The 57,671-nt window shown below is 70.9% G+C and carries 47 protein-coding genes and 5 pseudogenes (2 of these 52 running past the window's edge); 14 read left to right on the top strand and 38 right to left on the bottom strand.

The genetic code is table 11. The features are described from left to right. Positions 1-172 carry the 5' portion of a dTMP kinase gene (locus tag OG702_RS16845; RefSeq protein WP_327289704.1) on the bottom strand. The gene continues 50 nt to the left of window position 1, outside the view, so 172 of the gene's 222 nt are visible here — the first part of the coding sequence; it begins with the start codon at positions 170-172; its stop codon lies off the left edge, out of view. 1,026 nt (positions 173-1,198) lie between these two features. Between OG702_RS16845 and OG702_RS16840 the strand changes: the two genes are divergently transcribed. Further along, a complete protein-coding gene (locus OG702_RS16840; RefSeq protein WP_442814715.1) occupies positions 1,199-3,172 on the top strand; it encodes an ATP-binding SpoIIE family protein phosphatase in 1,974 nt (657 codons plus the stop codon). A gap of 13 nt (positions 3,173-3,185) precedes the next feature. Here the strand turns inward: OG702_RS16840 and OG702_RS16835 are convergent, their stop codons facing one another. The 4 genes from OG702_RS16835 to OG702_RS16820 form a co-directional block, all read right to left on the bottom strand. Then, positions 3,186-3,833, bottom strand: coding sequence for a class F sortase (locus OG702_RS16835; protein WP_442814443.1), 648 nt, complete (start codon positions 3,831-3,833; stop codon positions 3,186-3,188). 92 nt (positions 3,834-3,925) lie between these two features. Further along, complete coding sequence (locus OG702_RS16830) at positions 3,926-4,309, bottom strand: sortase-dependent protein (protein ID WP_327289703.1); 384 nt, start codon at positions 4,307-4,309, stop codon at positions 3,926-3,928. A 120-nt stretch (positions 4,310-4,429) separates the two neighbouring features. Then, entirely contained in the window at positions 4,430-6,583 is a 2,154-nt protein-coding gene (locus OG702_RS16825; protein ID WP_327289702.1) for a sensor histidine kinase, read from the bottom strand. Next, on the bottom strand, positions 6,570-7,295 hold the full coding sequence (locus OG702_RS16820) for a response regulator transcription factor (RefSeq protein WP_442814714.1): 726 nt from the start codon (positions 7,293-7,295) through the stop codon (positions 6,570-6,572). The genes OG702_RS16825 and OG702_RS16820 overlap by 14 nt, the downstream gene beginning before the upstream one ends. Positions 7,296-7,581: 286 nt before the next feature. On the opposite strand from OG702_RS16820, the gene OG702_RS16815 reads away from it, so the two are divergent. Then, entirely contained in the window at positions 7,582-9,465 is a 1,884-nt protein-coding gene (locus OG702_RS16815) for an N-acetylmuramoyl-L-alanine amidase (RefSeq protein WP_327289700.1), read from the top strand. A gap of 68 nt (positions 9,466-9,533) precedes the next feature. Here the strand turns inward: OG702_RS16815 and OG702_RS16810 are convergent, their stop codons facing one another. Next, positions 9,534-9,989 (bottom strand): VOC family protein, encoded by a 456-nt coding sequence (locus OG702_RS16810; protein WP_327293255.1) that lies wholly within the window; start codon positions 9,987-9,989, stop codon positions 9,534-9,536. Continuing rightward, positions 9,986-10,438 carry a carboxymuconolactone decarboxylase family protein gene (locus OG702_RS16805; RefSeq protein WP_327289699.1) on the bottom strand — a complete coding sequence of 151 codons (453 nt, stop codon included), beginning with the start codon at positions 10,436-10,438 and terminating at the stop codon, positions 9,986-9,988. Before OG702_RS16805 ends, OG702_RS16810 begins: the two co-directional genes overlap by 4 nt. A gap of 240 nt (positions 10,439-10,678) precedes the next feature. Between OG702_RS16805 and OG702_RS16800 the strand changes: the two genes are divergently transcribed. Both OG702_RS16800 and OG702_RS16795 read left to right on the top strand, forming a co-directional pair. After that, on the top strand, positions 10,679-11,560 hold the full coding sequence (locus OG702_RS16800; protein WP_327289698.1) for a sigma-70 family RNA polymerase sigma factor: 882 nt from the start codon (positions 10,679-10,681) through the stop codon (positions 11,558-11,560). A 204-nt stretch (positions 11,561-11,764) separates the two neighbouring features. Further along, positions 11,765-12,364, top strand: a pseudogene (locus OG702_RS16795) (SDR family oxidoreductase); the annotation flags it as partial. A gap of 120 nt (positions 12,365-12,484) precedes the next feature. On the opposite strand, the gene OG702_RS16790 reads toward OG702_RS16795, so the two are convergent. Then, complete coding sequence (locus tag OG702_RS16790) at positions 12,485-12,706, bottom strand: hypothetical protein (protein ID WP_327289697.1); 222 nt, start codon at positions 12,704-12,706, stop codon at positions 12,485-12,487. Between the two features lie 117 nt (positions 12,707-12,823). Here OG702_RS16790 and OG702_RS16785 point away from each other — a divergent pair, with 117 nt between their 5' ends. After that, positions 12,824-13,471 (top strand): RNA polymerase sigma factor, encoded by a 648-nt coding sequence (locus OG702_RS16785; protein ID WP_327289695.1) that lies wholly within the window; start codon positions 12,824-12,826, stop codon positions 13,469-13,471. After that, positions 13,468-14,517 (top strand): CU044_5270 family protein, encoded by a 1,050-nt coding sequence (locus OG702_RS16780; RefSeq protein ID WP_327289694.1) that lies wholly within the window; start codon positions 13,468-13,470, stop codon positions 14,515-14,517. Before OG702_RS16785 ends, OG702_RS16780 begins: the two co-directional genes overlap by 4 nt. 110 nt (positions 14,518-14,627) lie before the next feature. Here OG702_RS16780 and OG702_RS16775 read toward each other — a convergent pair whose 3' ends face one another. After that, on the bottom strand, positions 14,628-15,050 hold the full coding sequence (locus OG702_RS16775) for a hypothetical protein (RefSeq protein WP_327289693.1): 423 nt from the start codon (positions 15,048-15,050) through the stop codon (positions 14,628-14,630). A 302-nt stretch (positions 15,051-15,352) separates the two neighbouring features. Between OG702_RS16775 and OG702_RS16770 the strand changes: the two genes are divergently transcribed. Together OG702_RS16770 and OG702_RS16765 are read left to right on the top strand one after the other, a co-directional pair. Beyond that, positions 15,353-17,041: an FG-GAP repeat domain-containing protein gene (locus OG702_RS16770; RefSeq protein ID WP_327289692.1), complete on the top strand. Its 1,689-nt coding sequence runs from the start codon at positions 15,353-15,355 to the stop codon at positions 17,039-17,041. A gap of 144 nt (positions 17,042-17,185) precedes the next feature. Next, positions 17,186-19,213: a P-loop NTPase fold protein gene (locus OG702_RS16765; RefSeq protein WP_327289691.1), complete on the top strand. Its 2,028-nt coding sequence runs from the start codon at positions 17,186-17,188 to the stop codon at positions 19,211-19,213. Between the two features lie 73 nt (positions 19,214-19,286). Here the strand turns inward: OG702_RS16765 and OG702_RS16760 are convergent, their stop codons facing one another. Further along, entirely contained in the window at positions 19,287-20,234 is a 948-nt protein-coding gene (locus tag OG702_RS16760; RefSeq protein WP_327289690.1) for a MerR family transcriptional regulator, read from the bottom strand. A gap of 120 nt (positions 20,235-20,354) precedes the next feature. Here OG702_RS16760 and OG702_RS16755 point away from each other — a divergent pair, with 120 nt between their 5' ends. After that, positions 20,355-21,908 carry an alpha/beta fold hydrolase gene (locus OG702_RS16755; protein ID WP_327289689.1) on the top strand — a complete coding sequence of 518 codons (1,554 nt, stop codon included), beginning with the start codon at positions 20,355-20,357 and terminating at the stop codon, positions 21,906-21,908. A gap of 49 nt (positions 21,909-21,957) precedes the next feature. Here the strand turns inward: OG702_RS16755 and OG702_RS16750 are convergent, their stop codons facing one another. The 6 genes and pseudogenes from OG702_RS16750 to OG702_RS16730 all read right to left on the bottom strand — a co-directional run bounded on the left by OG702_RS16750 (position 21,958) and on the right by OG702_RS16730 (position 25,782). Next, positions 21,958-22,173: a hypothetical protein gene (locus OG702_RS16750; RefSeq protein ID WP_327289688.1), complete on the bottom strand. Its 216-nt coding sequence runs from the start codon at positions 22,171-22,173 to the stop codon at positions 21,958-21,960. 134 nt (positions 22,174-22,307) lie between these two features. Continuing rightward, positions 22,308-23,456, bottom strand: a complete 1,149-nt coding sequence (locus OG702_RS16745; RefSeq protein ID WP_442814713.1) for a DUF6531 domain-containing protein — start codon at positions 23,454-23,456, stop codon at positions 22,308-22,310. After that, positions 23,353-23,745 (bottom strand): DUF6531 domain-containing protein, encoded by a 393-nt coding sequence (locus OG702_RS16740; protein ID WP_327289686.1) that lies wholly within the window; start codon positions 23,743-23,745, stop codon positions 23,353-23,355. The genes OG702_RS16745 and OG702_RS16740 overlap by 104 nt, the downstream gene beginning before the upstream one ends. Before the next feature lie 75 nt (positions 23,746-23,820). Further along, positions 23,821-24,183: pseudogene (locus OG702_RS35495) on the bottom strand (putative T7SS-secreted protein); the annotation flags it as partial. Continuing rightward, a pseudogene (locus tag OG702_RS35490) lies at positions 24,100-24,332 on the bottom strand (putative T7SS-secreted protein); the annotation flags it as partial. The pseudogenes OG702_RS35490 and OG702_RS35495, both read right to left, overlap by 84 nt. Before the next feature lie 364 nt (positions 24,333-24,696). Continuing rightward, positions 24,697-25,782, bottom strand: a complete 1,086-nt coding sequence (locus tag OG702_RS16730) for a DUF5937 family protein (protein WP_327289683.1) — start codon at positions 25,780-25,782, stop codon at positions 24,697-24,699. 99 nt (positions 25,783-25,881) lie between these two features. Here OG702_RS16730 and OG702_RS16725 point away from each other — a divergent pair, with 99 nt between their 5' ends. Further along, entirely contained in the window at positions 25,882-27,141 is a 1,260-nt protein-coding gene (locus OG702_RS16725; protein WP_327289682.1) for an MFS transporter, read from the top strand. A 30-nt stretch (positions 27,142-27,171) separates the two neighbouring features. Here the strand turns inward: OG702_RS16725 and OG702_RS16720 are convergent, their stop codons facing one another. Together OG702_RS16720 and OG702_RS16715 are read right to left on the bottom strand one after the other, a co-directional pair. Further along, positions 27,172-28,107: an aldo/keto reductase gene (locus OG702_RS16720; RefSeq protein ID WP_327289681.1), complete on the bottom strand. Its 936-nt coding sequence runs from the start codon at positions 28,105-28,107 to the stop codon at positions 27,172-27,174. 478 nt (positions 28,108-28,585) lie between these two features. Beyond that, the gene (locus OG702_RS16715) at positions 28,586-29,434 is read right to left on the bottom strand and encodes a helix-turn-helix transcriptional regulator (protein WP_327289680.1); all 849 of its coding nucleotides are present in this window, start codon (positions 29,432-29,434) and stop codon (positions 28,586-28,588) included. 146 nt (positions 29,435-29,580) lie between these two features. Here OG702_RS16715 and OG702_RS16710 point away from each other — a divergent pair, with 146 nt between their 5' ends. Continuing rightward, positions 29,581-30,360 carry an NAD(P)H-dependent oxidoreductase gene (locus tag OG702_RS16710; RefSeq protein ID WP_327289679.1) on the top strand — a complete coding sequence of 260 codons (780 nt, stop codon included), beginning with the start codon at positions 29,581-29,583 and terminating at the stop codon, positions 30,358-30,360. Positions 30,361-30,520: 160 nt separating this feature from the next. Continuing rightward, positions 30,521-32,716 (top strand): ATP-binding protein, encoded by a 2,196-nt coding sequence (locus tag OG702_RS16705; RefSeq protein ID WP_327289678.1) that lies wholly within the window; start codon positions 30,521-30,523, stop codon positions 32,714-32,716. A 503-nt stretch (positions 32,717-33,219) separates the two neighbouring features. Here OG702_RS16705 and OG702_RS16700 read toward each other — a convergent pair. The 12 genes and pseudogenes from OG702_RS16700 to OG702_RS16645 all read right to left on the bottom strand — a co-directional run bounded on the left by OG702_RS16700 (position 33,220) and on the right by OG702_RS16645 (position 47,118). After that, positions 33,220-33,489 carry a type II toxin-antitoxin system Phd/YefM family antitoxin gene (locus OG702_RS16700; RefSeq protein ID WP_327289677.1) on the bottom strand — a complete coding sequence of 90 codons (270 nt, stop codon included), beginning with the start codon at positions 33,487-33,489 and terminating at the stop codon, positions 33,220-33,222. 458 nt (positions 33,490-33,947) lie between these two features. Next, positions 33,948-34,313: a hypothetical protein gene (locus OG702_RS16695; RefSeq protein WP_327289676.1), complete on the bottom strand. Its 366-nt coding sequence runs from the start codon at positions 34,311-34,313 to the stop codon at positions 33,948-33,950. Positions 34,314-34,330: 17 nt separating this feature from the next. Continuing rightward, complete coding sequence (locus OG702_RS16690; RefSeq protein WP_327289675.1) at positions 34,331-39,046, bottom strand: putative T7SS-secreted protein; 4,716 nt, start codon at positions 39,044-39,046, stop codon at positions 34,331-34,333. Between the two features lie 418 nt (positions 39,047-39,464). Next, positions 39,465-39,869: a type II toxin-antitoxin system VapC family toxin gene (locus OG702_RS16685; RefSeq protein WP_327289674.1), complete on the bottom strand. Its 405-nt coding sequence runs from the start codon at positions 39,867-39,869 to the stop codon at positions 39,465-39,467. Next, on the bottom strand, positions 39,862-40,140 hold the full coding sequence (locus tag OG702_RS16680) for a type II toxin-antitoxin system Phd/YefM family antitoxin (protein ID WP_327289673.1): 279 nt from the start codon (positions 40,138-40,140) through the stop codon (positions 39,862-39,864). The genes OG702_RS16685 and OG702_RS16680 overlap by 8 nt, the downstream gene beginning before the upstream one ends. A gap of 453 nt (positions 40,141-40,593) precedes the next feature. After that, a complete protein-coding gene (locus tag OG702_RS16675) occupies positions 40,594-41,115 on the bottom strand; it encodes a hypothetical protein (RefSeq protein ID WP_327289672.1) in 522 nt (173 codons plus the stop codon). Next, positions 41,112-41,399: a hypothetical protein gene (locus OG702_RS16670; protein ID WP_327293490.1), complete on the bottom strand. Its 288-nt coding sequence runs from the start codon at positions 41,397-41,399 to the stop codon at positions 41,112-41,114. Before OG702_RS16670 ends, OG702_RS16675 begins: the two co-directional genes overlap by 4 nt. 72 nt (positions 41,400-41,471) lie before the next feature. Further along, positions 41,472-42,061 (bottom strand): annotated as a pseudogene (locus OG702_RS16665) (RHS repeat-associated core domain-containing protein); the annotation flags it as partial. A 343-nt stretch (positions 42,062-42,404) separates the two neighbouring features. Beyond that, entirely contained in the window at positions 42,405-42,734 is a 330-nt protein-coding gene (locus OG702_RS16660) for a hypothetical protein (RefSeq protein ID WP_327289671.1), read from the bottom strand. Next, positions 42,735-45,014, bottom strand: coding sequence for a polymorphic toxin type 30 domain-containing protein (locus OG702_RS16655; RefSeq protein ID WP_442814442.1), 2,280 nt, complete (start codon positions 45,012-45,014; stop codon positions 42,735-42,737). A gap of 357 nt (positions 45,015-45,371) precedes the next feature. Further along, positions 45,372-46,142 (bottom strand): transposase family protein, encoded by a 771-nt coding sequence (locus OG702_RS16650; protein ID WP_327289670.1) that lies wholly within the window; start codon positions 46,140-46,142, stop codon positions 45,372-45,374. A 55-nt stretch (positions 46,143-46,197) separates the two neighbouring features. Beyond that, positions 46,198-47,118 carry a DUF6531 domain-containing protein gene (locus tag OG702_RS16645; RefSeq protein WP_327293253.1) on the bottom strand — a complete coding sequence of 307 codons (921 nt, stop codon included), beginning with the start codon at positions 47,116-47,118 and terminating at the stop codon, positions 46,198-46,200. A 143-nt stretch (positions 47,119-47,261) separates the two neighbouring features. Here OG702_RS16645 and OG702_RS35485 point away from each other — a divergent pair. Further along, positions 47,262-48,155: pseudogene (locus OG702_RS35485) on the top strand (HsdM family class I SAM-dependent methyltransferase); the annotation flags it as partial. Here the strand turns inward: OG702_RS35485 and OG702_RS16640 are convergent. From OG702_RS16640 to OG702_RS16605, 8 genes are all read right to left on the bottom strand, one after another. After that, positions 48,085-51,162, bottom strand: a complete 3,078-nt coding sequence (locus tag OG702_RS16640) for a DEAD/DEAH box helicase family protein (protein ID WP_327289669.1) — start codon at positions 51,160-51,162, stop codon at positions 48,085-48,087. The pseudogene OG702_RS35485 and the gene OG702_RS16640 sit on opposite strands and share 71 nt — an antisense overlap. A gap of 652 nt (positions 51,163-51,814) precedes the next feature. Then, on the bottom strand, positions 51,815-52,426 hold the full coding sequence (locus tag OG702_RS16635) for an AAA family ATPase (protein ID WP_327289668.1): 612 nt from the start codon (positions 52,424-52,426) through the stop codon (positions 51,815-51,817). Next, positions 52,423-53,028 carry a 3'-5' exonuclease gene (locus OG702_RS16630; protein ID WP_327289667.1) on the bottom strand — a complete coding sequence of 202 codons (606 nt, stop codon included), beginning with the start codon at positions 53,026-53,028 and terminating at the stop codon, positions 52,423-52,425. Before OG702_RS16630 ends, OG702_RS16635 begins: the two co-directional genes overlap by 4 nt. Further along, a complete protein-coding gene (locus OG702_RS16625; RefSeq protein WP_327289666.1) occupies positions 53,025-54,221 on the bottom strand; it encodes a radical SAM protein in 1,197 nt (398 codons plus the stop codon). The genes OG702_RS16630 and OG702_RS16625 overlap by 4 nt, the downstream gene beginning before the upstream one ends. Positions 54,222-54,251: 30 nt before the next feature. After that, on the bottom strand, positions 54,252-54,800 hold the full coding sequence (locus OG702_RS16620; protein ID WP_327289665.1) for a nucleoside-diphosphate kinase: 549 nt from the start codon (positions 54,798-54,800) through the stop codon (positions 54,252-54,254). Next, complete coding sequence (locus OG702_RS16615; protein WP_327289664.1) at positions 54,797-55,816, bottom strand: thymidylate synthase; 1,020 nt, start codon at positions 55,814-55,816, stop codon at positions 54,797-54,799. The genes OG702_RS16620 and OG702_RS16615 overlap by 4 nt, the downstream gene beginning before the upstream one ends. Then, the gene (locus OG702_RS16610) at positions 55,810-56,085 is read right to left on the bottom strand and encodes a helix-turn-helix domain-containing protein (protein ID WP_327289663.1); all 276 of its coding nucleotides are present in this window, start codon (positions 56,083-56,085) and stop codon (positions 55,810-55,812) included. The genes OG702_RS16615 and OG702_RS16610 overlap by 7 nt, the downstream gene beginning before the upstream one ends. Positions 56,086-56,162: 77 nt before the next feature. Next, positions 56,163-56,651 carry an ATP-binding protein gene (locus OG702_RS16605; RefSeq protein WP_327289662.1) on the bottom strand — a complete coding sequence of 163 codons (489 nt, stop codon included), beginning with the start codon at positions 56,649-56,651 and terminating at the stop codon, positions 56,163-56,165. A 161-nt stretch (positions 56,652-56,812) separates the two neighbouring features. On the opposite strand from OG702_RS16605, the gene OG702_RS16600 reads away from it, so the two are divergent. Further along, on the top strand, positions 56,813-57,671 hold the 5' portion of the coding sequence (locus OG702_RS16600; RefSeq protein ID WP_327289661.1) for a helix-turn-helix domain-containing protein. The gene runs 545 nt beyond the window's last position; 859 of the gene's 1,404 nt are visible here — the first part of the coding sequence; the start codon lies at positions 56,813-56,815; its stop codon lies off the right edge, out of view.

Here is a 57,671-nt window from a genome sequence, read left to right as displayed (position 1 = left end):
GGTTGACCAGGGAACGGACCTGTGCGCCGCGGGACTTCAGGAACGGCAGCACGATCAAGGCCGGGACCAGGGCCATCGTGACGATGAGCAGGGGGATCAGGAGCAGCGCCACGAGGAGGGCTTGCTGGACGCCTCGGGCGCGGCCGAGGAGGCCGGTTCCGGGGGTGAGCATCAGGACAGCCTCCTCTGGGGGTCGTGCGCGGACCGGGCGACGAGCTCCAGCCGCGCCCGTGGCCGAACGTGTGGTGACCGCCGGAAGAGAGCATCTCCGAGCCGGGCGACCGGGATGACCGATTAAATGTTGTTCAGCGGACAACGTGGGGTTGTCCGCAACAACGTGACGGTGGGGATCATGGGCGGGAAGCGGGCCGGCCGGCCGTGGGGGGCCGCCAAGGGCTCATGCCAGGAGATCAACGAGCTGGTCGCCCTGATGCGGAGCTGGCTCGACGCGGCGGGCGTCCCGGTCACGGTGCTGCACGAGCGGCTGACGCCCGATCACTTCGGCGACCGCTGCGTCCCCGAGCTGCACAAGTTACGCGACCGCCTCGCCGGGACGGACCTGGCCTGGGAGCTGGTGGAGGCCGTCGTCGACGTGTGCTTCCCCGAGGACTCCGTGGCGGCGTCCATCGCCCGGCTGGCGCCGGCCAAGCAGTTGTGGAGAGCCGCGCAGCACACCCCGACGGTGCCGGGCAACGACCCCGACCTGGTGCAGGCGCGGGAACTGCTCGAAGCCAAGGACCGGACGATCGCCGCCTACCAGGAGATCGACCGGGCCCGGCAGGCGTATCAGGCAAGCGAGCACGGCCGGCACCAGGCGCTGCAGGCGGCGACGCTGGTCTTCGCTCTGCTCGGGCAGGCGCAGGCGAAGATCGCGGAGCTCTCGCGGCGCATCGACGCGCTGCGGGTGCAGCGGCCCTCAGAAGGCGCCGGCGCGCTCGGCACGTTGCACCACCGGCTGGAGCGGGCCATCGGGCAGGAGAAGGAACTCCGCCAGGCACTCGCCCGCGCCGAGGAGGAGCGGGACATGGCTCAGCGCGTCGCCGACCACGCCGCCCGCCGTATCCAGGCGCTCGAAGAGGAGCTGAGCCTGCTCAAGAGCATCGGAGGCGGTGTGTCCCGCGCCGAGGAGCCCGCGGACGGCCCCGCGGATGCCGCGTCCTCCGTGGAGATCCCGAGCGCGGACCCGGCCGACGAGACCATGGACGACGTGGATCGCGTGCTCGACAAGGTCCACGCGGTCCTTGAGCACGGCCACGAGACCGTTCAGGAGGCCGCCGAGGAGGTGGGCTGGACCGCCGCCGGCGCGCAGGCGCCGGGTGCCGCCGAGGAGTGGCGTACGGTGCCGGGCCGGGTGCTCCGCAGCAGCACGGGGTGGGTCGACCCCCGTACGGGCGGCGACGAGGACGACGGTGCCGGATTGTCGCCAACAACCCCTGACAACCCCTCGGCCAGGCGTGACGCATCGGCCCGGCTGGCGCTGACGCAGCGCTCCGCCGGGGACCGGCACCGCTACGTGGGCGCGGCGACCCGGCGGATCTCGCGCGGCCTGGACCTGGACGAGATCATCCTGGGCCTGTGCCGCTCCGCCGTGCCGACCTTCGCCGACGCCATCGCGGTGTATCTGCGTGACCCCATCCCGGTCGGCGACGAACGACCCCACGGTCCGCTTCTCATGCGACTGCGCCGCCAGGAAGGCTGGCCCGTGGAGCCGGGGGAGGACGGCGACGGGTGGCGGCCGCTGCAGCCGACCGTCCTGGGGACGTCGGGGACCTGCGCGGTCCGGTCGGGCGGACCGCTGTCGGAGGTGCTGCGGGGGGTGCGTCCGGTGCTCACGGCGTCACCGGCCGCGGCGGACGCCCTCGCCGAGCTGCTGGGCTTCCCGCCGGAACGGGCCGGGCTGCCCACCGGGCGGCGGGCGTTGCTGGCCCCGCTGCGCGGCCGGCGCCGGGTGATCGGAGCGGTGGTGCTGCTGCGGAGCACGGAACGGCCGGCGTTCGAGTCCGACGACCTGCTGGTGGCGGCCCAGCTGGCGACCCAGACGGCGCTGGGCGTGGACAAGTCGCTCCTGTACGGCCGTGAGGGATACATCGCCGACGCGCTCCAGCGTCAGATGCTGCCGGATTCCCTGCCGCAGACCACCGGTGTCCAGCTGGCCAGCCGCTATCTGCCGGCCGCGGAGTCCGCGCGGGTCGGCGGCGACTGGTACGACGCGATCCCGCTGCCCGGCAGCCGGGTGGCGCTGGTGGTCGGCGACGTGATGGGCCACTCGATGACGTCGGCGGCGATCATGGGCCAGCTGCGTACGACCGTGCAGACCCTGGCGGGCCTGGATCTGGCGCCGCAGGAGGTGCTCTACCACCTGGACGAGCAGGCACAGCGGCTGGGCCAGGACCGGATGGCGACGTGCGTCTACGCCGTCTACGACCCGATCGCCCATCGGCTGGTGGTGGCCAACGCCGGGCACCCGCCGCCGGTGCTGCTGCACGCCGACGGGCGCGCGGAGGTGCTGCGGGTGCCGCCTGGCGCCCCGATCGGCGTCGGCGGGGTGCCCTTCGAGGCCGTCGAACTGCCCGCGCCGGCCGGGGCCACGCTGCTGCTGTACACCGACGGCCTGGTCGAGTCCCGCATCCAGGACGTGTGGGGCGGCATCGAGCTGCTGCGGGAGCGGCTGCAGAGCGCGGCTTCCGTGGTCTCGCCGCCGCCGCTCGAGCCGTTGTGCGACGAGGTGCTTGACGTCCTCGGGCCCGGCGACCGGGACGACGACATCGCGCTGCTGGCCGCCCGTTTCGACGGGATCGCGCCGAGCGATGTCGCCTACTGGTTCCTTGAGCCGCAGGACCAGACCCCGGGCCGGGCGCGCCGGCTGGTCCGCCAGGCGCTGCGCCGCTGGGACCTGGAGGACCAACTGGACGCGGCGGAACTGCTGGTCAGCGAGATCGTCACCAACGCGGTGCGGTACGCGGACCGGCCGATCACCCTGCGGCTGCTGCGCACCGACGTGCTGCGCTGCGAAGTCGGTGACGACGCCCCGCTGCTCCCCCGGATGCGGCTGTCCACGCCGCAGGACGAGGGAGGACGGGGCCTCTACATCGTGAACCAGGTGGCGCAGCGCTGGGGGGCGACCCGCCTGGGCGCGGGCAAGGTCGTCTGGTTCGAACTGCCGCTGGGCTGAACGGGGTCGCCCGTCAGTCGAGCGTCGCGTAGACGATGAGGTTGTTCACCGGGTGGCCGTCGGCGTCGAAGGCTCCGTCGCAGGTGATCAGCCGCAGGGCGCGGCCGCCGGTCGGGCCGTAGACCTTCCGGGTGGGGAAGGACTGCTTGCTGACGCTCTCGGTGGCCGTCACCGTGAAGTGCCTGGACTTGCCGCGGGTGTCGGTGACGGTGATGTCCGCTCCCTTGGCGATGTCCTTCAGGTCGTGGAAGACGGCCTTGCCGAAGCGGGTGGAGTTGTGGCCGATGATGACGGCCGCCCCGGTCTCGCCCGGCACCGGGTTGCCGGTGTACCAGCCGGCGGTCATCCCCTTGTCGGGCGGCGGGACCTGGACGGTTCCGTCCGCCTGGAGGCCGAGCTTCATCAGCGGGGCGGAGATCCCGACCGAGGGGATGGACACCCTCACGGGGGCCGCCGCGGGCTGCCGCTTCGGGGTGCCGGCCGTGGGGCCGCTGGCCGCGGCGGCGGCCACCGTGCCCGTCGGTGCCACCGGAGCGGCCGCTCCGTGAGCGGACGAGCAGCCGGCGAGCAGGGCGAGGACCGCGGGGACGGCGAGGGCGAGCCACCCGGTGGCCGGCCGGGGGCGCCGGCGCCGTACCGGAGGAGGCTGGGCAGGGGACACGACAGGCTCCAGAGCAGGAGGGGACGGACGCGGGTGCCGCCGCCCGGTGGGGGGCGGCGGCACCGGCTTGGCGGGGCGGTGCCGTGCTCGCGTCAGCCGTTGCGGCGGTCGGCGGCGCGGCGGCGCAGGACGACGGTGCCGGCGCCCGCGAGCAGCAGGGCGCCGCCCGCGGCGGCGACAAGGGTGCCGGTGCTGCTGCTGCCGGAGCCGGCGGCCGGTGCCTCGCCGGCGGCGACGCCGCCGCGCGGCGCGCCCTTGCCTGCCTTGGCCGCTGCTGCGGCCTTGGCCCTGGCGTCCTGGGCCCTCTTCACGGCGGCCGGGCTGCGGTCCGACTTCTGCGCAGAAGCCGTGGCGGTGGCGGACGCCGAAGGAGACGGCGTCGAGCCGGATGCGAGGGCCGCGCTCGCCGGGACGAGTACGGCGCCGGCTGCGACGGCGGTCAGGACAGCGACGCGCAGGCGGAGATGGCGGGACATGTGCGACTCCAGTTCCAGCCCGGCAGCGGTATCCGAATGCCGGGCGGCACCAGGCTCCGGGCGTGGCCCCACACTGGCAAGCGCGTGTGAGGAAGTTGTCAGGAAGTCATGGTGGCCGCATCACGGCCGCACGGAGGATTCCCCGGTCTCCTCTGTCTCCCCGGCCTCCCCCGGTCCGGCGGGCGCGGCCGGGTCCGCGACCTGCCGCGCACCGCCCGTCCGGCCCCCGCCCGGCAGCGCCACGGTGAACACCGAGCCCTGCCCCACCGTGCTCACCACGCCCGCCGTGCCGCCGTGGGCCTCGGCGATCTTGAGGACGATCGCCAGCCCGAGGCCGCTGCCGCCGGTGCTCCGGTTGCGGGACTTCTCCGCCCGCCAGAAGCGGTCGAAGACATGGGCGAGGTCCTCCGCCGGTATGCCGCTGCCGGTGTCGGCCACCTCCAGGGCGATTCCCCCGGGCGCCCGGTCCGCCGCGCGCGCCTTCCCGTCGGCCTCGTCCGCCGGAGCGGTGGCGTACGCGCGCAGCGTCACCGTGCCGCCGGGCGGGGTGTGCAGCACGGCGTTGGAGACCAGGTTGCTCACGGCCTGGCGCAGCCGGACCGGGTCGGCGTCGAACAGCGGCGGCCGCGGGGCGCCGGGTGCGGGCGGCGGGACGGCGAGCGAGACGCCCGCGGACTCGGCCCGCGCCTGGTGTGCGGCGGCGACCTGGCCGAGGAGGTCGTCGAGGCGTACCGGCTCCACGTGCAGGCGCAGCGCGCCCGCTTCCGCGGCCGCCAGGTCCTGGAGGTCGTCGATGATGTGCTGCAACTGCACGGCCTCCTCCAGCAGCGAGGCGACGAAGGCCGGGTCGGGCTCGGCCAGTCCGTCCTGCGCCGCCTCCAGCCAGCCGCGGATGTTGCTCAGCGGTGTGCGCAGCTCGTGGGCGACGTCGCTGGCCATGACCTTGCGCTGCTCCTCCAGCCGGGCGCGGTGCTGGGCCATGTCGTTGAAGGCCGCCGCCAGCCGCCCGATCTCGTTGTCCGCGCCGACCGGTACGGGCTCCGACGCCAGGCCGTCGCGCATCCGCTGGGCGGCGCCGGTCAGGGCGTGCAGCGGGCGGACGAGCCGGACCCCGGCGATCACGGAGGCGCCGACGGTGAGCAGCAGCACGACCGCGGTGGCACCGGCGATGCGGGCGGTGTTCGACGGCGAGAGGTCGAACCCCGGCACGCTGACGGCGGCGGGGGAGTCGATGAACAGCAGCGCGGGCGCGGCGACATAGGCGGTGAGCTGTTCGCGGCGGGCGCTGTCGACGCAGGAGGCGATGGCCCGGTCGTCCCCGCTGCTGCGGGTCTCCGGCACGGGTTCGGTGAGCGGCCGGACATCACCGTCGGCGCGCTCCTTGGCCGCCCGCGCGGCCGCCACCCGCTGATCGGCTGCCGCCTTCTTGACCGCGTCCCCCCGGCCGTCGGCCGCCGCGACGGCGGTGGGCTCCTGACCGGCGGCCGGCCGGCCGAATCCCCGGTCCCAGGACAGGTCCGGGTTCAGCTTCAGCGTCACGCCGGTGCGGCCCTGGCGTTCCAGGCAGGCGTCCGCGAGCTGGTCCAGAGCGCGCAGCGCCCGCTTCTCGGTCGCGGTGGGGGCGTCCGCCTCGGAGTCCCTGCACTTGTCGGCCTGGTAGCTGTCGGCGGGGTCGCTGACGAACTGGACCCGGGGGCGGCCGCTCGCGCCCGCGACGACGTCCGCCGCGATGCCCGAACGGTTCAGGCACGCCACGCTCTCCGCGGCGGCCCGCCGCAGCCGCGCGCGTTCGCTCGCGGGCAGCGAGAACGGGCCGACGGCACGCGGATCGACGCGGTCGGCACCGGTGGAGGCGGCGTCGGGCAGCAGCGCGGTGTCGACGGACAGCGGGTCGATGACGGCCGAGGACTGCGCGGGCAGCGGGTCAGCGGCGGCCGAACCGGGCCCGTCGGCCGCCGAGTCGAAGATCGGACCGCGGGCCTGGGTGGTCAGCGCGATCCGGCGCTGGGACTGCCGGGCCAGCTTCCGTACGGTGGCGCCGACGCCGTCCCAGTCGGGGTGCGTGGCCGCGTACCCGGTCAGGGCGTTGTAGATCTCGGCGTCGGCGCTGAGGTTCTGGCCCTGCTCCTGGCGTATCGCGCCCGAGGTCGTCTGCACGGCGAGCCAGGCGGTGGCGGCGACCGAGCAGGAGGCGACCAGCGCCGAGACGGTCAGCAGCCGCCCGAGCAGGCTCCTGCGCAGCGGCAGCCGGGCCCGCGCGTCACGACGACGCACGGCGTGCGTTCCTCGCGGGGTCCGTCAGCTTGTAGCCGACGCCGAAAACGGTGAGCAGCCTGGTTGGTTGCTGCGGCGCGGGCTCGATCTTCCTGCGCAGATGCATGATGTGCACGTCGACGCTGCGGTCCCCGATGTACTTCTCGAAGCCGTGCAGCTCGGCCAGCAGGCGCTGCCTGCTGAAGACCCGGTCGGGCTCGGCGGCCATCGCCGCGAGGATGCGGAACTCGCCGGGCGTGCAGTCCACCGGCCGCCCGGCCACCGACACCTCGTGCCGGGCCGGATCGATCGTCAGCGCGCCCACCGACAGCGTCTGGTCGTCGGCGGACGTGGCTGCCGCCCCCGCCCCGGGCCCGGCGGGACCGCGGCGGCGCAGCAGCGTCCGGATCCTGGCGGTCAGCTCGCGCGGGCTGAAGGGCTTGGTCACGTAGTCGTCGGCGCCGAGGTCGAGGCCGAGCAGCAGATCGTCCTCGGTGCTGCGGGCGGTGAGGACCAGCACCGGCAGTTCCCGGCGCTCGGCGCGCAGGATCCGCAGGACGTCGAGGCCGTCGGTTCTGGGCATCATCACATCGAGGACGAGCAGGTCGGGCTCGCTGCGCCGTACGCCGTCGAGCGCCGCCCGGCCGTCCTCGACGACCGTGACCGTGTGCCCCTCGTGCTCCAGGTAACGGCGCACCAGCTCAGCCTGCTTCGCATCGTCCTCGGCCACCATGATGTTCGCGCGCACGCCGACGAGCGTAACCGGGCCCGGCGCGGTTCCGGCGGCTCGCGGGACGTCCGGCACCTCGCGCGGAGGTCGGCGCGGCGCGGTCCTGCCGGTGCGGGGCGGCGCAACATTGACCCCGTCCCCCTCGCGTGAACCATCGGCAACTATGATCGACGCCTTGACTGACGTTCGGTCATATATACCGATCGTGTGCATATGGCGGATACCGGCAGAAGGCGAGGAACCCGTGGGGCAGAGGCGGAGATCACGGCGGAGACTTACGGCGTACGTCGTGGGTGCCACGCTGGTCGTGGCCGGATGTGTGGCCGCGCCGGTGGCGTTGGCGGGCACGGGCGGGACCGACTCGGGGTCGGGTCCGTCGGGTGAGCAGCAGGACTTCGCCTTCGCGGCGCAGGAGTCCGGAGTGCCGGAGCCGGTGCTGATGGCTGTCGCGTACGAGGAGTCCCAGTGGGACGTCCACCAGGGCCACAACACCGGTGGCGGATACGGCCTGATGAACCTGACGGACGTGACGCCGTCGATGGTGGCGGGCGGTGGCGCCGGCGCGGCCGGCCGCTCCGACCTGGCGTCGCTGGCGGCCGACCCGTCGTTGCACACGCTGACCGCGGCGGCCGACCTGATCGGCGTGCCCGCGCAGCAGGTGCGGACCGGCAGGCGGGACAACATCCGTGCCGCGGCGGCGCTGCTGGCGTCGTACGAGAAGAAGCTCCAGGGGAGCACCCCGGACAGCCCGGCCGGCTGGTACGCGGCGGTGGCGCAGTACAGCGGGTCCTCGGACCAGGCGGCTGCGCAGGACTTCGCCGACCGGGTGTTCGCGACGATGAAGTCCGGCGCCGAGCGCACCACCGCCGCGGGGCAGCGGGTGGACCTGGCGTCGCAGCCCTCGCTGACGCCGGACACCAGCCACCTGGCGTCGCTGCACCTGAAGAAGACGTCCTCCTCGGGCACCGACTGCCCGGTGGGCATGGACTGCCAGCCGGCGCCGGCCGCGACGACCAACTACCAGGTCGCCAACCGCCCGGCTGACGGGATGAAGGTCGACTACATCGTCATCCACGACACCGAGTCGTCCTACCAGGCCGCCATCAACACCTTCCAGAGCCCGGCGAGCGGGGACGCGGCGAACTACGTGATGCGGTCCTCCGACGGCGCGGTGACGCAGTCGGTGGCCGACAAGGACCTGGCCTTCCACGCGGGCAACTACTGGTTCAACATGCACTCGATCGGCGTCGAGCACGAGGCCTACGCGGCCCACGGCGCCAGCTGGTACACGCAGGTGCAGTACCAGAAGACGGCCGACCTGGTGAAGTACCTGGCGAAGAAGTACGACATCACCCTGGACCGCGAGCACATCATCGGCCACGACAACGTGCCGGGCCCGGTCGACTCGTACGTCTCCGGCATGCACTGGGACCCGGGACCGTACTGGGACTGGAACAAGTTCATGGCGATGCTGGGCGCGCCGACGGACGACGCCCGGCACGGCGTGGGCCCGGTCGGCACCGCGGTGACCATCGCACCGGCCTTCGGGTCCAACGCGCAGACGGTGAACGTCTGCCCGGCAGACGACCCGACCGGCGCGACGACCGCGTGCACCGACCAGACCGCCCCGTCGAACTTCCTCTACGTGCGCACCGCGCCCAGCGCCACCGCGCCGCTGGTGAACGACCCCTACGTGCACGCCGACGGATCGGCCGGCACCGACGAGATCAGCGACTGGAGCTCGACGGTCTCCGCGGGCCAGCAGTTCGTGGTCGCCGGCCAGCAGGGCGACTGGACGTCCATCTGGTACGGCGGCCAGCAGGTCTGGTTCGACAACCCGCACGGCGTGAACACCGTCCGGGCCAAGCACGTCAAGGTGCTCAGGACGGCCGGCACCACGTCCGCGCCGCTGTTCGGCGAGGCGTACCCGGACGCGTCGGAGTACCCCGCGAACCTCTCGCCGGACGTGGCACCCGCGTTCAGCAAGTACGCCTTCCCCGCCGGACAGGAGTACGTGGCCACCGAGAAGCCGGCCCAGCGGGACGACTTCTACCCGGCCAACGGCACCACCCGTCCCACCGAGACCTACATCCCGGGCGCCGGCGAGGTGTACACGATCCAGTACAACCACCGCGTGGCCCTGGTCAACGCCTCGGACGTCGCGGCGGGCTGACCCTCCCGGCACCGACGGGCCCCGGGCCACAGCGAGTACGCGGCTGTGGCCCGGGGCCCGTCGTACCGCTACGCCACGGGCTGGGTGAAGCGCAGCAGGTTGCCCGACGGGTCGAGGAAGGCGCAGTCGCGGACGCCGCACGGCCGGTCGACCGGCTCCTGCATCACGTCGGCGCCCGCCGCCTCGACGCACGCGAAGGTGGCGTCGCAGTCGTCGGTCACGAAGACCAGGCGGCACAGCACGCCGTTGGCCATCAGGTCCGCGAGCGTCGAGCGGACCGCAGGCGGGACGTCCGCGACGGAGCCCGGGCGTTCGAGCCGTATCTGCACGTCCGGCTGCGACGGCGAACCGACGCTCACCCACCGCGCCCCGCCCTCCTCGACGTCGTCGCGGACCTCGAAGCCGAGCACGTCGCGGTAGAAGCCGAGCGTCTCGTCGAGGTCGCGGACGGCGAGCGCGCAGGAGGAGAACGCCAGACGCGTACCGCCCGGGGGATCGGCCGGGCGGCGGGCGGCGTCCGTCAGCCCCACGCGCCGGCTATCTGCTTGGTGGTCACGTTCAGGCGGTTGAAGAAGTTGGTCAGCCCGATCATCAGGACCAGCGAGGCCAGGCCCTTCTCGTCGTAGTGCGCCGCGGCCTCGTCCCAGACGGCGTCCGGCACCGGGTCGCTGCGGTCGGCCAGCCGGGTGGCGGCCTCGGCCAGCGCCAGCGCGGCGCGTTCGGCGTCGGTGAAGTACGACGTCTCGCGCCAGGCCGCGACGGCGAACAGCCGCTCCTCGCTCTCGCCGCTCTTGCGGGCTCCCCGCGCGCCCGAATCCACGCACGGACCGCAGGCGTTGATCTGGCTCGCGCGCAGATGGACCAGGTCGAGCGTCGCCTTGGGGACTCCGCCGGAGTAGACGGCCCCGTACAGCTGCCCGATGGGCTGGGTGGCGTCGAGTGTCTCTGCTGGGTTCTTGATACGCGGTTCCATGGTCTTCCTTCGCTCGGGGCGTGGGGCGCCGCTGGTCGGCGCTCTCCACTGTCATGACGATCGGCGAGGGGCGGGTGTGACGGGAGTTGCGCACGGGGCACTGCCGCGGGGGAAGCGGGCAGGATAATGCCGTACGCCGTCACAAGCGGTCGGTCTCGCTCGTCACAGTGATGACGATCGGGCGCACGAAGGTGTGACGAGCGACGGTCCCGCACCGGCCGGGACCGACGACCGGAGGGGATGACAGTGGCCACCCAGGACATCGAAGTGCGGGCCCGCGCGTTCGAGGAGAAGCGCCCGCGGCTGCTCGGCGTGGCCCACCGCATGCTCGGCTCCGCCGACGAGGCCGAGGACGCGGTGCAGGAGACCTGGATCAGGCTGCACCGCAGTGACGCGGAGAGCGTCGAGAACCTCGACGGCTGGCTCACCACCGTCGTCGGCCGGGTCTGCCTCGACATGCTGCGCGCCCGCGGCCGGCGGGAGGACCTGCTCGGCGAGCACGCCGCCCCGCCCGCGGCCTCCCGGTCGGAGGCGGACTACGACCCGGAGCAGGCCGCCCTGCTGGCCGACTCCCTCGGCCCCGCACTCCTGGTGGTCCTCGACGCGCTCGACCCCGACGAGCGGCTCGCCTTCGTGCTGCACGACACCTTCGCCGTGCCGTTCGCCGACATCGCCGCGATCATCGGACGCAGCCCGGCGGCCACCCGCCAGCTGGCCAGCCGTGCCCGCCGCCGCGTCCACGGCACCTCCCCGCTGCCCGACCTGCGCCGGCAGCACACCATTGTGAGCGCCTTCCTCGCCGCCGCCCGCAGCGGCGAGTTCGAGCCCCTGGTGGCCCTGCTCGCCCCCGACGTCGCCATGAGCGCCGACGACACCGCCGTCCGGATCGGCGCCGCACCGCTCACCCGGGGCGCCGACGGCGTGGCGAAGATCTTCAACGGCGGCGCCGCGGCCGCCCGGGTCGCGCTGATCGACGACACGGTGGGCGTCGTGTGGCAGTCGAAGAAGCGCACGATCGTGGCGTTCAGCTTCACCGTCGTCGACGGGCGGATCACGGCCATCGCCCTGGTGGGCGAGCCCGGCCGGCTGAAGGACCTCGACATCGTGCTGCTCGACCGGTGACCCGCGGGCGCCGGGGCGGTGGCAGGGTGGCGCGGGCCGCCGCGGCCGGCGCCACCGGACCGCCGGGTCAGATCAGCGCGTTGTAGGTGTTCCAGCCGCCGCCGACCCGGACGCGGGCGGCGAACGGATCGGCCGGATTGAGGTGGGTGTCCGAGACCGAGGTCGTGTAGTACCACAGCGCACCGGCGGCGTCCCGGCGCCCGCGACCCCGAGTCGGTCGACCTGCCGGGAGTCGTACCGGTGCAGCTGGACATCACCGACCCCCACTCCGTGGAGGCCGCGGCGAAGGCGGCGCCGGACGCCACGCTGCTGATCAACAACGCCGGCATCAGCACCCACTCGCAGCTGCTCACCGAGGACCTGGCCGACATCAGGCGCGAGATGGAGACGCACTTCTTCGGTTCGCTCGCTGTCACCAGGGCCTTCGCCCCGGTCATCACCGCCAACGGCGGCGGCGCGATCCTGAACGTCCTGTCCGTGCTGTCGTGGGTGCACTACCCGGCGTACGGCGCCTACAGCTCCGCCAAGGCCGCGGAGTGGGCCATGACGAACGTGGTCCGCCAGGAGCTGGCCGGTTCGGGAATCGACGTGACCGGACTCCACGTCGGCTACATGGACACCGACATGGCCGACTACGTGGACCCGTCGGACAAGGTCGACCCCGCCGAGGTGGCACGCCTGGCGCTGGACGGAGTCCAGGCGCGGGCCCTGGAAGTGATCGGCGACGCCAAGAGCCGCAACGCCCTGGCAGGGCTCTCCGGAGGCGCGACGGCGCTGTACCCGGGCTTCCCGGTGGAGAGCTGACCCCGCCAGGGGCGTGCCGCGGCGGCGCGGCGGGGGCCACCCCCGTGGTGGTGGCCGCCGCCGACGCGCGCACCCCGGGCGGGCCGGCCGGCGGCCGGCTCTCCGGGGTGTGGCGGGTCCCTACAGTCTGGTCATCTTGGCGTACGGGCTGAGGATCCGCGTCTGCGCCGAACCGAACTGGACGACCACCGCGACTCCCTCCTCCACGCTGATCACCCGGCCGAGGCCGTACACGTCATGTGTGACCTGATCGCTCACGGCGAAGTGCTTGGGAGCGGGCGCGACCGGGGCGCTGAAGGGACTGGTGGGCAGACGACGCTTCGGGGCAGCAGGCTTTGTCATGGCTCAGTATGCGCCCGATAAGGCTCATCCCGTTCGCGCGGGTCCGCTCGTGCTTGCGCGGCAGTTGTGTGACCGGGGACACGGGAACCCGGCGAGGGCGGCGGAGAGTACACAAGTGTGACGCAATCAGAGCCAGCAGAGTCGGCGCGTGGGCGCATCCGTGCGGGAGACCGTTCCGCGTTCGCCGACCTGTACGAGCACCACGCGCGGGCGGTGTACCACCACGCCCTGCGGCTGACCGGCAGCTGGTCGGAGGCCGAGGACGTGCTGTCCGAGACCTTCCTCGCGGCCTGGCGCACGCGGGAGAACGTGGAGCCGGAGGGCGGCTCGCTGGCTCCCTGGCTGCTCGGTATCGCCACGCACAAGGCCCACAACGCCAACCGCGGCCGGTGGCGCAAACTTGCCTTCCTGGCCCGCAGTCCTGAGCCCCGCCCCACCGAGGACTTCGCGGACGAGACGGCGGGCCGGATCGACGACGCCCGCCGGCTGGCGGCCGTGCACGACACCTTGCGGAAGCTGAGCCGCCAGGACAGGGAGGTGATCGCCCTGTGCGTGGCAGCCGGGCTGGACTACCGGCAGGCGGCGGAAGCCCTGGACATCCCGGTCGGCACGGTCCGCTCGCGGCTCTCGCGCGCCCGGCGACGGCTGGCCGCGCTGAGCGCCGAGACAGCGCGTGACCCGAGGGTGGAACCGGACGGCGCCCGCGGAGAGACAAAGGGCGAGGCCGCGTTCGCGGCGCTCTTTCTGCGGGAGGAAACCCGATGAACCCTGACCAGCTGCACGGCCCCGGCTCTGCCCGCAGTGCGGCGGAACGCCTGCTGGCGGACCCGCCCGGCTGGGACCTCCCGCCGGGCAGCCATCGCCGTGTCAAGGATGTCCTGCTGCGGGAGATCGACCAGGACCGCAGCTCCGGCGCTCGGACGTCGGCGGCGCCGGTGTGGCGCAGGCAGCTCCGTCCGGTGATGGTCCTGCCCGCGGCGGCCGCGCTGGTCGGCGTGCTGGTCGCCATCGCGTCGGGCGGCGGCCCCGCCCCGAAGCGGTTCGCCGCGGCCCCGCCCGCGAAGGACAACGGCGCCTCCGTCACCCTCGGCCGGATCGCCGACGCCGCACTGGCGCGGGACGTGCCGCCGGTGCGGGACGACCAGCTGGTCTACGTCGAGAACCTGACCCGGGAGAACAACGGCTCCTTCGGCGGCACGGTCCGGCTCGGCGCGCTGCACGAGCAGGAGTACTGGACCGTCCAGCGCCCCGGCCCCATGACCAGGGAGGGCTGGATGCGGGAATCGGGCAAGGACGCGATCATGCCGGGCCTCGGTCCCATCGTGTCCACCTCCCCCGTGTCCGCCGGTCTTGACCACCCCACCTACAAGTGGCTGGCCACGCTGCCGACGGACCCGGAGGCCCTGCGCGCGCTGCTCTACCGGGAGACCGAGCCGTGGGGCAGCGAGACGCAGGACGAGACGGTCTTCGCGAACGTCGGTCAGATGCTGAGCACGACGATCATGCCGCCCGCCACCGCCTCCGCGCTGTACAAGGTCGTCGAGAAGATCCCCGGAGTCCGCGTGGTGCCCGACGCCGTCGACGCGGCGGGCCGGCACGGCTTCGGCATCACGCGCAAGGACCCCGGATCGATGACCCGCGACGAGTGGATCTTCGACAGGACCACCCTCGCCTACCTCGGCTCGCGGCACTACATGACCGGGCACGAAGGCGACGGCAGCGCAGGCGAGACGTTGTACGGCGTGGACGCCGTCATGCAGCGCGGGGTGGTCGACCGCCCGGGCGACGTCCCCGCGACCCTCAGGAGCTGAGGCGGCCGGACGCCCGCCGGTCGGGCGACCGGCCGCGGGCGCTTCGGACGTCGTCGCCGGTCGAACCGCGCGCGGGCGGCGGCGGGATCGCGGCACGTGCGCCCCGGCGGTCAGGCGCCGGGGAACATGTAGTCGGCCTTGATCCGGCCGTCGGCGCCGAGCAGCAGGATCTCCAGACCGCCGCCCGCCACGTCGCCGGTCTCCGCGGACACCATCTCCCAGTGGAACGTGACCACGTCACGCAGGCGTACCGCGTCGGCGGCCGGCCGGAAGGTGAATCCCTCCTTGCCGACGAAGCGTTCGTAGGTCCGCGCCACCCGGGTCTCGATGGCCTCGTGCCCCCGCGACTCCAGGACCTGGTGGTCGAACCCGATCCGCCCGGCGATCTCCCGGATCTCCGCGGGCGGTTGGACGACATGGGTGGCGTCCTCGGCCCAGAGCCGCTCGACGGCCGCGCGGCGTTCGGTGGCGCCCCGCAGATTCCACTGGCCGACGTAGCGGCCGGCCAGTTCCTGGGGATCGATCTCGATCATGTCCGCATCTCCTTGCCGAAAGAACCGCCTGCTCCGGGCCAGATCCTGCGGTGCGCCGGGCGGCCCGGCAATTCCCTCCCGGGAATGGACGCCACCCGCATCCGGCCGCACCGCTCATCGGGGGTCCGCCTCCGGCCGCCGCTCCCAGCTCGCTCACAACCGGAAGGACAGATGCCGGGGGCGCACGAACGGCTGTTCCAGTACGTTGTTGGCGGCGCCGGGGGGATCCAGACGCCGCTGCGGCAGCGGATGCCGCACATCACCGTGGGGGGACCACCACTTTGTCAAAACGCCTGCACACCGTGAGGCTCACGGCTGTCTGCGCGCTCACCGCGGCCCTGGCCGCCGGAACGCTGGCCGCCGCCGGGGGCGCCGCCGCCGACTCGGACTTCGTCCCGCTCGTACGCGACATCTCGCTCGGCCCCGGCAACAGCTCGGAGGTGAACTCCGGCGCGTACGGGACCGCTGACGGCACGGCCGTCTACGCCTTGAGCAAGACCCCGCTGACCGACGCCGGCTGGGCCGGCGGCGGCCTGCCGGCCGGACTGACCGCGTCGCTGTCCGACACCGGCTGCACCGCCTATGCCGGAGCGCCCGGGGTCTACACCTGCCCGGTCAGCGAGGACTACCCGCTGGCGTCGCCGACCGTGGTGGCGGCCGACGACGCCGCCAACCACACCACCGCCTACGTCGGCGCCGCCTACGCGCCGCGCGGCACCAGCCTGGCCACCGCGGTCAAGGCCGCGGAGCTGGCCGGCACCACGTCGACGCCTGACGTGCAGACCGCCGGCGTGATCACCGTCCTGACCCCGGAGCAGGTGGCCAAGAGCACTGTCGAGCTCACCACCCCGGATGTGCCGCTGAGCGCGTCGACCGTGCAGACGGTGCACGTGCACGCGGCCGACCCCGCGTATCTGGCCGTGAACTTCAGCCCCACCTCGGACGAGCGGTGGAACGACGAGGAGGAGGTGGACGTCAAGGTGACCGCGGTCGGCGGAGGACCCGCCGACGCCTGCGACCACACCACCGACTCGCTGACCGGCGGCCATGACGCCGCCCGCTGCCAGCTGCCCGCGGGCGACTACACCATCACCTACACGCTCACCGCCGGTCCCGAGGTCGAGGCCTGGAAGCTCGTCGCGGACGCCGTCCTCAACGTGGTCGACTACGGCAGCCAGAATCCGGAGGCGACCAGCACGTTCAAGGTCCTCAGCCCGACCCCGGTGAGCGAGCGCTACCGCCTGTTCGGCCGCACCGCCGACGGAACGCTGATGTTCTACGACGGGACGGGGAACGCGAGCACGCCGTTCAGATCGCGCGACTACTTCGAGGACGGCTGGCAGCAGTACACCGCCGCGACCGCGCTCTCCGCGGTCACCCTGCACGGCACGGGTGACGTGGTCGCCCGGGACGGCAGCGGCAACCTCTGGTACTACCGCGGCAGCGGCACCAACGGGTACGACTTCCTCCAACCGCGCACCAAGGTCGGCGGCGGCTGGAACACCTACGACACCATCACCGGCGCCGGCGACCTGACCGGGGACGGCAAGGCCGACCTGCTCGGCCGCGACGCCTCCGGCGTGCTCTGGCTCTACAAGGGCACCGACAGCACCACGGCCCCCTTCGCCGCGCGCACCGGGATCGGCGCCGGCTGGAACACCTACACGACCCTGACCGCCACCGGCGACCTGACCGGTGACGGCAAGGCCGACCTGGTCGGGGTCGACGCGTCCGGTGGGCTGTGGCTGTACAAGGGCACGGGCGACGCCACCGCGCCTTACGCCGCCCGCACCAAGGTCGGCACCGGCTGGAGCACCTACACCGTCCTGCTCGGCCCCGGCGACCTCACCGGCGACGGCAAGGCGGACCTGGTGGGCCGTGACGCGTCCGGTGGGCTGTGGCTGTACAAGGGCACGGGCAACGCTGCCGCGCCTTACGCGGCCCGCACGAAGGTCGGCGGCGGCTGGAACACCTACAACCTGATGTTCTAGCCGTATCCCGCTGTTCCCGTCCTGTCCCGCCGCGGCGTCCCCCCGGGCCACTTCCCCGGGCGGACGCCGCGGCGGTGCTCGGCGGTCACCGCGGCGCGGACGTCCGCCTGCGTCGTCCGCAGGGCGCGGCTAGCATGGCCGACCGTGGGCAACTCCGCCGTTCCGCCACGCTTACCGTACGAAGGACCCCAGTCCGCACCCGGCTACGCGTTCCTCAACGACGAGCCGCTGCGTGGCTCCGGGTTCAGCGAGGACCAGGACGAGGACGTGCTCGGCACCCGCCCCATCGCCGGCCGCCTCGCGGATCTGATCGCCGCCTCGCGGAACTCCACTCCGTTCACCGTCGCCGTCGACGCCGGCTGGGGCATGGGCAAGTCCAGCCTGATGCACCAGGTCGCCGAGGTGCTCGCGCAGTACCCGCGCACGGAGTGCCTGTGGTTCAACGCCTGGACCTCGCACGGCGCCGACGCGCTCGAAGGCCTGCTCAAGTCCGTGCTGATGCGGTTCGACCGCAATGTGCTGCGCCGCGCCCTCAACCGCGCGCGGGAGCACCGGACTGCGCTGCGGGTGCTGCGCACCACCACGGCAGTGGCGCTGGGACTGCTGCACGCGGGGCAGGTCGTGGACGAGCTGTGGTCCCGGATGGAGACCGACGCGGCGACGCGTAACGACGTCCGCCAGCTCATCAAGGAGATGGCGACCGAGTGGTCGCACGCCGGTGAGGGGCCCGGGCGGCGCCGTCTGCTCGTGGTGTTCGTGGACGATCTCGACCGCTGCTCGGACGAGACGGTGCACGCGGTGTGCGAGGCCGTCAAGGTCTATCTCGACGTGCCGGGGCTCGTCTTCGTCCTCGGCTGCGACCAGTCACGGCTGGCCGCGGCGGCCGCGGCGGGCGGCCCGTCACCGAGCGCGGACTACCTGGAGAAGATCGTCCAGATGAGCTTCCGGGTGCCGACCCCGGGGGTGGAGCGCGCCGCCGCGCTGGTCCAGCGGTACGCGGAACTGTCCGGCACCGAGCGGTTCGTCACGCCCGGACTGGCCAGCCTGGTGGCCGAGCGCACCGGCCGCAACCCGCGCCGTATCAAGCGGCTGATCAACGGGCTGGTGATGTACCAGCTCGACCAGCGCTGGGCCGGCGTGGAGCCGGAGGCGACGGTCCGCGCGGTGCTGCTCCAGCACCTCTACCCCGACTTCCACCGCGCCGCGGGCCAGCCGGACGGCACCGACATGATCGGCGACTTCGTCCGGTACTACGAGGCACGCGGCATGCTCCGGCGACGCGCCGTGACCCCTGACGACCCGCGCTGGAACGCCCTCGACGGCTTCGCCGACCAATGGCTGCTGCCCCGACCCGACCGCGGCGACGCGGAGCGCTGGGACAGCTACCTGCAGCTGCTCGAGCAGCAGTTGCCGCCCGTCTTCCCCCAACTGGCCGCCGACCTCACCTTCGTGCGGCTGATCACCGAGCTGAACGGCCTGCCCTACGCGGACCGGCTGCGCGAGCTGATCCGGCAGGGCTCGGCCGGGCCCTCGGCCCTGCGGCTGCTCCAGCAGTCACCCCTGGCGGCGGGACGGCTCCCGCAGACCACGCTGCCGCCGTCCCGGCAGCGGCTGTCGGAGCGGTCGTCGGCGAGGGGCGGCCGCGAACCCGAACCGGTTCCCGCCGATCCGGCGCCGCCCGGGGGCGGCCTCGTCGAGTCCGGCCGCACCGGCTCGTACCAGTATCCGCGGACGGAGGACTCAGGACAGGACGGGCGCAGGCAGGCCGCCGAATCGCGCCCCGAGTCCCTCCCGCTCGACATCCTGTGGGTGGACGACAAGCCCGAGTCCGTGGTGCATCTGGTGCAGGAACTGCGCCAGGTCGGAGCCGTGGTCACCGCGGCCCTGAGCACGGGGGAGGCGGTCGACCGGCTGCTGCGGCACGCCGCACCCGACGTGCTCGTCTCCGACACGAAGCGGGACGGCGACGCGACCGCGGGTTTCCGTGCGGTGAGCGAATACCGGGCGGCCGGATACGGCGGACCCGTGGTGTTCTACACCGGCCAGGTCTCCGGCCAGAACCACCGCCAGGCCGAGGAGGCGGGCGCGGTCGGCCTCACCAACTCCTGGGCGGTTCTGGTGGACTTGCTCGACGTCATCGCGCGGGCGCAGGCGCCCACCGCCGACTCGTGACCGGCCGGCGGGACTTGGCGACGGTCGGCGGGTGGATGCCGCCCGTGGCGGGGCCCGCGGCCGGCGCCGGGTGTCAGGCGAGTGCGGTGGTCAGCCAGGTGTGGGCGGCGCCGGGGCTGGGGCGGGATGGGCCGGTGATACGGGCGACCAGGTCCCAGTAGTGGTCGATACGGGGGTCGGCCGCCAGGACGGCGCCCAGTTCGCGGCGGAAGGCGGCGGTGTCCAGGAGCCGCTGGGACGCCGCGTAGGCCGCGACGAAGCAGTCCAGCGCCTCGCCCGCGTGCGGTGCGCGTCCGGCGCGCAGGTGCGGCGCCGCCAACTCGTAGGCCTCTCCCAGCCCTTCGTACAGCACGGCCGGCCGGTGTCCCGCGTCCGTGCGGTGCGCCGCGGGCTGGCCGCTGCCGGTGCTGCCGGAACAGTCGCCGGAGACGAAGGCGTGCAGCCGGGCGAAGGCGAGCGCCTGCTCGGGCGTCGGGTCGTCCGGCGGCTGCGGGACGGCCTGGTCGAGGACGCGTGCGACGGTCCGCGCCGGCATCCGCGGCGGCAGCCAGCGCCGCCAGAACCGCGCCATCGCGGCCGTGCTGGGCGGGGTCGCGGTCGCGCACACCGCACCGAGCAGCGCCAGGCGCTCGGCCCGCTCCTGGGGGCCGCAGCCGTGCAGCAGCCGGAGCGCCGTCTCCTGCCAGCGCAACGCGGCCAGTCGCGACCCGACGTCGCGCAGGCGGCCCGCCACGGCGTCCTCCAGCGCGCCGCCGAGCGGTATCGCGTCCGGCGCGGGCCCGTGGGCGTGCTCGTCCTCCCGCACGACGCGGGCGATGTCGGGCAGGCCGAGCCCGAGCGCCCGCAGCGACCGGATCGTGCGGAGCCGGTCCAGTGCCCCGGGACCGTACCTGCGATGCCCGCCGGCGCTGCGGTAGGCCTCGGGCAGCAGGCCGCGGTCGGAGTAGAACCGCACGGTCTTGACGGTGACACCGGCGTGGCCGGCCAGCTCGCCGATGCTGAACAGGCGCTCGGGTGGCATGGCTTGAACCTCCCTCAGGGGGAGTTCCTACGGTACTTGCGGACCGGACGGCGCCGCGCCGCCCGGGGCGTGTGCGGGTCGCACGCGCCGTACGAGACGTGGGAGTTGACGCAAATGGCAGTGACGGTGGCTGATACCGCGTTCATCCTGGTGCCGGGCCTGCACACCGGCGGATGGATCTGGCAGGAGGTGGCTGAGCGGCTGCGCGAGGCCGGCGCCGAGGCGTATCCGCTGACGCTCAGCGGCATGGGCGGCCCCGGCGGGCAGGACGGGGCGGCCGGCGAAGGAGCGGGTGCCGACCTGGAGACGCACATCGCCGACGTGCTGCGGGCGGTGGAGGGCACGCACGCGCCCGCGGTGGTGCTCGTCGGCCACTGCTACGGCGTCCACCCGGTGGTCGGCGCGGCGGACCGGCTGCCGGACCGGGTCGCGCGGATCGTCCTGGTCGACACGCAGATGCCGATGGACGGGGATCCGGCGGCCGCGCTGGTGCCGGAACAGGCGCTGCGCGACGAGCTGTTGCGCGGGATCACGGCAGCACCGGAAGACGCCGGCGCCGCCGCCGAGTTGGCGCCGCCGACGGCGGAGGGATGGCGGGCCTGGGGCAGCCTCCAGGGGGTCGGCGCGGCCGGTTCTGCCCGGTTGGCACGGCGGGCGGTGCCGCAGCCGTGGGCCACGCTGGCGCAGCCACTGCGGCTGAACGGCGCGGCGGGCGCCTCCGGTCCGCTGCCGGTGACCGGCGTGCTGTGCGCGGCCAACGGGTCGAGCCTGGCGATGATCGACGCCGCGCTCCGGCTGGGCGATCCGCGCCTGGCCTATCTGGCAGCCCCGCACCTGAGTTACCTGGAGATGGCGACCGGGCACTGGCCGATGCTGTCCGAGCCGGACGCGACGGCCCGCGTCCTGCTGCGCGCCGCCGCGGGCGAGGGCACCGCGGTGCGGCCGCCGTCCGGAGCCGAACGGCCCGAGCACCTGCGGCCGTTCCTGATCGACGTGGCCGAGCGCCCGCGCGAGCGGGTGGGTCGCGTCGACCTCCACCTGCCCGACGCGGACGGCCCGTACCCCGCGGTGGTGTTCGTGCACGGCGGCCCCGTACCGGAAGGCGCACGGCCGACACCACGCGACTGGCCGGCCTTCCTCGGCTACGCCCGCCTAGCGGCGGACCTCGGCGCGGTCGGCGTCACGGTGGACCACCGGCTGCACGACCTGGCGGGCTTCGAGCGCGCGGCGCAGGACGTCGCGGACGCGGTCGCCGTCGCGCGGGCACATCCACGGGTCGACGCGGACCGGGTGGCGCTCTGGTTCTTCTCCGTGGGCGGCCTGCTCGCGGCCGACTGGCTCGCCGCCCCGCCGGACTGGCTGCGGTGCCTCGCGCTGACGTATCCGCTGCTGGCCCCGTTCCCGGGCTGGGGAGTGCCGGGGCCCCGCTTCCGCCCCGCGGAGGCGGTACGCGCCGCGGGCCGGCTCCCGGTCGTGCTGACCCGCGTGGGGCGCGAGCGCGCCGAGTTCGCCGCGACCGTCGAGGACTTCCTTGCCGCGGCGCTCGCCGCCGAGGTGGGCGTCCAGGTCGTCGACATCCCGTCTGCGGCCCACGGATTCGAGACGCCCGACCACTCCGACGAGGCCCGAAGCGCGGTCCACCTCGCACTCCGCACCGTGGTCTCCCACCTGTGAACCTCCCCCGCTTCACGCGTCCGTGCGGCAGGCGCGGGCAGGCCGGAGGTCAGGCGTCGGGGCAGGACGCGGTGAACTCCCGCAGCCACGCGCGGAAGTCGGCCGGGCCGTACAGGAAACTCCCGGGGCCGGTCATCGAGTCGGCGGCGCTCAATTCGTCGAGCGCGCGCCAGACCGGTTCCTGTTCCAGCAGCGGGTCGTCACCCTGCATCGTCTCCAACGCCCAGTCGGCGATTCCGGAGACATCGGCGGTGGAATCGTTCACCAGCGATTCCAGCCTCGTCTTGATCTGTCGGGTAAGGCGCTCGTCCATTGTCTCTCAGGCTCGTGGGTGTCGTCAGAACGTGCCGATGTAGTTGCCCTGGGCGTCGAAGAGGCAGTGGACCTTCTTGCCTCCGGTCACCTTGGCGTCCGGGCGACCGACGCGGACCCTATTTCTGCGCCTGCTGGAGGTAGCGCAACTGCTTCGCGTAGTTCGCGGCGTTGCCCGGACCTGCGGGATCGCAGGAGAGTCCGAGCGGATCGGCCAGAGCAGCGGATTGGGAACGTAGGCATGGTGATCGGGCGCCGCGTCCAGACCCAGGGGTCGGTGACGGACACCGGCGCGCCCGCGGAGTCGTACGCGTAGACCGTCGCGGCTCCCGAAGGGTCGGTCAGGGACGCCAGGTTGCCGCGCTCGTCGTAGGTGTGCCGCCAGACCCCGCCGCCCGGATCGGTGACGGCGAGCGGCCGTCCCCAGGCCTTGTAGGTGGCCGTCGCCGACGTGCCGTCCGGCTGGGTGATGACCGACGGCTGCGCGTGCGAAGGGCCGTCGTAGGCGTAACGCGTCGTCCTGCCCAGCGGGTCGGTGATCGCGGTCAGCCGGTTCTCGGTGTCCCACTGGCGGGTGGTGGTGTGGCCGAGCGGATCGGTTTCGGCGACGAGGCGGTACGCGGTGTTGTGGGTATAGGTGCGCCGATGGCCCAGCGAGTCGGTGAACACGGTGGTGCGGGCGGCGTCGTCATAGCTCAGAGTGCTGTCGAGGTGGCCGTCGGGCCCGTGCGTGGCGACGCAGCGGCCACCGGAGTCGTACGCGTAGTGGTAGGCGGCGTCGTTGCGGTCGGTCCAGGACGTGATGCGGCCGGCCCGGTCGTAGGTGAACCGATAGGGCTGCCCGGCTGAGTTGACGACCTCGCCGAGGTGCCCGCCGGACTCGTACCCGAAGGCGCGCACCTGGACGTCGCTCCGGTCGCCCCCGAGGAGGCGCAGCCCGGTGACGCGGCCCCCGGCGGTGTCGACCGGGACCTGGTAGCCGCCGGAGTGCCGGATCCCGCGGGGTATGCCGGCATCGGTGATGCGCAGGGGGCTGCCGGGGACGCCGTCCCACTCCAGCGGCCAGCGGGGTCCCGCGAGCGGCAGAACGGGCACGTGCGGCTCCGGCACCGGGTAGAGCAGCACGGCGCCGTCATCGGTGACGAACACCGTGCCCTGGGCGTCGAGTTCGAGGCGCTGGTCGAGAGCGGAGGCCCACGACGGGCCGAAGAGGCGGCCGGTGCGGTACGAGGACAGGTGGGTGCGTTCGAGGACGAGGGGGGAGGGTTCCCGGGAGGGTCAGGTCGATCTGCGTGAGGAGCACGTCACCGGTGGCGACGTCGATCGGGTCGCCCACGCAGTCCTTCGCGCCCTTGCGGATCCCCGCCTTGAGCGGGTCCTGGGCAGCGGCGCGAGCGGCGTCCCTGGCGGCCTGCTCGCCGGCGCCTTCCGCGGCGTCCTTGGCGATGTTCTCGGCGGCCTTGGCTCCCGCGCTGCCGCCGTCGGTGGCGAGGGCCATGAGGACGTTGCCGAAGTCGTTCACCATCCGGTCGGAGAAGTCCGGCCTGGCCGGGGCCAGGGCGGTTGCCGTCCTGACCGCGGTCTCGGCCTGTCCGGCGGCGGTGTCGCGCTGCTTGCGGGCGGCTTCCAGGGTCTGCCGGGCGTTCTGCCTGTCCGCAGCGCCGGGGTCGGTGAAAGCGCCCGGGGCGACGGGTTCGGCGCCGGGATCCTTGCCGTCGTCGACCTTGTCGTTGTAGGCCTTGACGTCGTCGTGGTAGCGGTCGACGGACGCGTTGTAGGTATCAGGCCGGTGTGCCCCGTCTCGAACGCCTTGGACAGCATCCCGAGGTGGAGGGCGACGTCCTGGATCTTCCCCGACTCGCCGTGCAGCAACTCCTTGGGGTCGTCGGTCTGCCCGAGTTGCTGCTCGGCGACGTGGGCGCCGAGGTCGTCCGCGATCTGGTCGCCCTTGTCCTCGGCCCAGTCCGCGGCATCGTCCAGGCCGACGTGGTCGAGGCCGTCGCCGACGAGATGAGCCCCGTCGTCGACGAGCTCGCCGGCCTTCTTCTTGACCTTGTCGACGCCGTGCTCGACACCGTCCCCGAGCTTGTTGACGAACGACTTGAAGCCCATACGCCCCACCCCCACGGCAGCAGGCCAGTGCTCTCGAACCTAGCAACCATCCGTAGCCGCGTCAGTACCTTATGGGCGCCGGCGGCCCGTCGTCCGCCGGGCCGGCTCCCCGGGAACGCTCACGGATTCCCGGCGCCGACCGTGGAACTCGCGAGCGCTCCAGGCGCTGGACGAGGTCGGCGGGGGCGGCGAGGTCTCCGGGCACCGCGTGTCCGCGCTGGACACCGGGATCCAGCTGTAGGGCGTTCGCGCGAGGTGGCGCCGGCGGGCCTCGCCGCCCGTCGGACGCGCGACCTGTTGCCGGGAGCGCCACCTCCCAGCGCCAGTCGGACGCGCGACCTGCTGCCAGGGGCCACCGGCGGCCTCAGCGCAGCACCGCCGCCAGGAGGTCCGCTCCCAGCGTCGCGGTGGCGGTGAGGTCGAGGGCGTAGTGGACGTAGCGGCCGCGGCGGCGGGAGGTGACCAGGCCGGCCCGGCGCAGCAGCGCCAGGTGCCGGGACACCTCGGGCGGGGTCAGGCCCCACGCGTCCGCCAGCTCGCCGGTGGTGTGGGGGCCGCGGGCGAGGGTGCGTATCAGCCGCAGCCTGACCGGGTGGGCCAGCGCCTCCACCCGCAGCTGCACCGTTTCCAGCGGCACCTGCCCGGACGTGCTGCCTGCCGCGACCGGATACTGCAGGGTGGGCCGGCGGCCGGGGGAGTGCACCGCGACGAGGTGCGGATGCCCGAACACGCTGGGGATGAACGTGACGCCCGATCCGCGCGCGCTGGTCGCGTTGTCCTGCAGCTTGTCCACCAGGATCCGCTCGCCGTCGTGGTCCAGGGTGACGGCCGCCGAGACCGAGGCCAGAGCCGGGCCGAGTCCCTGCCGGACCCTGAGGTCGGCCTTGAGACGTATGTCCGCCGCCAGCTGGGCGGTGATGCCCGGCCAGGCGGCGTCGAAGAACGCCTCGCCGCACTGCCGGAGCGTCTCGCGCACCCGGGCCCGGACGCCGGCCGGGTCCTTCAGCAGGCGTTCCGCGAACGCCTCCTGGACGGTGCCCCGCGCCTGCGCCCGGTCCAGTGCCCGCTCGCGGGCTCCGGCGTCGGCGAGCGGGGACGGCCCGGTGAAGAACAGGCGGCTGCTGCCGCAGGTCGTGATCAGCGCGGAGGTCACGTAGGCGTCGTCGTCGACCTCGTCGATGTCGTCGAGTTCCTCGGCGAGGGTCGCCCGCGGCCTGGCGGGCAGCAGGAAGTCCGCGCGTGACGAGCGCCACAGGAATTCGGCCTCCTGCAGCCGCTCCGCCAGTTCCGGGCGGAGCGCCGTCCGGACACCCGCCGCCCACGCCGCCAGGTGCGGGTGGTGGTCCGGAGCGGCGAGCACGTGGAGCATCGCCGTCAGCTCGGCGAGCGGCGAGGCGGCGAAGGACAGCCGCTCCGGTGGTACTCCGGCGATGTCGATGTGCAGGGTCACCGATCCATCATCACCGATCGACGCGGTCCGCCCCGCTCCGGTTGACGCGAACCGTCAACCCACGTGACCGGTCGGTGCGCGGCCGCGCACGGTGGCGGCATGACGATCACCCTGCCCCGCGGACTCGTTCAGGCCTCCGGGGGTCCCCGATACACCGTCGCCGTGGCCGTGGACGCGCTCGGCACCGGCATGCTGCGGCCGTTCCTGTTGCTCTACGGCATCAAGGTGGTCGGGCTGTCCGCCACCACCACCGGCATCGCCATGACCGCGGGCATTGTCACCGGTCTGGCCTGCACGCCCGCAGTCGGCCGCTGGCTGGACCGGGGCGCGCGCAGCGACGCCGTGGCCGCGGCCATGCTGGTACGCATCCTCGGCGTGCTGCTGTTGCTGGCCACCCCCGGCGGGAACCCGGGGATGTTCGCGGCGGCCGCGCTCTTCCTCGGCATCGGCAACCAGGCGTGGCCCGCCGCGCACGCCGCACTCATCGCCACCGTCTCCACCGGCCGTACCCGGGACGCCGCCCTGGCCGCCGCGAGGTCGGTGCGCAACGCCGGGATGGGCATCGGCGCGCTGGTCGCCGCCGCATGCCTGGCCGGCGGCACCACGGCACTGAAAGGGCTGGCCGCCGCCACCGCCGTCGGTTACGCCACCGCTGCCGTCCTGGCCTGGTCGGTCCACGTCTCCGCCGCTCCGCCCGCCCGCCCGTCCTCCGCCGCGCCGGCCGCGCCCGCCCCGTCCATGCGCGCCGTCCTGCTGGCCAACGTCGTCTTCGCCTTCTGCCTCAACGTCCCCGAGGTCGCCCTTCCCCTGGTCCTGGCGACCCAGGTGCACGCCTCCCCGGTCTGGTCGGCGGGAGTGCTCGTCCTCAACACGGTGCTCGTGGTCGCCTTGCAGGTCGGCGTCACCGTCAGGATGTCCCGCTTCCCCCGCCACATCACCCTGATGGCGGCGGGGATCATCCTCACCCTCTCCTACCTCGGCTTCCTGCTGGCGACGCCGCTGCACCACGGCCTGGCCGCACCCGTGATCACCGCGGTGTCCGCGCTGTGCACCTTCGGCGAGGTCCTCTACGCCGGCAGCGCCACCGCGCTCGTCGCCGCCACCGCACCACCGCAGGCGCTGGGCCGGGCGCTGGCCCGGCTCCAGCTCTCCAGCGGCCTGGGCCTCGCGATCTCCCCCGCCGTCATGACCACCCTGGCCGCCCACGGCTCCGCCACGCTCTGGGGCTCCCTCGCCCTTGCGACGCTGGCCGCGGCCGCGGCGGCCGGCCGCCACGGCCGTCCGCCCCGGCGGCGATCGGTCCCGGCGGCGGCCGGCCGGGCCACCGTACGACCCCGGCGTACAGCCACTCCCGGGTGAGCACCGATCGGATGCCGCCGCTCCCCGGATTCAGGGAACGATGTGGCCCGCGGCGCGGAACAGCTCGTACCACTCGGCCCGGGTGAGCCGCAGGTCGGAGCCCTGGGCGGCGCCCGCGACGCGCTCCGGGCTGGTGGTGCCGAGCACGACCTGCATCTGAGCGGGGTGGCGGGTGATCCAGGCCGTCGCGATCGCGATGGCGGGGACGTCGTACTGGCCGGCGAGGCGGTCGATCACGGCGTTGAGCTCGGGGTAGTCCGGCGAGCCGAGGAAGACACCCGTGAAGAAGCCGGCCTGGAAGGGCGACCACGCCTGGATGGTGATGTCGTTCAGGCGGCAGTAGTCGACGATCCCTCCGCCGTCGAGGCCGACCGCCTGCTGCTCGGCGAGCATGTTCGCGGCGACCCCCTGGGCGATGATCGGCGCGTGCGTGATCGAGAGCTGAAGCTGGTTGGCCACGATGGGCTGGCGCACGTACGTGCGCAGCAGGTCGATCTGGCGCGGAGTCTGGTTCGAGACACCGAAGGCGCGCACCTTCCCCGACGACTCGAGCTCGTCGAAGGCGCGGGCCACCTCCTCGGGCTCGACCAGCGCGTCGGGGCGGTGCAGCAGCAGGATGTCGATGCGGTCGGTCCGCAGGGCCGCGAGCGAGCCCTCCACCGACTCGATGATGTGCTCGTAGGAGAAGTCGTAGTACGGCCCGTCCGTCACGATCCCCGCTTTGGTCTGGATCGTGATCTCGTCGCGCTGCGACGGGCTCAGCGCCATCGCGTCGGCGAAGCGCCGTTCACACTCGTGGAGCTTGCCCCCGTAGATGTCGGCATGGTCGACGAAGTCGATGCCCGCGTCCCGCGCGGTGCTGACGAGTGCGCGGATGTCCTCATCACTCTTGTCCGCGATACGCATCAGGCCGAGCACGACGTTCGGCGCGAGGATGTCGGTGCCGGGCATGGTGAAGGTCTTCACGACGGTTTTCCTTTCAGATGTTCAGGCCTGCACAGTACAAGCGGAGCCCCTTCCCGCACTTGATGGCCCGGGAGCGCCCCCCTCGGCGGCGAGCACGAGGTCAGCGGCCCGCAGCGTGCCCCGGACGCCCCCGGACCGGGCCGCCGCGCGAACCACGCCCACGACGCGCGGCCGGCCGTACCGCGGATCCCAACCGGGCGTGTCGCCCCCGCCGCCTCCCCGGCACCGACTCCGGGCCACCCCCGGCAGGGCGCCAGGCAGACTGCGCAGTCCCGTCGCCCACTCGGACGCCGGGGGCGTCTCTCGCAGTGATGGCCGCGTGCCACAACTCCGTCTGGGGCCCCCGCCCGTGCGGTCTCCCTCTCGCGGTCCGCGCCCGCGGTCATTCTTCCGTTCGCCTGCGACGCCGGATCCCCGGTAGGAGGCGGCAGCGCGCCGCTGGTCCGCCCGCGCCCGGTCCGTGGCAGGCCCGTAGGGATTACTCGCGGACCTCCGCGCTCGGCGCGGGATGCGCGTCACCGCCGTCCGGGGCCAGGCTCGAGAGCAGGCGCAGCGCGTCCTCCGCGGGGCTGCCCGGGGCCGCGGACAGCACCACCAGTTCCATGCTTGATTCGTCCGGCAGCGCGAAGTTCTCCTGGTGCAGTTCCAGTAGTCCGACCAGCGGGTGCCGATAGGCCTTGCGTCCATGTGTGCGGGCGCGCACGTCCGCGCGGGCCCACAGGTGGCGGAAGCGGTCGCTGCCCATCGCCAACTCGCCGATGAGGGAGGCCAGGCGCGGGTCCTGGGGGTATTTGCCGGCGGCCAGGCGCAGGTGCCCGACCACGTCGAGGGTGCATGTCTCCCAGTCCGCGTAGAGGCCGCGCTCGGTCTCCTCCAGGAAGAGGTGCCGTGCGGTGTTCAGGCCCGGTATCGGTCGGCCGTAGAGGAGCCTGGCGAGGCGGTTGCCGGCGAGTACGTCCATGCGGTGGTCCATGATCAGCGCGGGTGCGTCGGGGACCAGGCCGAGGACACGCAACAGCTCCGGCCGGACCCGCCCGCTCGGCGCCTTCGCGCGGCTGCGGCGCTGCCGGGCGAGCCGGGCAAGGTGCTCGCGTTCGGTCTCGTCGAGGCCGAGGACGCGGGCGAGCGCGTCGAGGACCTGCTCGGACGGCTGCGTCGCGCGGCCCTGCTCCAGGCGTACGTAATAGTCGACGCTGACACCGGACAGGTGCGCGACCTCTTCGCGCCGCAGCCCTTCGACCCGGCGGCGGCTGTCGGTGGGGATGCCGACGGCCGCCGGGTCGACCCGGGAACGCCTGGTCCGAAGGAAGCTCGCGAGATCGCCCATGGCCCAAGTATGGCGTCGGCGGTGCGCGTGAGGGTGGTCCTGCCGATACCAGGAAGTCCCGTCCGACGGAAGAGGCGCCCCTGTATGAGGTGGCCGCGGCGGCCGAGCATGTGTGGCGACGCACACCTCGTTCGAAGGGAACAACAATGAAGGTGCTCATCGTCTACGCCCACCCCGAACCCCGCTCGCTTAACGGCACGCTGAGGGACCTCGCCGTCTCCACCCTCCGGGCCGCCGGTCACGAGGTGCGGGTGAGCGACCTCTACGCGATGAATTGGAAGGCCGTGGTGGACGCGGCGGACTTCGGCGAGCACGCCACGAACCCACTCCGGGTAATCCCGAGTTCGGCCGGGGCGTACGACGCCGGCGCGCTCACCCCCGACGTGGCGGCCGAGCAGGAGAAGTTGCTGTGGGCCGACACGGTCGTCTTCCAGTTCCCGATGTGGTGGTACACGATGCCGGCCATCCTCAAAGGCTGGGTGGACCGGGTGTTCTCCTTCCACTTCGCGTACGGCGTCGGCGTGCACGACGAGACCCGGTACGGCGAGCGCTTCGGCGAGGGGACGCTCCTGGGGCGGCGGGCGATCCTGTCGGTGACCGTCGGGGGCCCCGAATCCCACTACACCGACCGCGGGATCAACGGCCCGATCGAGGACCTGCTGTACCCGATCCACCACGGGATCCTCTACTACCCGGGCCTGGAGGTCCTGCCGCCGTTCGTGCTGTACGGCACCGACAAGCTCACCGACGGCGACATCGATGACGCCGCGAAGGCATGGAAGGAGCGGCTGCTCTCACTGGAGACCACCGAGCCGATCCCGTTCCGGCGCCAGAACTTCGGCGACTACGAGATCCCCGCACTGCGGTTGAAGGAGGGCCTGGAAGCACCAGGCCGCCAGGGCTTCGGCCTGCACGTACGCGGCTAGCCCCCGGCGGTAGCAAGGCGGTCACATCTCGTCTGCTCCACGAGGCGGCCACGCGCCGCACTCACCGAGCCGGAACACCTGCCGTTCCGGATCAACAGGACCTGCGCATGACGTGACTTGCCCGTGTGTTCTCGGATACGGCTTCGGTAGCATGCGCCGCGTGAACTCTCGGGGGGCGCGGAGGCTTTGGGGGCTGGCAGGCGCCGCGGGAGCGTTCGCCGCGGTTGCCGCCGGTTGGCAGGCGTTCGGCGATGTGGGCGCGGCGCAGTACGCGTTCGCCGGAGTGACCGCGCTGTGCGGCGGAGCGTTCGCCTGGTATCAGGCCGATGCCACCGCGGCGCCCACGGCGCCTCGGCGTGCAGTACCGCGCGAACTGCCCCGGGACATCGCCGACTTCACGGGCCGCACCGCCGAACTCGCCGAGCTGTGCCGCCTGCTGCGCCAACCGGGACAGTCGTCCGCGCCGCTCGTCGCCGTCGCCGGCAAGGGAGGCCTGGGCAAGACGACGCTCGCGGTGCGGGCCGCGCAACGCCTCGCCGCCGACTACCCGGACGGGCAGCTGTTCGCGAACCTACGCGGCTACGACCCGTTGCCCGCCGAACCCGCCGAGATACTCGGTGCCTTCCTGCGGTCGCTGGGCACGGACCCCCGCGCGATCCCGGACGCGCCGCACGACCGTGAGCAGCTCTTCCGTACGCTGACGGCCGGCCGCCGGCTGCTCATCGTCCTCGACAACGCCAACGGGCCCCGGCAGGTGCGCCCGCTGCTGCCCGGCGGGCAGGGCGCCGGGGTGATCGTCACCAGCCGCGTCGAGCTGCGCAGCATCGAAGGGGCTCACACCGTCGTGCTCGATCTGCTGGAGCCCGGCGAGGCAGTCGAGTTACTGGGCCGGGTCGCGGGTAGGGACCGGGTGGCGGACGATCCGCCGACCGCACGGCAACTGGCGGCGCTGTGCGGGAACTTGCCGCTGGCCGTACGCATCGCGGGTGCGCGCCTGGCCGAGCGGCCCGACCTGCGCCTGACCGAGTTCGCCGGCCGCCTCGCCGATGAGCGCCACCGGCTCGACCATCTCGGGATCGGAGATCTCGATGTCCGCTCCACCTTCATGATCAGCTATCGAGGCCTGCCGGAAGCGCAGCAGCGGGCGTTCCGGCTGCTCGGCCTCTTCCCCGGAGGCGACTTCGCGGCCTGGCCGCTCAGTGCGCTCATGGACGTTCCGCTGCGCGAGGCCGAGCGCCACCTCGACGCGCTGGTGGCCGCGCAGCTGCTCGACGCGATCGGCCCCGACGAGACGGGCTCCGCCCGCTACCGCCTCCACGATCTGCTGCGTGCGTTGGCCCGTGAGCAGCCCGAACCCGACGCCGCGGCGGCGGTCGGCCGGCTCCTGGGCGCGTACATCTCTCTGGCGGCCGTCGCGGAGGACCGGTTCCAGCCCGGCGAGCTGCGCAAGACCAGTGCCCACCCGCGCCACGAAGTCGAGGCCGAGCACCGCGACGAGCTGCTGCGCGACCCGATCGCCTGGTTCATCGCCGAGCGGCAGAACGTTGTGGCGTGCGTACGGGTCGCGCACGAGCGCGAGTTGTGGGACGCGGCATGGGAACTGGCCCACATCGCGGCGCCCTTCTTCGAGATGCTCGCCTTCTGGGACGGCTGGGGGGTGGCCGTGGAACTGGCCCTTGACGCGGCACAGCGCTCGCACAACCGCTGGGCTGAGTCGATCACGCTGTTCGACACCGGGGCGCTGTACCGCGATCTGGGCCGGGCCGACGAGGCGCTGGTCGCGTACGAAGGGGCGCTGGCCGGGTATGAGGCGTCCGGCGACGAGCACGGCGTGGGCGCCGCCCTGCTGGTACAGGGCATCATCCACCGGAACCGGGGCGCATGGGAGGTGGCCGCACAGCTGCTGAGCGACGCCGCCCAGCGGCTGCGGGTCGCCGGGGACGGCCGACTCGCCGCCCAGGCCGTGCGCAGCCTCGCGGTCGTCCGTTGCGGCCAGGGGCGCGCCGCCGAGGCGGTGCCCTTGTTCGAGGAGGCGCTGGACGAGTTCCGCCGGCTCGGGGACCGGCGGGCCGAGGCCTACGCCTGGCGCGGCCTCGCGCAGGCCCAGCTCGACGGCGGCGAACTGGACCCGGCAGCACGGTCGTTCGACAGAAGCCTGGAGGTGACCCGGCAGCTGCGCGACCGGCGTGGCGAGGCCAGGGCACTGCAAGGACTCGGCCGGGTCGCCGCCGCCGAGGGCGTCACCACCGCGGCGCTGCGTCGGTTCGCCCAGGCCCGGCAGATCGCCGAGGAGGCTCACGACCAGGTATTGGCCGGGGAACTCGACGCCGACACCGCGGCCGTGAACCGGCCATAACCCGTACTGGCTGCGGACCTGACCGCGAGGTAGCTGGCAGCCACGGCGCACAGAACTCCAGAGCCGCGGGTTCTCGTGCGCGTGAGACCACACTCCTCCAGAAGCGCTGGGGGAGCACTTCGGGCACGTGCGAGGCCGGCGCCCAGCGGGAAGACTCGGCGACGACGCTGCGCGACAGCCCGTTCATGCTCAGCACCCTGACGTCCGTCGGCCCGCGCCGGCCAGTCCTGGGCGGAGGCCAGCCTGATCGGAATTCGAGACGGGCCCGCCATCGCTGTTTCGGCGAACCCCTCAGCCCCGTCGGCTGGTCCCATTCGACCACCGGATCTCTGGTGGCGCATGTGCTGCACGACTGCGGAATTGGGCTGGACAACGGTTAAGCCCCAGGCCACTGACCTGAGACCTAAGCAATGGAGCGGACGATGGGAATCGAACCCGCGCTGAGCGTGGTGCGGAGGGAGTGCGGCGGCCGAGCCCTATCGGTCGTGGAGGACGGGGCGTACTCAGCGGGCATAGGGGTCGTCCATCCCCTGCTCAGCCGTGGCGTCCTGGTCGGCGCGGAACGCCTCCAGTGAGACACCCGACGCCGTGCGGGACATGGCCGCGAACTCCGAGCGGGGGACGAACCGCCGGCGACGACGGAGCGGGATCAGCTCGCCGATCTGATGCCCGTCGCGAGTGACGGTGAAGGACTGCCCGCCCTGGACGGCATCCATGATCTCTTTGGACCGGCTGCGCAGGTCGCGCTGGGTGATCTCGGGCTGGGGTGCCATGGGTCCACGGTAGCGCTCTGTAGCACCAGGTGCTCCGTGGTGCTGTCCATGGCCGCTGCCGGGTCGGGCGGGCCGCGGAAGGCCCTCAACGGTGATAACGGGTGCCGCGTCGGCGGGGTCGCTGATAGTGAGCAGGTTGCCGAAGGCGTCGCCTTGGGCCTTCTTTATGAAGCGGATCACGGGAGTCGAACCCGCGCTCTGAGCCTGGGAAACACGGGCGCTTTGCTGTGTGGGCCGTGGCGAGGGTGCGACGGCAAGGACGCTGTCGATGGGGCAGGGCGGGAGCTCATTTCCTCGGTCCCCTTGGGGTCAATGTGACCGTGGTGCGGTCGCTCCGACGTGGAAATCAGCTGGGATTCGGCCAGTACGCGGCATCCTTGTATCGCGAGGTGGTCGAAGTATTCCGATCTCGCCGAGGAAACGGCAATCAGTCGGGTGACACCCTGCCGCGGTGCGATTCAGGCTGGTCTGTCCCCCGGTCGGCCCGGCTCGGAGGGGCTCAACAGTGCAGCGCGTGCCTTCAGGTCTTCCGCGGCGTCATCCCAGTCGGGACCGAAGGAGAAGAGGTCGGCAGCGGCTTCCCGCAGCAGGTCCGGATCATCGGGGCGCTGAAGGCAGGCCAGCCGGTATGCCAGATTGCGGGCCCATACCGGGAGAGCCATCCAGTCTTCCGCAAGTGCGTCGTGCAGGACCGACACGATCTCGCCAGGGTCAGCGAACGTGACTTTCTCGATGAAGTCCCTGACAGAATCAGGCGTTTTCTGTCCGTCACTCTCGTTAACCGAGAGAACAAGATTCCTGGTCGACTCGGCCAGCTCAGACACTGCCCGTACCTCACTTCTCAGGGAATAAGCCAGTAGGTCGCAACACGGTAAACGTTATCAGCGGTTTGCGAAGCGCGGTAGCCGATCTTGAAACGGCCCACTTGAATCTGCCTCTCCATCGGACCAGAAAACCCCGGCGTTCCCGGACGCGGTACGGCGCCTCCATTCGACAAGTGCTCGTACATGTCCGATACGATACCCTTCTCTATTTCGTCCGGGGTAAGCCCGGTGGTCCTGAGGTCGGTTTTCACTCCGCCCGGTCCCGTGTGCTCGCGGTCAAAACCATGACCGGTGTTGAACTGCCACTGATCGTTTCCGACCGTCGCCGAGCGCTTGAGATCCTGCCCGGCGCCCTTTGTGGCTCCGTACTCGACTTCCTCGCAGCTGAGGCCGAGGGGGTCGGACCAGGCGGTGGGGTTGGGGACGTAGGCATAGTCGTTGTCCGCAGGGAGAAGGCCGAGGGGGTCGGGGGTGAGGTATCGGGCGGTGTGGGGGTCGTAGTACCGGTGGTGGTTGTAGTGGAGCCCGGTCTCGTCGTCGGCGTACTGGCCGGGGAAGCGGAGAGGGCATCGGACGGCCTGGTCACTCGTGGAGGGCGCTGAGGGGGAGCCCCAGAGAGGCCCGGCGGCGCGCCAGACAATGTCGCCGGCCGGAGAGAGGAGTTCGGTGGGGGTGCCGACCCGGTCGGTGACTATCGCGTGGAAGTTCGTGTGTGTATCGCTGCGGCTGACCTGGGTCAGTGGGCGGTGGGTGCCCGGGGCGTAGTCCCAGGTGGTGGTTGCGCGGTCCGCGGTGGTCTGTTCGGCGAGGCGGTTGCCGTCCCAGGAGAAGTCGGTGCGGGCCATGGTCGTGCCGTCGAGGGCGAGTTGGTGCTTGGCAGTGCGGCGGCCGAGAGGGTCGTACTGGTAGCGCCAGGTGGTGCCCGCGGACTCGGTGCGGACGAGGCGGTCGGCCACGTCCCAGGTGAAGGTGCGGACACGTTTTTGGCCGTTGAGGAGGCGCAGCGTTGTGCGGGTCAGGCGGCCTTGGGCGTCGTGTTCGTAGGTGGTGCGGCCTGCGCGGCGGATCAGGGTGCCGGTGAACTGGCGATGTTCTGAACCCTCGGTGTCGGCGGACGTGGAAGCACGGGTGAGGTTGCCGGCCGTGTCGTAGGCGTAGGTCTCGGTCCAGGCGGCGCGGTGGACGGCGGTCACGCGTCCGGTGGTGTCCAGGTCGTAGGTTCGGGTGCCGTCGAGGAGGTCCCGGATTTCCGTGAGGTTGCCGTCCTCGCGATAGGCGTAGGTACGGGTGTGCAGGAGCCGGTCGGCCTGGTCGTGATCGCGGCGGTTGGCGACGGCGTGGCCGGTGAGGCGGTTCGCCGTGTCCCAGTGCTGGGTGAGCCGGAGGCCGTCGCCGAGGCGGCGCTCGGTTTCGCGACCGGCGGCGTCGTGGGCGAAGGCGATGCTACCGGCGAGGGAGTCGAGTCCGGCAGGACGACCCGCCGGGTCCCAGGTCCAAGTGGAGGTGTGGCCGCTGGGGGTGGTGCGGGAAGTGCGACGACCGGCTGGGTCGTAGGTGTGCCGCGTCGTGCGGCCGTTGATGGTTTCGGCGAGGACGCGGCCTAGTGCGTCGCGTTCGAAGGTGACGGTGGCGTCGGCGTTCGCCGCGGCGGCGAGCATTCCGTGGCTGTCGTAAGCGTAGGTGGTCACTTCGCCGGTGGCAGTGCGCTGTTCGGTGATGCGGCCGCGCCTGTCGTGAGCGAAGACGGTGGTCTGGCCGGCGCCGTTTGTTCTGCCGGTGAGCCGCCCGGCCGCGTCGTATGCGTACGCGAGGGTGCGCCCGTTGAAGTCGGTCTCGGATATGAGGCGCCCTGCCGGGTCGTACGAGTATGTCCAGGCCTCGCCCTGGGGGTTGGTGACCGCGGTAAGGCGTAGCTCGGTGTCGTACGCGAAGGAGTGGACGCGGCCGTCCGGGTCGGTGCGTGCGGCGACGAGGTCGAAGACTGTGTGCGCGTACCGGGTGGTGTGGCCGGCCTGGTCGGTGTGGGCGGTGAGGTTGCCTTCGCCGTCCCACTGCCAGGATTCGCGCGTGCCGTCGGGGCCTTCCCGCCAGGCGGGCTTTCCCTTCGGCGTCCAGGCCATCCGCGTGGTGTGGCCGAGCGCATCGGCGAGCACCACGGGACGGCCGAAGGCGTCGCGTTCGACCTGGGCGGCGTGGCCAAGGGGGTCCGTGGCGCGCGTGGGCAGGCCGGCGGGATCCACGTCGTATTGGCGGGTGTGGCCGAGCGGATCCGTTACGCCGCGCAGATGGCCGTGCGTGTCGTGGAGGTAATGGGTGACCGCGCCGGTCGGGTCGGTGGTGGAGGCCGGGTTGCCCCGCTCGTCGTAGGTGTGGGTCCATGTGGCACCGCCGGGCTCGGTGACCTGGAGCGGCTGGCCGAAGGGGTTGTAGTCGGCTGTGGCTGTGGTGCCGTCGGGCAGGTTGATCGCGATGAGGTGGCCGGCGTCGTCGTGGGTGTATCGGGTGGTGTGGCCGAGAGGGTTGGTGACGGTGATGAGGTGGTGGTTGGCGGGGTCCCATTCTTGGGTGGTCGTGTGCCCGAGGGAGTCGGTTTCGGCTATGAGCCGGTGGGCGGTGTTGTGGGTGTAGGTGCTGCTGTGGCCGAGCGAATCGGTGAAGGTGGTGGTGCGGCTGGCCTCGTCGTAGCCGAAGGTGCTGCTCAGGAACCCGTCGGTGCCGTGGGTGGCGACGCAGCGGCCGTGTTCGTCGTACGTGTAGTGGTACGAGGTGTCGTTGCGGTCGGTCCAGGAGGTGATCCGACGTGCGGTGTCGTAGGTGAAGCGGTAGGGGACTCCGGTGGAGTCGGCGACTTCGGCGAGGTTCCCGGCGCCGTCGTATCCGTAGGTGTGGAGCACGCTTGCGGACCGGGGCGCGGCGGGGTCGATCAACCGCAGGGCGGTGATGTGGCCGTCGCTTTTGTCCAGGGTGAGGTGGTAGCCGCCGCTGTGGTGGATCTCCGCGGGGATGCCGTGTTCGTCGTACGTGATCGCGTACGCGTTGCCGTTGCGGTCGGTGACTTCGGTCAGGGGCAGTGGCAACGAGCCGTCGGGTGTGGCCGGAGTCCCGGTAACGGCGCTGAAGTGGAGCGTGTGGCCGGTCTCCGTCTTGGTTATTCGGAGCGGTGAGCCGGGTGTGCCGTCCCATTCAAGGGGCCAGCGGGGGCCGTGGCTGGGCATCGTCGGGGTGCTGGGCTGAGGCACGGAATACAGAAGGATCGAGCCGTCGTCGGCGACGAAGATCACGCCTTGGTCGTCGAGTTCGAGGCGCTGGTCGAGGGTGGATGCCCAGGAGGGTCCGTATAAGCGGCCGATCCGGTAGGAGGACAGGTGGGTGCGTTCCAGGGTCAGGGGGAGGGTGCCGGGGAGGGTGATGTCGGTCTGGGACAGGATCATGTCGCCGGTGGCGACGTCGATCGGGTCCGAGAGGCACTTCTTGGCCGCCTGCTCGATGGCTGCTTTGGCGGGGTCTTCGGCCGCGGCGCGGGCGCCGTTCTTGACCGCCTGCTCGCCGGCGTCCTTGGCCGCGTTGACGGCGGCGTCTTCTGCGACGGTTTTGCCTGCGGCGCTGCCGCCGTCGGTGGCGATGGCCATCAGGATGTTGCCGACGAGCCGGCCGCCGGCCTCCGAGCCGTCGGAGCCCCAGCCCGAGCCGAGGATGATGCCGGGCAGGCGTTCGGGGTGCTGCGTCATGTCGACCAGACCGGCGGCGGTCGCGTTCAGATGCGTCAGATACTGCGCCGGATGCGTCATGTTGTACGGGTCGGTGGGGTTCAGGCCCCGGGCGAACTTCAAGAAGTCGGTCCCCGAGCGGATGACGCCGCCGACGAAGTGCTCCTCCATGATCGGCATGGCCTTGCCCACGTCGCCGAAGTCGTTCTCCATCCGGCCGGTGAAGTCCGGCTTGGCCGGGGCGAGTTTGGTGGCCGCCTGGACCTTGGTCTCTGCGGTGGTGGCCGCGCTGTCGCGTTGCTTGCGGGCGGCGTCCAGGGTTTCTTTCGCGGCCTGTTTGTCCTTCGCGCCGGGGTCGGTGAACGCCGCGGGGGCGACGGGTTTGGTGCCGGGGTCTTTGCCGTCGTCGACCTTGTCGTTGTAGGCCTTCACGTCGTCGTGGTAGGTGTCCACGCTCGCGTTGTAGGCGTCGGCGGCGGTCTTGCGTTTGGCGACGCCCTGCTTCCACAGGCGGACGGCTTCCTTGGCCTGGCCGATGGCCCAGTCGACGGTTTCGGCGTAGGTCTCCAGGGCGAGTCCGGCTTCGGCGCAGGCGGTGGCGGCGTGCGCCCACTTGGCGGGCTGGGGCTTGAACTTGGCCCGGAAGGCGTCCGCGCCGGCGCCGTCCCAGTCCCCAGGATCGAGATGGGACAGGCCGGTGTGGCCCTTGTCGAAGGCCAGGGAGAGCTTGGCCAGGTGCAGGACCGTCTCGCGGATCTTGGCCGGGTCCCCGTGCAGCAGCTCCTTCGGGTCGTCGGTCTGCCCCAGTTGCTGTTCGGCGACATGGGCACCTAAGTGGTCGGCGACCGAGTCGCCCTTGTCCTCCACCCAGTCCGCCGCGTCGTCCAGCCCGACGTGCTCCAGACCGTCGCCGACGATGTGGGCACCGTCGTCGATGATCTCGCCGGCCTTCTTCTTGACCTTGTCGACGCCGTGCTCGATCCCGTCCCCGACGCTGTTGACGGCCTTCCGAAGGCTGAACCCCATCCGCCCCACCCCCCACGGCAGTACGACAGTCACACGAACCTAGCAACCATCCGTATTCACGTCATCACCACCAAGGACGCGGATGCCCGAGCACGCCACGGCGCAGGCTCGCTCACCGGCCGTGCCCTCCTGCTCAGCGCCTCGACCCACACCGCCGGACGCGCTTTCCCCGGGGGCCCAGAAAGCGAATGGCGCCAATTGACCGCCAGATGCGGTGCGGCAGCGGGGCGGGTTCTTCAATTGGTCCAGAAAATGAACAAGCCCCAAGCCAAGTCCATGACCCGGGGCTTTGCAATGGAGCGGATGACGGGAATCGAACCCGCGCTCTGAGCTTGGGAATCACGTGGGCTGTCGTGAAGTAGGTCATGTACCGCTGAGAGTGGTGCAGATGTGATGCAAACCGCGCAGGGCGGGTCCGTCAGACGGCGACGACGGTCAGGGAGCTGTCCAGCCCCTTGAAGTCGTCGGCGTTGCGGGTGAACAGAGGAAGGCCTTGGACGGAGGCGATGGCGGCGATCATGAGATCCATCCTCCGGGGGCGCGGATCGCGCCCTGCGGCGATGGCAAGGGCTACGAGTGTGCCGTATCGGGCGGCTGCGTCCCCGGTGAACGGGAGGGGGTCGAAATCGGCGACTGCCGCGCCCAGTTTTTCCATGCGGGCGGCTCGGACGGCAGCGTCCTTGGCCATTGCGACCCCCTGCTGCAACTCGGCCATCGTGATGGCGGTGAGTTCGGGTACCGCTGGTAGGTCCGCCGGGTCGAGCACGTCCAGATCGATGTAGGTGCAGGTGTCGAGCACCCCGGCCGGGTGGCGCTCAGCCATGGCTGCGCTGCCAGGGGTCGTCGTCGCCGGCGCGGTCTTCGGTCCCGAAGAACTCGTCCGCTTCCTGTCGCATGCGGGCGGCGTCGACGCGCGGCAGTCTGCGGTGCCGCTCCACCAGTTCTTCGGCGCTTAGGCGACGTCTGCGGTGAAGGGGGCGCAGCTCTGCGACCTCGGTGCCGTTACGGGTGATGTGGTAGGTCTCGCCGGCTTCGACGGCGTCCATGACGGCTGCGGATCTGTTGCGGAACTCGCGCTGGGTGATGGTCTTCATGACAAGAGTGTAGCGCGCCGTGTCTCACAGTGCTACGTGCCCGTTGGGGCGGTGTCGGTGGGCAAACGGGCGCTGCGACCGCCGGATGGCTGCCGTCGTCGAGGTCCGGAGCTGGGTCCACGACCAGGAGGAGGCCGACTGTCCAACGGCCTCGTCGGTATCCGTGCTGGTCAGCGGCACGTAGCGTCCTGAAGTGCCCACCGTGCCGTAGCCGTTGGTGACCATGGTTGACCGCGCTGTACCGCTGTGTGTGGATGTGGTGCGGGGCCGAGCCCCACCGGCCGTGGAGAATGCCGGGCCTGGCGGTGAGCACCGGCCAGGAGAGGCGGCCAAGGCTCGGGCCTGCGTCGATGCCGGGGGCGTGCTCGGACTACGACGGAGCCGTCACCGGATGTGGGGAGTCAAGGTCCAGTTGCCAGGAACCGCACCCTCCTCCACGGCTTCGTGGGGTGATTATTCATGCGGGTTGGGTTCCGTGGCAATGACATGCTGGAGTTGCCATCTGGCCTCCTCCCAGCGCGCGGCGCGATCCGCCTTACGGATTTCCATGCCGTCCGTGGCGCGCTTCGCGCTTCGGCTGCCCACAGCGGATTGAGCCGTCTGCGCGATGTACTGGCAGGTCAGCTTTGTCCGCGCAACCTTGTTCATCACTCCGGCCTCAATGAGCATGTCCTGGCATGCCAACCGCACGGCGGAATTCAGGATACGGGTGACCTCCGGGTGCCCCGACGTCTTCCAACTGGTCGTGAAGAAGTATTCGTGTGCCCGGAGAATCCGGTCGTTCGCCCGGCCCAGCGCGATCGCCTCGCGGGCGGCGGCGACATACTCCACGGTCGCATCCCGCATGCTCTCGGTGAGAGATTCTGTCTTGAGGTCGGTCGCGTGTTCGGCGAAGTCCAGCGCGAGTGTTGCCGCCCGTGCGCCGCTCACGTCGTTGAGCAGCTCATTGAGCCGCACTGGCAGAACGATCATCACTTGTTCCATTCTCCTCGACCACGGCTCATGAGATCCAGCAGCTTGGCCGTGTCGCCCGCACCGGTGATGACCTGGCTGGGATAGGTGATGCCGACATGCCCTGCGGCATTCATCGCGTTCTTGAGCTGCTGGCCCGCGTTGCCACCGCCCATTTTGCGGTCCACCACGTACGCAACCAGATTCTTGGGGTCGGAGGGGTCCACCACCATGAAGTCACCTTGGAATTTCTCACCGTGCGTGCGGTACACCTGCAGATTCGGACGCTTCTCCAGGAGCTTCTTCACGAAGTCCATCTCGGGCGGGCTCAAATGATAGGCGCCGGGCAACTGCTGTCCGGCTTTGATCCGTATCGGATCATAGGGCGCCAGACCCAGCGGGTCGGTCCAGGTGTGGGGGTTGTGGACGTAGGTGTGGGGGTTGGGGGCGGGGTTGAGGCCGAGGGGGTCGGGGGTGATGTAGCGGCGGTGGTGGGGTCGTAGTGGCGGAGGAGGTTGTAGTGGAAGCCGGTTTCCGGGTCGTGGTATTGGCCGGGGAAGCGCAGAGGGGTGTAGGCACTGGCGGTGGTGGGCCAGGAGGTGGTGCCCCACAGGGTGGTGCGGGCGCGCCAGGCGGGAGCACCGGAGGTGTCGACGAGTTCGGTGGGCGTGCCGACGAGGTCGGTGACGATGGCGAAGAAGCGCTGGTCGATCCCGTGTTGGCTCGTCGCATCCGTGATGCGTTCCGTCTGTGTCAGCGGGTGCAGGCCGTCGTGTTCCCAGGTGAGGGTGACGGGGTGGATGCCGCCGGCGGCCGTCGTGGTCTGTTCGACGAGAGTGGTTCCGTCCCATGTGAAGTGGGTTTGCTCGACGACGGTTTCGCCGTCGTCCGCCAGTCGGAGCTTGGATGTGCGCCGGCCCAGGTGGTCGTACATGCAGCGCCAGATCGTGCCGTCGGGGGTGGTTTTCTGGCCGACCCGGAACACCTCCAGTGAGAGGTCCGAGGCTGTGCGGGACATGGCGGCGAACTCCGAACGCGGGACGAACCGCCGTCGGCGGCGTAGCGGGATCAGCTCGCCGATCTGGTGCCCGTCGCGGGTGACGGTGAAGGACTGCCCGCCCCGGACGGCGTCCATGATCTCTCTGGACCGGTTGCGCAGGTCGCGCTGGGATATCGTCTGCCTGCCGATCCGTCACCGCCGTGGCCGCGTTGCGGCATGAGGCCCCTATCGGCTCTGTCGGGCCAACCGCGAGAGCGACGGAGCCTTGACATCCGCGCACAGCTGGGCTTCGCGTGGCACCAGGGCTTCGGCATCATGGCCGAACGCCCAATTCCTGTAGATAGTCCGCCTGTTCCTCGTCGAGCTGGGCGGAGAAGAGCCTTCGCAGGGGCGCGAGGAGTTCGGTACGGACCAGCAGGTGTTCATCGATACGCAGGAGGGCATGCAACTGGATCTCGCGAATCGTCTCGTGATCTTCTGATGCCGCAGTCAGTGCCAGAATCCTCACCAGCAGGTCTGCCTCGTCCTGGTCGAACAAGGGCGACCAGTCGCTGCAGGTGTTTGCGCCGTATTCGCGATCTTCAGGGGAGGCGGACACGATCTTCGTGACGAGGCCCACCAGATCCGTCTCGCCGATGGTCATCTAGAGTCCCGGATACTCAGAGGGCCAGGGTATGTGCGTAGCGTTTGCAGCGTTGGGATTGTAGTTCGGACTGTTGGGGTTGTGGGACTGATGATGGTACAGATTGCCGGCCTCGTCCTGGTATTGCCTACCGATCTGGATGCGGTAGGTCTCGCCTGATGCTGAGTTCGACCCTACCGGGGCAGTTCCGTCGGGGCCATGAATCCTGAGCCGTACTGTCTGTCCCGCGTCGTTCTTCCAGGAGTATTCGAGGCCGTACTGCGAGCCACCACCTGAGTGGGGTGTCAATTCGCGAATCTTCGCATCGTCAGGAACGATGCTCATGGGATCTTTCCCTCGAAGGTCATATCCCTTGCATGGTGCGAGTCCGAGGGCGTCCTGCCACGCCAGCGGGTTGTCCACGTATCCGTAGTGGTTGTCCGCCGGAATCAGCCCCAGTGGATCAGGGCTGATGTATCGCGCGGTCTCGGGGTCGTAGTACCGATGGTAGTTGTAATTGAATCCCGTCTCGTCGTCGGCGTATTGACCCGGGAATCGCAGTGGGCAGTAGGCCTCCCCGGAACTTTCGGAAGCCGGGTAAGAAACGCCCCAGACGTCGTACCGAGAGCGCCACGGGATGGTGGCATCCTGGGCGACCAACTCCGTCGGAGATCCGACGGGATCCGTTATCACCGCATAGAAGGAGAGATCCGGGCCTGAGGAGGACGGCGGGCCCGGCAGTGGGGATGCCGGACTGTTCGGGTCCGGCCGGAGAAGCACTGCGCGGCTGGTCGTCTGGGCCAGCGCGGTGTGCGTGCCCGGTGCATAATCCCATGTCGTCGTACGCCCTTCCGGAGACCGCTCCTCGGCCAGTCGGGTGCCCTCCCAGGCGAAGGTGGTCGTGTTCGAGGTGCCGTCGAGCGAACGCAGTTTGGCGATCCGTCTGCCCAGCGGATCGTAGGTGTACCGCCACGTGAGACCGTCGGGGGTGACGGCTTGAACGAGACGGTCTTCGGCGTTCCAGGCGTAGGTCCACGTCTTCTTCGCCCCGCTGAGGTGCCTGAGCGTTTTGCGCACCAGACGGCCTTGGGCGTCATGTTGGTAAACGGTGCGACCGGATCGGCGAATGATCGCGCCGGAGAAGTCACGATCCGGAAGGGTGCCGGCATTGCCGGGGACCATGGCACGGGTGAGGTTGCCGGTCGCGTCGTAGTCGTATATCTCCGTGCCGGTGGACGCATGGACCGCGGTGATGCGTCCGACCGCGTCGAGGTCGTAACGGCGAGTGCCGTCCAGAACGTCCTGCACCTCGGCGAGGTAACCGTCGTCGCGGTAGGCGTAGGTGCGGTTGTTCAGAAGGCGTTCGGCCTGCGCCGGCTGAGTGGCGACCACGGCCTGTCCGGTGAGGCGCCCCGTGGTGTCCCAGCGCTGCGTGAGCAGAAGGTTGCCCCCGATGCGGCGCTCTGTCTCGCGCCCTGCTGCGTCGTGCGCGAGAGTGAGGCTGCCGGCCGATGTGACCAGTTCCTCGGGTCGGCCGACGGCGTCATAGGTCCACCTGGAGACATGGCCGCTCGGCGTCGTGCGGGAGGTACGTCTCCCGACCGCGTCGTAGGTGTAGCGAGTGGTGCGGTCGTTGACGGTCTCGGTGAGGGGGCGGCCGAGCTCGTCGCGTACGTAGCTCAGGGTCGCCACGGAGTTCGCGGCGCTGACGAGCCTGCCGGCGTCGTCGTAGGTGTAGGTGGCCACATCTCCAGTGCTGGCGCGCTGTTCGGTGACGCGTCCGAGGCAGTCCAGGACGAAGGCGTGGGTCTCGCCTGCACCGTTGGTGCGCCCGATGAGCTGGTCCGCGGCGTTGAGGGTGTACGTAAGCGTGCGGCCGCTGAAGTCCCTCTCGGAGGTGAGTCGGCCGGCCGGGTCGTAGTTATAGGTCCAGTGGTGCCCCAACGCGTCGGTGACCTGGCGTAGCCGCAACTCAGTGTCGTACTCGAAGGTTCGGACGGCGCCGTTCGGCCCGCTGCGGGAGGCGACGAGGTCGAAGTGCGTGTACGTATAACGGGTGGTGTGGCCTGCCGGGTCGGTGAAGGCGGTGAGATTGCCCTCACCGTCCCATCGCCACGTCTCGCGTGTTCCGTCCGTACTCTCCCGCCACTTCGGCTTGCCGTCCGGTGTCCATTCCATCCGAGTGGTGCAGCCGAGGGGGTCTGTGAACGCTGTCAGGTGGCCGAAGTCGTCGCGCTCGACGTGCGTGGTGTGGCCCAGAGGATCGGTGGCGCCCATGTGCAGCCCGGCGGCATTCACCACGTATCGGTGAGTACGGCCGAGCGGGTCCGTTCTCCCTACGAGGGCGCCACGGAAGTTCCGGCAATAGCGCGTGACGGCGCCAGTCGGATCGGTGGTGGAGAGCAGAGCGCCGAGGTCGTTGTAGGTGTGGGTCCAGATGGCGCCGCCGGGTTCGGAGATCCGGAGGGGGAGTCCGAAGACGTTGTACTCGGCTGTGGCGACGGCGCCATCGGGCCTGACCAGGCTGACCAGGTTGCCATCGGAGCCGTAGCTGTAGCGGATGGTGCGGTCGAGAGGATCCGTGAGAGCGACGAGACGGCGATTCGTGGTGTCCCATTCGCGGCGGGTGGTGTGGCCGAGAGGGTCAGTGAGCCTTTTTCATCCTCGGTCTGAGCTGGCCAGATGCAGGGTGAGGACGGCTTGGACTAGAGCGGTGATGCGGGTGGTGGAGCACCGCAGCTTGCGCAGGAGCCGCCAGGACTTGAGGGTGGCCATGGCCTGTTCGACGAGTGCGCGGATCTTGGCGTGGGACCGGTTCATCGCTTTCTGCCCGGCGGAGAGAGTGTTCCATCGTCCCCAGCCCGGGGTACGGATCGTGCCGCCGGCGCCTCGGTAGCCCTTGTCGGCCCAGCACCTGAGGTCGGCCTGCGTGAGGGCGTCGATGATGCCGTGTTCGCGGGCTGCGCGAATGTCGTGGACGGCCCCGGGCAAGGCAGGTGAGGCCCACAGCAGCCGTCCGAAGGGATCGGTGAGGACCTGCACGTTCATGCCGTGTCTCTTGTGTTTGCCGGAGTAGAAGGGGCGGTCCGCGGCGATGCGGTCGATGGGCAGGAGCGTGCCGTCCAGAAGTACGTAGGCCTTCGTCGAGGCAGTGCGGACTGCGTCGGCCAAGGTGGGTGCGAGGGCGGCCAGGAGGTCGACCGCTTCGGCGACGTAGCGGTAGGCGGTCGTGGTCCCTACGCCGAATCCGGCGGCGAGCTGGGCATAGGTGTGTCCGACACGCAGGTGGGCGAGGGTTAGCAGCGCCTGTCGGCCGGCACTCAACCGGCGCCACCGGCTACCTATCGCACGGCGACGTTCGCACAGGCGGGTGGTGAGGAAGCGAAGATGCGAGCTGGACAGGTCCAGCCCGGACGGGTAGACAAACACGTGAAGCCTCTGGTGGTACGAGTGATCTTGGTCGTGAACCCGTGTACCAGGGGCTTCACTCGTCTGTCACGCCAACTACCGGATTGACACGGCAGGTTGGAAAAGGCTCAGTCTCCGAAATGAGGCGGTAAGCCGCGTTGTGGGTGTAGGTGCTGCTGTGGCCGAGGGAATTGGTGAAGGTGGTGGTGCGGGTGGCGTCGTCGTAGGCGAAGGTGCTGCTCAGGAACCCGTCGGTGCCGGTTGTGGCCACGCAGCGTCCGCGCTGGTCATACGTGTACGCGTAGGTGGTGTCGTTCCGGTCGGTCCATGAGGTGATGCGGCCCGAGGTGTCGTACATGTACCGGTGCGGCAGGCCTGAGGAGTTGGCGACCTCGGTCATGTTGCCGACGGCGTCGTAGCCGTAGGTCCTTATGGCGGTGCCGGGGGCGTCGGCGGCCGAGGGGTCTTGGAGGCGCAGTTCGGTGATGCGGCCGTTGTGGTTGTCCAGGGTGAGGTGGTAGCCGCCACTGTGGTGGATCTCGATGGGGACGCCGTCGTCGTTGTAGCTGATGGCGTACGCGTTGCCGTTGCGGTCGGTGACTTCGGTCAGGGGCAGTGGCAACGAGCCGTCGGGTGTGGCCGGAGTCCCGGTAACGGCGCTGAAGTGGAGCGTGTGGCCGGTCTCCGTCTTGGTTATTCGGAGCGGTGAGCCGGGTGTGCCGTCCCATTCAAGGGGCCAGCGGGGGCCGTGGCTGGGCATCGTCGGGGTGCTGGGCTGAGGCACGGAATACAGAAGGATCGAGCCGTCGTCGGCGACGAAGATCACGCCTTGGTCGTCGAGTTCGAGGCGTTGGTCGAGGGTGGAGGCCCAGGAGGGTCCGTAGAAGCGGCCGATCCGGTAGGAGGACAGGTGGGTGCGTTCCAGGGTCAGGGGGAGGGTGCCGGGCAGGGTGATGTCGGTCTGGGACAGGATCATGTCGCCGGTGGCGACGTCGATCGGGTCCGAGAGGCACTTCTTGGCCGCCTGCTCGATGGCTGCTTTGGCGGGGTCTTCGGCCGCGGCGCGGGCGCCGTTCTTGACCGCCTGCTCGCCGGCGTCCTTGGCCGCGTTGACGGCGGCGTCTTCTGCGACGGTTTTTGATGTACGTGCGGCATGCGGAGCCGGAGCAGTGGCACCGGATCGAGAACATCATGGAGGCGGGTCAAGGCACCCAAGGCGTACAAGGACTGCTGCGCTCCCTGGGCGACGTGGCCCAGGACACGCTGCGCCGGAACGGTGACCGCACCGACATGCGCAGCAGCCTGCTGCAACTCGAACCGCGGAGCTGGGACGACCTCACCGCGGCAGTACGAACGGCGGCCGGTGCGGGGATGGGTGCGTTCCAGCTCGTGTGGGAGTCGTTCAGCGCTCGGGAAGGACTGCAGAGCTCGGAGTTCTGCAGTCCGGTGGGCCTGGCCTCGTTGGCCGCAGAGCTGGTGCTGGCCCCAGGGCAGAAAGCCACAGTGCTGGACCCGTACACGAGGGGCGGGGAGATGCTGGCGGCTGCGTACCGGCACATCGGGGACGCGGGCGGGACCGTGTACGGCGAGACCCTCGACGGCCGTCTGCAAGCGGTCGCGAGTCTGTACCTCCTCCACCTCGGCGTGCGGCCGAAGTTCAGCAACACCCGGTCCGACCGGTGGCCGCCACCGCGCCGCGAGCACGGTGCCGATGTGGTGTTGACGAACCCCCCGTTCAACATGAGCGATGCACCTGGTCCCGGCCGGCGAACGGGGAACTGGCCGTACGGAGCACCGCCACGGGGCAACGACAATTTCGCCTGGGTGCAGTACGTCGTCGACGCTCTGGTACTGGGTGGCCGAGCAGCGGTGGTCATGCCGGTGAAGGCGGGCAACTCGGTGAACAGCGCCGAGCGCGAGATCCGTCATGCGCTGGTACGCACCGGTGCCGTGGAGTGCGTCATCACGCTGCCGCCCCACCTGTTCTCCGCGACTCCCGTACCGGTATCTCTGTGGCTGCTACGACGGGTGGATCAGCCGGTGCGCGAAGGCGTCCTGTTCGTCGATGCCCAGGAGCTGGGGGAGAAAAACCGGCGTCCGCGCGCTCGGGATCGCGGCCCGCGCGTTCGGCGGCTTCTCGGACTTCCAGCTGCCGGTCCGCCGAGACGGCTTCGACCATGCCGTGAACGATCTTCTTCAGCTGCAGTCCGCCGCTCAGCCGCTGGATCTCGGCGCGTTCCTCGGCCGTCATCTGGAGGTCGAGCTTGGCGAGGCGGGCGGCGAGGGTGGAGACCTCTTCCTCCTCGATGGTGTTCGCGGCGGTCTTGCGGAGCAGCTTTTCCAGGCTGATCTGCTTCTCGGTGTGGCGTTCCAGTGGTGCCGCGTCGACCTTCGGCTTCTTCGTCACGCCGACCGCGTCGACGATCACGAAGCGGGTCTTGGGGCCGACGCCGGGGGTGACCTTCTCGAAGTCGGTGAGGGAGAGGGTCCGGGCGCCGCGGCCCTTCATTTGCTCGAAGTACGCCCAGCTCTTGACGTCCCTGAGGAACAGCAGGCATTCCAGCGGCTTGACGTCCGTGCCTGTGGCGATCATGTCGACGGTGACGGCGATGCGCAGCTCCGGGAGGTTACGGAAGGCCGCGAGGCGCTCGGAGGCGTTGCGGGCCGCGCTGGTGATCTTCGCGCAGAAGTCGTTGCCCTTGCCGAAGACGTCACGGACGACCTCGACGATCTCCTCCGCGTGGTTGTCGTTCTTGGCGAAGACCAGCGTCTTGGGCACGTACATCTCGTCCCACCGCAGCGCGCCCGTGGCCGGGTCGTGTTTGGCCCGCTCGGGGAAGATCTCCGTGAACAGCCGGTCGTGGAAGGTTTGGAGGACCGTACGCAGTTGATCCTTGCTGATGACTCCGACACCGACCTGATTGGCGCCGTACTCGATGTCCTCGTCGATGTCCTCATAGCGCTGGCGGCGGGTGCGGCGGTCGCGGACGGGGATGGTGCCGTGTGCGATGACACCGCCCTCGGCCGTTATACGAGTCTCGATCTCGTAGACGGAGAAATCGACGTTGACGCGGTCGGCCACCGCCTCCTGGTAGGAGTACTCACTGACCAGGTTGCCGTTGAAGTAGCCGAAGGTCTGGGCCACGGGCGTGGCGGTGAGGCCGACGATGGGGGCGTCGAAGTATTCGAGGACAGAGCGCCACTTGCCGTAGATGGAGCGGTGGCACTCGTCGACGACGATCAGGTCGAAAGCTTCCGGAGGGATGTCGGGGTTGTAGCCGACCCGGATGCCGTCCGGCACGTCGACGTCGTAGTCGATCTCGCCGTCGCCGCGGTCGCTGCCCGGCAGGCTCGCGCCGGTCAGCTCCATGTAGAGGCGCTGGACGGTGGAGATGACGACCTTGGAGGAGGCGAACATGCCCTCCGCGCCGAGGCGCTGGACGTCGTAGAGGTCGGCGAACTTGCGGTCGGTGTCGGGAGTCTTGAAGTTCTCGAACTCGGCGAAGGCCTGCACACCGAGGTTGTTGCGGTCGACGAGGAACAAGACGCGCTCGGCGCGCGCGTACTTGAGCATCCGGTACGAGAACGTCACGGCCGTGAACGTCTTGCCGGCGCCGGTGGCCATCTGGACGAGGGAACGGGACTGCCCCATCCCGTGCTGGCCCTTGCCGAGCGCCACCGAGTCCTCCACACCGCGCACCGCCTTGATCTGCGCCGGGCGCAGCGGGCGTTCGTTGAGGTCGGGCATGCGCCAGCGCAGCCGGGCCCGGTAGCTGGGGGCCTGCTCGTCCTCCTCGGCCTGGCGGACCCAGCGGGCGAGGGTGCGCGGCTGGTGGAAGGAGAAGATGCGGCGGGTACGGGAGTCCGGGTCGAGGATGGACCGGAAGCGGGTCTCGCCGCCGTCGCTCACGTACCGGAACGGAAGCGGGGTGCGCCAGGCGTTGAGGCGCTGCTGGGCGTCGGTGAGATGGTCGGCGTAACGGTCGGCCTGTGTCTCGGCGGCGGACAGGTCGGCGCCCTCGCGCTTGGCCTCGATGACGCCGACGAGTTTGCGGTCGACGTAGAGGGCATAGTCGGCGCGGCCCTTGGCAGTGGTGACTTCGCGAACGGCGACGCCGTTGCCGCGCCGGTCGCCCTGGACGTGGAGGTTGAGAGTCGCGCCGCCGTTCTGGACGTCCCATCCGGCCGCCCTGAGCATCGCGTCGAGCTGCTTGCGGACCTGCACCTCGGTGAGGGGTTCCCGGGAGGCCTGCTCTGCGTTGTCGAGGAGACGGGCGCGCTCGGCGACGGCGGCCGACGCGGCGGCCCGGTCGGCGCGGCTGCGGCCGATCCGCGTGGCCTCGGCGGTGGCCTGGAACTCCTTGAGTTGGTCCTGCATGGCCGCGACGGCGCGGGCCAGCTCCTCACGCTCGGCCTGCGCCTGGGCCAGCTCGTGCTCGACGGCGCTCCGGGCGGCCTGTTCGGCCTGGGCATGGGATGTCTGGTCGTGGTAGCTAAGGCGGGCGTCCTCGAGTTCCTTGCGGGCCTGGGCGACGTCCTGAAGCAGGCGCTCGTTCTCGGCGGCCGGAGTTCGGTCGGGGCTGGGCGGTACGAACGGCAGCTGCTCGCGCGAGCCGGTGAGCAGCCGGTGGTACCAGACGCCGAGACGGAAGCAGGTACGCAGGGCCCGGAAGGCGTCGTCGGCGTTGTCGAGTCCCGAGTGGTTCGCGTCGTTCCCGAGGGTGCGTACCTCGTGGAAGGCCGTACTCACGTCGCCGTGGAGGTAGCCCTCCCTGTCCAGTGCCTGCAGTCGTTCGTACTGGGTACTGCCTTCCACCCGAACCCGGGCCCGGCTGACCAGGTCGGCCACCATGGCCTCGGCGTATTGACGGGACTTGATGAGCGACGTGTTCGGGTCGCTGAAAACATGGCTCTCGGCGGCGGTTCCGTATGCGACGAGCAGCGAGAGATGCGGCAGCAGGAACCCGAAGTTGCGGGACTGCCCAGCCAGGCGTACCAGTCGGGGATCTGGTGCCTCTGACGCCCCGCCTGCGCTGCTCATGGGGTGGTACCGCCTCTCTGACAGAGCAAGGGTCGCCGCTGACTGCGCGGCGTGATCGCCCGTCGAGCCTAACCGGCGGCCGGTCTTTCCCACCGGTCTTCGGCAGGGGTTGCTGAGCCGTATCGGGACACGCACCGCGGCTGCTCCTTGCACACTCAGGGGTGGACCCCATTGCGTGACCGCGGCGCTGTGCTGCGGAGGCTGCGCCCCACGCCTGAGGGGATTACCCACAACGCCCAGCTAGCAGCGGTTCCTCGTGCAGGGAAGAGCCGGTTCGACCCCCACATCACCAGGGAGTCCCGCTCCCTGCGGGTGCGCGGGGAGGAGGCATTGCGGTATTACGCGGTGACTTCTCGGCGGGGCACCGCCCCGAGTGGCTGCGTCAACCCCGTTCATGGTCGGCGTTGCAGTTCCGGTGGCCTGTGGACGGCCCGCCGTGTCCGGCAGTTGTGGTCCCGCCGGAGGCGTTGGTTTCGATCGTGGCCGCGACGCGTTGCCACGCGGTGAAGACGTTCATGACCTGGTGGCCGGGGGCGTGGCTGATGTCCAGGAGGAAGCGTCGGATGAGAACGGGGCTCGTGAGGGTGTTCTGGATGCGCGCGATTGTCCACACCCTGTGGGTGGCGGGACTGCTTCGTCGCCGGGTCGGCAGTCACGGGGCGATTGCCTCCAGGCACAGGCTGACTGCCCACGCGATGGCGGCGTCGATGCTCGAGGGGGTGCTGGTGACACGTACGTGGTCGAGGTGGTCTTCTGCGAGCAGCGTGCGTATGTGGGTGTCGACCAACGTGCGGTAGTGGGGGTCGTACGGGTGGCCGTCGGTGGCCGAGGCGGGGATGTCGGGGTCGAGGACGGTTGCCAGGAGCAGGGCAAAGGTGGGGTGTTGGGTGGCGGCGAGGAGCTGCAGCCGTTCGTGCTCCAGCGGGTCGGCCGCCTCGTTGCGGAACTCCAGGGCGGCACCGTAGTACGCCAGGGCGTCGATAGGCGCGCGGTCGATGAGGACGACGTCCGCGCCCTGGGCTTCGGCGGCGAGGGTGTCAGCGACGCCCTGGCAGATGATCCATTCGGTCGACGCAGCGGTGTGATGGTGCATCTTCGGGAACCCGAGGGCGGCGGCGCGCTTGGCCAAGCGGCCGGTGCGGGCTACGGCCACGCCGTGGCTGCGTAGCTCCATCTCGATCCGCTTCAGTAACAGCGTCTTGCCCGTGGAGTGGGTTCCGGTGATGCCGATACGGACGGGCGGGGAGGTACGGGCAGGGGTCACCACAGGGTCGGGTCCTCTTCGGGTTGTGGGGCGCCGGGCAGGCTGGGCGGGACGGCTGCGGTGACGAGTTCGTCCCAGGTGGGGTAGCGGGCGGCCATGGAGATGAGGAGTTGGGCGGTGGCGTAGGCGTCGAAGGTGGCGCGGTGCCGGCCCGCCGCGGGCGCGGCGCTCAGGTCGGGGGTGAGGTGGGTGATGAGGGCGTCGAGGCTGTAGCCGGGCAGGTCGGGGTGGGTGGTCTTGGCCAGGCGGAGGGTGTCCAGGACTCCGGTGGGCTGCCAGTCGGGCAGGTGGGCGGTCAGGACGCGGTAGTCGGTGTGGGCGTTGTGGGCGCAGATCCATGCGGTGCCGAGCAGGTCGTGGACGGCGCCGGAGACGTCGTCCCACAGGGGTGCGGTGGCGAGGCGGTCGTTGGTCAGGCCGTGGACGTGGGCGGCGCGCGGGGTGACCGGCCGGGGTGGGCGGATCAGCCATGCCCCGGCGGCGGACGTGTCCGGGCGGCCGTCGAGGATCGGGAGGGCGGCGACCTCGATCAGGTCCGGCGGGCTGGCGCCGTTGCCTTCGACGTCCACGACGAACAGGGGCGGCCAAGCGCTGTAGTTCACGGGGCGGTTCCGTTCTCCGCCGGGCCGGGCCATCCGATGGGGGCGCGTCCGTGCAGGCGGTGGTGGTGCGGCTTGTTGCGGTCGTGGCACTGGAAGCCGTAGCCGTGCTGGAGGAAGTAGCGCGGCGGTTCGTCCAGGCCTTCGACGATGATGGCGCGTTCGTCGATCTCAACGGGGCCGGTTGCCCCGAGGGCGCGCGCGTCGGCGGTCACCTGGGCGAGGTCCGGTCGTACCCAGGCGCCGGCGCAGCGGGCGATCTGCTGGGGTGGGCAGATGTCGCAGAGCTCGCGGATGCCGTAGTGGCCGTTGTAGTCGGCCTCGCCGTGCGCGTACGCCACCGCGCAGCTGGTCTTGCGGAACAGGGCTCCCCAGGGGGCGCCAGAAGCTCCCGGTGTGTGGAAGTAGTCCAGGATCCGTTGCTCTGCTTGCTCGGGCATGATCTTGCGGCGTGCGGTGTCCTCGTACGGCAACGGCAGGCCGTGGGCCTGGTAGTAGTCGGCGATCTCCTGGCGGAAGAACAGGCCGGTGAAGACTGTCGCGTGGGCGTACGCGGACAGTTCGCGGGCGCGGTGCAGTTGGGCCTCGGAGTCGTTGAGGCCGGGCACGATGGGCCGCCAGTACAGCACCGTGCGGTAGCGCTCGGCATGCTCGAACAGGGTGCGCAGGCTGTCGGCGGCAATACGCGAGTCCACCGGTTCGATGGCCTGGTGGTCGATGCCGGAGTGGGTGACCAGGACCGTCAGCCGAAGGTGGCGTAAGGAGTTGAGGGCGGCGCAGTCCTCGGGGGTGACGCGCCAGCGGGTGATGACCAGGACGTGGTTGGTCAGCTCCTGTGCGTCCAGCGCGCGCAGGACGGTGAACAGGTGTGGTTTGACCACCGGCAGCATCGGGTCGGTGGCGCGGTTGAGGAGCTGGATGGGCGTGCTGTGCGGGCGGAAGTAGCGATGGCCGACCAGCGCTTGGACGGCTTGTTCGTCACTCATCAGGCGGCGAGGGACCTTCATGCCGAAGTTGTCGAACAGGTGGCGGACGCAGTACCCGCACTCCAGGGGGCAGCCCACGATCCAGTTCAGCGACAGGCCGGACTTGCGGTATTCGATCACGTCGGCCAGGGCGGGCTTGAGGGCGCCGATCTGTCCCGAGTCGAGGATCGGCAGCGCGCGGCGCGTGTTGTTCGTCCCGGTGGTGTCCATGGAGGCTCCTTCACATGAGGGAAGCAGGCGTCACGCCGTGGCACGCGGACGTGGCATGAGCAGGTCGCGGCGCGCGGCGCCGTACCAGGTGCCGAAGTCGCGGCGGGCGGCTTCGGCGTCGTCGGAGGTGTGGACGAGGTTGCGGACGAGCCGGTGTTCGGCGAGCGCTTTGTCGAGTGAGTCGTCGCCGTGGTCGCCGCGGATGGTGCCCTCGGCTGCGCGGGTCGGGTCGAAGTGGCCGAGGACAGCGCGAAGCCGGGTGTGGACGCCGGGTGGCCCGTAGGCGAGGGCGACGGTGACGGTCCGGCCGACGTACTCCGCGTCGAGGCAGGCCGGGATGTCGCGGTCAGGGAACCAGTCCTTGTCCACCAGTAGATCCCAGTAGTGGACGTGGATCTGCCATGCCTCGACGATCACCTCGCACCGCCCGGACAACTCCACTCCCGGCAGCGCGAGTCGGCTCAGGACGGTGTCGTTCAGCCCGCGCTCGCCGGCGTCCGGCTTGCACAGGATCACCGACCAGCGGGTCCAGTCGACCCCGTCCACCACGGCACCGCTGCGGGGCAGCTTCCTGGTCACCGAATGCTCGCCGCGCCGGCGCAGGCCGGCCACTTGTGGCCGAGCAGCCAGCGAAGGCCCGGCCACAGTTGGCCCAGCAGTTGGGGATCGACGCGGTCGGCGTCCTCGTGGACGATCCGGCGGTACACCTCGAACAGCAGCAGAACCTGCTGCCAATACGGCTCCAGGCTCAGCGCTTCGATGTCGGCGACACAGTAGGAGACCGCATTGGTACGCAAACCCTCCTCGTGCTCCAGGAGCCGGGCGATCGTCGCTGGTGTTGTCGTGGCAGGCATCGGCGGGAACGCGAAGTGCAGGGGCGCCGCTCGCCGAGTGGCCTCGTCGAGAACCTGCCGGACCCGCTCGGCGTCGCGGTCGCAGATGTGCGCCGAGCCGATGTGGTGCGTGTAGGAGCCCAGTCCCAGGCCGAGCTGGACGGCGGCGTACTCCTGGAACATGGTGAACGAGAAGACGTCCGAGAGCAGCCCGCGATCCAGATCGTTGGCTCGCATCGTGCAGACCATGTGGAGCCGCCCGTCGCGCGGGAGCAGGTGCAGAGCGGCCAGGCACGCCATGTCCGGGTTGCCGTCGACGGCCAGCTCGTCGGCGGTGAACACCGGCAGGAAGCCGCGTTTGCTGTCGGTCTCGCGCCTCAGCAGCTCCAGTACGCGGTCGAACGCGGAATGGTCCGCCCCCGTGGCCGGGGTGAGGATGCGGTGCCCGTACGACGAGCCGTTGATGTGTACGCCGTCGCGTGAGCTGGATGCCATCGACGGCGCGTAGTAGCCGATCATCTCCAGGTCCCGACGTCCGGCCAGGTGCCACAGCGCCTCGGCGAAATGGAACACCGGGTTGACCCTGCGGGCTGCCAGATACGGCAGGCGCTGCCGCGGGTCCGGCAGCCGGAAACCGACGCCGATCACTTCGCGGGCGTCGTTGCCGCGCGGCGCTATGCGGAACTCGAAATCGTCGCTGACCTGCGTCAGCAGGGCCAGGTAGGCCGCTTGCAGGCCGGGGAAGTCGGGAGGAGTCAGCATGGCGTCTCCAGATCAGGACGATGTAGGGGCGGGTTCGTACAGGCCTCGGCCGCCAACGGGGACGGGATACCGGGGCTCGAAGTGGTTCCGGAGCGTTTGCGCTCAAGGACCACCAAGGGGCAGTTCAGCGCGTCGGCGATCTTCATCAGGTTTGCGGGGGTGGCGCTCCGCCAGCCGCTCTCGATCTCGCCCATGAGCTGCTCGGATATCCCGAGCCGGCTGGCCAAGGCCCGTTTGGTCAGGCCTGCTTTCTCCCTCGCCCAGGTCACCGCCTCGGGCTCCTGGTGAAGGCGACTGGGCGCCTTGCGCGTTCGGCGGCCGGCGGGCGGCAAGGACACGGGATTCGTCACGTCAGCAAGCCCTGTTCGGCGCGCACCGAAACGGCTGAGGACGTGAAGACGGCGACGATGTCCTTCCCCGTCGGGCTCGGCACCACGGTCACGTCCGCGGCGAGTGCGCGCACGAGCATGAGGCCGCGGCCGTCGAGGCTGTCCACGTCGACCTCCCGCTCCTGCGGCAGCGTGGGATCGTCGTCGTGGACGATCACCACGATCCCTCCGGGGACGCGCTGGACGAGGCAGCGGCTGACCTTGGGATGCCCGTGACTGGTCGGCGGCGCCGCATGACGCATGACGTTGGTCAGCAGCTCTGCGAGGGTGAGCCCGATGTCCGTCGCCAGCTCGTCCAGGCCCCATAGGCAGACGTTTTCCCGCGCGATCGTCTTGGCGTGGTGGATGGACTTCGCCGACAGCTCCAGCTCGATCAGCAATTGCCCGGGGCCGCTCTGAGCAGTGCTGCGGGCTCCCGGCGGCGCGGCTTCAAGAAGGTTCGTCATGGCAAGTCCAGTTCGTTGCCCGAAAACCCGTCCACGGGAATCCGGCTGCGGTGTGTACTGGTTCAGCAGCGGTCAGCAACTATTGAGACAGCCCGGAAGCCGAGAGGGCAGAGGGCGATGTGGATACCGGTGGGAATCCTCATCGGGAGGCAGGAGCGCGTATGCCGCAGCCGGAGAAGGTCCTCGACCCGACCGCCTCACCGGAGGCGTGGTACGGCCATGAGATCCGCCTGCGCCGTAAGGCCCGCGGCTTCAAGACCGCCGGCGCGCTCGCGGCTCGGGTGCAGGTCAGCGTGGATGTCGTCCTGAAGATCGAGCGTGGCGAATACCGATGCCCGGAGGACTTAGCTGCACGGCTGGACGAAGTCCTCCAGACCGGCGGTCTGTTCGCCCGAGCATGGGGAATGGCCTTCGGTGATGCGGATAAATGCCGCGCTGATGCGGATTCATCGGGCCGTCGGCGAGGGGAGGGAACCCGGACGGCACATCGGGGGCGCATGCTGGAGGGAGGTGACCCAACTGCGCCGAACAGGAGTCCTGAGCCTGTGGAACGTCGTGCCTTCCTCGCCGTCGGCAGCCTTGCCACCCTCGCTCCGCTGGAGCTGAGCCGCCTCCTCAGCCCTGTGGCCCCGCCGCCCGTCCCCGAACGGATCACCAGGAACGAGATCGACCAACTCCTCGACATCGCCAACGTGCTTCAAGGTTGGGACAACTCGCACGGCAGCGGCGGCCTGGTCGGGGGGTTGGCAGGCAACTGCATGCGCTGGGCAGTCAGCCTGCTGTCCGCTGACTGTCCGCCCCGGCTCAGAGCCGACTTCCTTGCCGCCCTTGCTCGGCTCGGACTCGTCGCCGGGGCCTCGCAGTTTGACGTCTGCCGGCACGAGGAGGCTCGTGTCGCTTTCAAGGTCGCGGTCGAGTGCGCGGAAGAGGGCAAGCACTGGCACCTCCGTGCCAAGGGGTACTCCTTCCTGGCGCGGCAGGCGATCTGGATCGGCGACGGTGACGACGGGTTGACGAACG

Source organism: Streptomyces sp. NBC_01198 (assembly GCF_036010485.1).
Classification (GTDB): domain Bacteria; phylum Actinomycetota; class Actinomycetes; order Streptomycetales; family Streptomycetaceae; genus Actinacidiphila.
This window is presented reverse-complemented; position numbering and strand designations above follow the sequence as displayed.

Excerpts from the sequence above, each read along its gene's own strand:
- OG702_RS16840 (WP_442814715.1), top strand. The coding sequence starts at position 1,199 with ATGGACGACGTGGATCGCGTGCTCGACAAGGTCCACGCGGTCCTTGAG.
- OG702_RS16830 (WP_327289703.1), bottom strand. The coding sequence starts at position 4,309 with ATGTCCCGCCATCTCCGCCTGCGCGTCGCTGTCCTGACCGCCGTCGCA.
- OG702_RS16820 (WP_442814714.1), bottom strand. The coding sequence starts at position 7,295 with ATGGTGGCCGAGGACGATGCGAAGCAGGCTGAGCTGGTGCGCCGTTAC.
- OG702_RS16805 (WP_327289699.1), bottom strand. The coding sequence starts at position 10,438 with ATGGAACCGCGTATCAAGAACCCAGCAGAGACACTCGACGCCACCCAG.
- OG702_RS16800 (WP_327289698.1), top strand. The coding sequence starts at position 10,679 with ATGACAGTGGCCACCCAGGACATCGAAGTGCGGGCCCGCGCGTTCGAG.
- OG702_RS16790 (WP_327289697.1), bottom strand. The coding sequence starts at position 12,706 with ATGACAAAGCCTGCTGCCCCGAAGCGTCGTCTGCCCACCAGTCCCTTC.
- OG702_RS16780 (WP_327289694.1), top strand. The coding sequence starts at position 13,468 with ATGAACCCTGACCAGCTGCACGGCCCCGGCTCTGCCCGCAGTGCGGCG.
- OG702_RS16775 (WP_327289693.1), bottom strand. The coding sequence starts at position 15,050 with ATGATCGAGATCGATCCCCAGGAACTGGCCGGCCGCTACGTCGGCCAG.
- OG702_RS16760 (WP_327289690.1), bottom strand. The coding sequence starts at position 20,234 with ATGCCACCCGAGCGCCTGTTCAGCATCGGCGAGCTGGCCGGCCACGCC.
- OG702_RS16740 (WP_327289686.1), bottom strand. The coding sequence starts at position 23,745 with ATGGTGAACGACTTCGGCAACGTCCTCATGGCCCTCGCCACCGACGGC.
- OG702_RS16725 (WP_327289682.1), top strand. The coding sequence starts at position 25,882 with ATGACGATCACCCTGCCCCGCGGACTCGTTCAGGCCTCCGGGGGTCCC.
- OG702_RS16715 (WP_327289680.1), bottom strand. The coding sequence starts at position 29,434 with ATGGGCGATCTCGCGAGCTTCCTTCGGACCAGGCGTTCCCGGGTCGAC.
- OG702_RS16710 (WP_327289679.1), top strand. The coding sequence starts at position 29,581 with ATGAAGGTGCTCATCGTCTACGCCCACCCCGAACCCCGCTCGCTTAAC.
- OG702_RS16700 (WP_327289677.1), bottom strand. The coding sequence starts at position 33,489 with ATGGCACCCCAGCCCGAGATCACCCAGCGCGACCTGCGCAGCCGGTCC.
- OG702_RS16690 (WP_327289675.1), bottom strand. The coding sequence starts at position 39,046 with ATGGGGTTCAGCCTTCGGAAGGCCGTCAACAGCGTCGGGGACGGGATC.
- OG702_RS16685 (WP_327289674.1), bottom strand. The coding sequence starts at position 39,869 with ATGGCTGAGCGCCACCCGGCCGGGGTGCTCGACACCTGCACCTACATC.
- OG702_RS16680 (WP_327289673.1), bottom strand. The coding sequence starts at position 40,140 with ATGAAGACCATCACCCAGCGCGAGTTCCGCAACAGATCCGCAGCCGTC.
- OG702_RS16660 (WP_327289671.1), bottom strand. The coding sequence starts at position 42,734 with ATGACCATCGGCGAGACGGATCTGGTGGGCCTCGTCACGAAGATCGTG.
- OG702_RS16640 (WP_327289669.1), bottom strand. The coding sequence starts at position 51,162 with ATGAGCAGCGCAGGCGGGGCGTCAGAGGCACCAGATCCCCGACTGGTA.
- OG702_RS16625 (WP_327289666.1), bottom strand. The coding sequence starts at position 54,221 with ATGGACACCACCGGGACGAACAACACGCGCCGCGCGCTGCCGATCCTC.
- OG702_RS16615 (WP_327289664.1), bottom strand. The coding sequence starts at position 55,816 with ATGCTGACTCCTCCCGACTTCCCCGGCCTGCAAGCGGCCTACCTGGCC.
- OG702_RS16605 (WP_327289662.1), bottom strand. The coding sequence starts at position 56,651 with ATGACGAACCTTCTTGAAGCCGCGCCGCCGGGAGCCCGCAGCACTGCT.